Annotated in this window: 33 protein-coding genes (2 of these 33 running past the window's edge); 17 read left to right on the top strand and 16 right to left on the bottom strand. The window is 49.3% G+C overall.

The features are described from left to right. The 3 genes from putP to BZ167_RS07945 all read left to right on the top strand — a co-directional run. On the top strand, nucleotides 1-624 hold the 3' end of the coding sequence (gene putP / locus BZ167_RS07955) for a sodium/proline symporter PutP (protein ID WP_228903618.1). Its footprint begins 798 nt before the window's first position; 624 of the gene's 1,422 nt are visible here — the last part of the coding sequence; its start codon lies beyond the left edge, outside the window; its stop codon occupies nucleotides 622-624. 157 nt (nucleotides 625-781) lie between these two features. Further along, nucleotides 782-2,017, top strand: coding sequence for a proline utilization transcriptional regulator PutR (locus BZ167_RS07950; RefSeq protein WP_003156600.1), 1,236 nt, complete (start codon nucleotides 782-784; stop codon nucleotides 2,015-2,017). Between the two features lie 196 nt (nucleotides 2,018-2,213). Next, complete coding sequence (locus BZ167_RS07945) at nucleotides 2,214-3,224, top strand: NAD(P)/FAD-dependent oxidoreductase (RefSeq protein WP_015416773.1); 1,011 nt, start codon at nucleotides 2,214-2,216, stop codon at nucleotides 3,222-3,224. 55 nt (nucleotides 3,225-3,279) lie between these two features. Here the strand turns inward: BZ167_RS07945 and cobA are convergent, their stop codons facing one another. From cobA to nirB, 5 genes are all read right to left on the bottom strand, one after another. Then, complete coding sequence (cobA, locus tag BZ167_RS07940) at nucleotides 3,280-4,719, bottom strand: uroporphyrinogen-III C-methyltransferase (RefSeq protein ID WP_040238581.1); 1,440 nt, start codon at nucleotides 4,717-4,719, stop codon at nucleotides 3,280-3,282. Nucleotides 4,720-4,785: 66 nt separating this feature from the next. Next, nucleotides 4,786-5,106, bottom strand: a complete 321-nt coding sequence (nirD, locus tag BZ167_RS07935; protein WP_007409365.1) for a nitrite reductase small subunit NirD — start codon at nucleotides 5,104-5,106, stop codon at nucleotides 4,786-4,788. Nucleotides 5,107-5,126: 20 nt separating this feature from the next. Beyond that, nucleotides 5,127-7,544 (bottom strand): NADPH-nitrite reductase, encoded by a 2,418-nt coding sequence (gene nasD / locus BZ167_RS07930; protein ID WP_033575147.1) that lies wholly within the window; start codon nucleotides 7,542-7,544, stop codon nucleotides 5,127-5,129. A gap of 119 nt (nucleotides 7,545-7,663) precedes the next feature. After that, nucleotides 7,664-9,796, bottom strand: coding sequence for an assimilatory nitrate reductase catalytic subunit NasC (nasC, locus tag BZ167_RS07925; RefSeq protein ID WP_033575148.1), 2,133 nt, complete (start codon nucleotides 9,794-9,796; stop codon nucleotides 7,664-7,666). Beyond that, a complete protein-coding gene (nirB, locus tag BZ167_RS07920; protein ID WP_033575149.1) occupies nucleotides 9,789-12,116 on the bottom strand; it encodes a nitrite reductase large subunit NirB in 2,328 nt (775 codons plus the stop codon). The genes nasC and nirB overlap by 8 nt, the downstream gene beginning before the upstream one ends. A 180-nt stretch (nucleotides 12,117-12,296) precedes the next feature. Between nirB and BZ167_RS07915 the strand changes: the two genes are divergently transcribed. The 7 genes from BZ167_RS07915 (at nucleotide 12,297) to BZ167_RS07885 (ending at nucleotide 19,766) form a co-directional block, all read left to right on the top strand. Next, nucleotides 12,297-13,502, top strand: a complete 1,206-nt coding sequence (locus BZ167_RS07915) for an MFS transporter (protein ID WP_033575150.1) — start codon at nucleotides 12,297-12,299, stop codon at nucleotides 13,500-13,502. Between the two features lie 187 nt (nucleotides 13,503-13,689). Beyond that, complete coding sequence (locus BZ167_RS07910) at nucleotides 13,690-14,892, top strand: GTP-binding protein (RefSeq protein ID WP_015416778.1); 1,203 nt, start codon at nucleotides 13,690-13,692, stop codon at nucleotides 14,890-14,892. 64 nt (nucleotides 14,893-14,956) lie between these two features. Further along, nucleotides 14,957-16,093, top strand: a complete 1,137-nt coding sequence (locus BZ167_RS07905) for a zinc-dependent alcohol dehydrogenase (protein ID WP_015416779.1) — start codon at nucleotides 14,957-14,959, stop codon at nucleotides 16,091-16,093. A 14-nt stretch (nucleotides 16,094-16,107) separates the two neighbouring features. Next, nucleotides 16,108-16,542 carry an RDD family protein gene (locus tag BZ167_RS07900; RefSeq protein WP_033575151.1) on the top strand — a complete coding sequence of 145 codons (435 nt, stop codon included), beginning with the start codon at nucleotides 16,108-16,110 and terminating at the stop codon, nucleotides 16,540-16,542. Between the two features lie 186 nt (nucleotides 16,543-16,728). Beyond that, a protein-coding gene (locus BZ167_RS07895; RefSeq protein WP_095352997.1) for an IS3 family transposase occupies nucleotides 16,729-17,879 on the top strand; the annotation gives its coding sequence in 2 pieces (ribosomal slippage) (nucleotides 16,729-17,002 and nucleotides 17,002-17,879; 1,152 coding nt in all). A 68-nt stretch (nucleotides 17,880-17,947) separates the two neighbouring features. Next, nucleotides 17,948-18,226, top strand: coding sequence for a YckD family protein (locus BZ167_RS07890; RefSeq protein WP_077392023.1), 279 nt, complete (start codon nucleotides 17,948-17,950; stop codon nucleotides 18,224-18,226). Nucleotides 18,227-18,329: 103 nt separating this feature from the next. Further along, on the top strand, nucleotides 18,330-19,766 hold the full coding sequence (locus BZ167_RS07885; RefSeq protein WP_060675311.1) for a glycoside hydrolase family 1 protein: 1,437 nt from the start codon (nucleotides 18,330-18,332) through the stop codon (nucleotides 19,764-19,766). 40 nt (nucleotides 19,767-19,806) lie between these two features. On the opposite strand, the gene BZ167_RS07880 is transcribed toward BZ167_RS07885, so the two are convergent. From BZ167_RS07880 to hxlA, 4 genes are all read right to left on the bottom strand, one after another. After that, nucleotides 19,807-20,205, bottom strand: a complete 399-nt coding sequence (locus BZ167_RS07880) for a competence protein ComJ (RefSeq protein ID WP_020955304.1) — start codon at nucleotides 20,203-20,205, stop codon at nucleotides 19,807-19,809. 20 nt (nucleotides 20,206-20,225) lie between these two features. Then, nucleotides 20,226-20,663 (bottom strand): NucA/NucB deoxyribonuclease domain-containing protein, encoded by a 438-nt coding sequence (locus BZ167_RS07875; RefSeq protein WP_003156588.1) that lies wholly within the window; start codon nucleotides 20,661-20,663, stop codon nucleotides 20,226-20,228. A 357-nt stretch (nucleotides 20,664-21,020) separates the two neighbouring features. Next, nucleotides 21,021-21,578 carry a 6-phospho-3-hexuloisomerase gene (gene hxlB, locus BZ167_RS07870; RefSeq protein ID WP_039252823.1) on the bottom strand — a complete coding sequence of 186 codons (558 nt, stop codon included), beginning with the start codon at nucleotides 21,576-21,578 and terminating at the stop codon, nucleotides 21,021-21,023. After that, complete coding sequence (hxlA, locus tag BZ167_RS07865) at nucleotides 21,575-22,210, bottom strand: 3-hexulose-6-phosphate synthase (protein ID WP_031378686.1); 636 nt, start codon at nucleotides 22,208-22,210, stop codon at nucleotides 21,575-21,577. The genes hxlB and hxlA overlap by 4 nt, the downstream gene beginning before the upstream one ends. A 231-nt stretch (nucleotides 22,211-22,441) precedes the next feature. Between hxlA and BZ167_RS07860 the strand changes: the two genes are divergently transcribed. The 6 genes from BZ167_RS07860 to BZ167_RS07835 all read left to right on the top strand — a co-directional run bounded on the left by BZ167_RS07860 (nucleotide 22,442) and on the right by BZ167_RS07835 (nucleotide 50,983). Next, the gene (locus tag BZ167_RS07860) at nucleotides 22,442-22,804 is read left to right on the top strand and encodes a transcriptional activator HxlR (RefSeq protein ID WP_007409352.1); all 363 of its coding nucleotides are present in this window, start codon (nucleotides 22,442-22,444) and stop codon (nucleotides 22,802-22,804) included. A 588-nt stretch (nucleotides 22,805-23,392) separates the two neighbouring features. Beyond that, nucleotides 23,393-34,147, top strand: a complete 10,755-nt coding sequence (gene srfAA, locus BZ167_RS07855; protein WP_077392022.1) for a surfactin non-ribosomal peptide synthetase SrfAA — start codon at nucleotides 23,393-23,395, stop codon at nucleotides 34,145-34,147. Between the two features lie 21 nt (nucleotides 34,148-34,168). Further along, nucleotides 34,169-44,929 carry a surfactin non-ribosomal peptide synthetase SrfAB gene (srfAB, locus tag BZ167_RS20595; RefSeq protein WP_077392021.1) on the top strand — a complete coding sequence of 3,587 codons (10,761 nt, stop codon included), beginning with the start codon at nucleotides 34,169-34,171 and terminating at the stop codon, nucleotides 44,927-44,929. Between the two features lie 34 nt (nucleotides 44,930-44,963). Continuing rightward, complete coding sequence (gene srfAC / locus BZ167_RS07845; protein ID WP_015416788.1) at nucleotides 44,964-48,800, top strand: surfactin non-ribosomal peptide synthetase SrfAC; 3,837 nt, start codon at nucleotides 44,964-44,966, stop codon at nucleotides 48,798-48,800. Between the two features lie 19 nt (nucleotides 48,801-48,819). Further along, complete coding sequence (gene srfAD / locus BZ167_RS07840; RefSeq protein ID WP_007609310.1) at nucleotides 48,820-49,551, top strand: surfactin biosynthesis thioesterase SrfAD; 732 nt, start codon at nucleotides 48,820-48,822, stop codon at nucleotides 49,549-49,551. 121 nt (nucleotides 49,552-49,672) lie between these two features. Continuing rightward, nucleotides 49,673-50,983 (top strand): aminotransferase class I/II-fold pyridoxal phosphate-dependent enzyme, encoded by a 1,311-nt coding sequence (locus tag BZ167_RS07835; protein WP_007410240.1) that lies wholly within the window; start codon nucleotides 49,673-49,675, stop codon nucleotides 50,981-50,983. A gap of 34 nt (nucleotides 50,984-51,017) precedes the next feature. On the opposite strand, the gene BZ167_RS07830 is transcribed toward BZ167_RS07835, so the two are convergent. Both BZ167_RS07830 and BZ167_RS07825 read right to left on the bottom strand, forming a co-directional pair. Further along, nucleotides 51,018-51,557, bottom strand: coding sequence for a YcxB family protein (locus tag BZ167_RS07830; protein WP_061861144.1), 540 nt, complete (start codon nucleotides 51,555-51,557; stop codon nucleotides 51,018-51,020). Next, nucleotides 51,554-52,516, bottom strand: a complete 963-nt coding sequence (locus BZ167_RS07825; protein WP_077392020.1) for a DMT family transporter — start codon at nucleotides 52,514-52,516, stop codon at nucleotides 51,554-51,556. The genes BZ167_RS07830 and BZ167_RS07825 overlap by 4 nt, the downstream gene beginning before the upstream one ends. A gap of 118 nt (nucleotides 52,517-52,634) precedes the next feature. Here BZ167_RS07825 and BZ167_RS07820 point away from each other — a divergent pair, with 118 nt between their 5' ends. Then, nucleotides 52,635-53,945, top strand: a complete 1,311-nt coding sequence (locus tag BZ167_RS07820; protein ID WP_077392019.1) for an aminotransferase-like domain-containing protein — start codon at nucleotides 52,635-52,637, stop codon at nucleotides 53,943-53,945. Here the strand turns inward: BZ167_RS07820 and BZ167_RS07815 are convergent. From BZ167_RS07815 to tcyA, 5 genes are all read right to left on the bottom strand, one after another. Beyond that, complete coding sequence (locus BZ167_RS07815; protein WP_033575091.1) at nucleotides 53,940-54,614, bottom strand: 4'-phosphopantetheinyl transferase family protein; 675 nt, start codon at nucleotides 54,612-54,614, stop codon at nucleotides 53,940-53,942. The two genes, BZ167_RS07820 and BZ167_RS07815, sit on opposite strands and share 6 nt — an antisense overlap. Before the next feature lie 97 nt (nucleotides 54,615-54,711). Continuing rightward, complete coding sequence (locus BZ167_RS07810) at nucleotides 54,712-55,359, bottom strand: YczE/YyaS/YitT family protein (RefSeq protein ID WP_077392018.1); 648 nt, start codon at nucleotides 55,357-55,359, stop codon at nucleotides 54,712-54,714. An 81-nt stretch (nucleotides 55,360-55,440) separates the two neighbouring features. Beyond that, entirely contained in the window at nucleotides 55,441-56,184 is a 744-nt protein-coding gene (gene tcyC, locus BZ167_RS07805) for a cystine ABC transporter ATP-binding protein TcyC (RefSeq protein ID WP_020955310.1), read from the bottom strand. A gap of 12 nt (nucleotides 56,185-56,196) precedes the next feature. Continuing rightward, nucleotides 56,197-56,901: an amino acid ABC transporter permease gene (locus tag BZ167_RS07800; RefSeq protein WP_003156375.1), complete on the bottom strand. Its 705-nt coding sequence runs from the start codon at nucleotides 56,899-56,901 to the stop codon at nucleotides 56,197-56,199. After that, nucleotides 56,888-57,671, bottom strand: the 3' portion of a protein-coding gene (gene tcyA / locus BZ167_RS07795) for a cystine ABC transporter substrate-binding lipoprotein TcyA (protein ID WP_015416795.1). It continues 14 nt past the right edge of the window; only the last 784 of its 798 coding nucleotides appear in the window; its start codon lies beyond the right edge, outside the window; it ends in the stop codon at nucleotides 56,888-56,890. Before tcyA ends, BZ167_RS07800 begins: the two co-directional genes overlap by 14 nt.

Below are 57,671 nucleotides of genomic sequence, written 5' to 3'. Positions count from 1 at the left end.
GGCGCGCTGTTTACGGGTCTTGCGGGAATCGCGTATTACCACCAGAACGGACTGAAGCTGGCTGATCCGGAAACCATTTTTATTCAGCTCGGCAACATTCTGTTCCACCCGATTATTACGGGATTTCTCATTTCTGCGATTTTAGCGGCCATTATGAGTACGATTTCGTCTCAGCTGCTCGTCACGTCCAGTTCTTTAGTAGAGGATTTGTATAAGTCCATGTTCAGGCGTTCGGCTTCTGATAAGGAACTCGTATTTCTGGGGAGAATGGCAGTGCTTGCGGTGTCAATCATCGCTTTGGTGCTCGCCTGGGAGAAAAATAACACGATACTTGGTCTTGTCAGCTATGCATGGGCGGGATTCGGCGCTTCATTCGGGCCGGTCGTACTGCTCAGTTTATTTTGGAAACGGATGACGAAATGGGGGGCACTCGCCGGCATGATTGCGGGAGCGATTACCGTAATCATTTGGGCGAATGCCGGTCTTTCAGACTTTTTGTACGAAATCATTCCGGGCTTTGCTGTAAGCCTTGCCGCTGTATTTGTCGTCAGCTTATTGACACAGGCTCCGTCAAAAGATGTCACAGATCAGTTTCATGAGTACCGTGATACACTTTCTCAATAAAAGCAAGGAACGAGAGGAAGAAGGGACCGCCCTTTTTCCTCTTTTCACGATACAGGCTTTCGGATCATGCCGTTTTGGGAATATGTGAATTTTTTTCTATACAAAAAGTCACCCCGCAGAGTATGATAAAGATAAAAAGAGCATAGGAGAAATAGGTATGGAAGAGCTTTTAGAGAGAGTTTTTTCATTTACGGACATTGATAAATTAATTGATTTCATCAGTTATGAATTGCAGAAGCCCGTTATTCTGGAAAGCGCGGATTTCTTTTTGCTTGCCTATAATTCTTATTACATTAATCACTTCGACTCCGCCAACCAGCAGACGATATTTTCAAAAAAATGCCCCGTGCAGATTTTTGAAAGGTTTCTGAAGGACGGGGTGATCGAAAAGCTGAAAACCGTTCCTGAACCGTTCCGTGTCGAAAAAATAGACAGTATCGGACTGAATCAGAGAGTGGTTGTAAGCGCAAAACATAAAGGCGAAGTGATGGGCTACATCTGGATTCAGGAGCTCGACCGAAACTTGACGGACGAGGAGCTCGATTTTTTATATGAAACTTCATTCCATGTCGGAAAAATCATCTATAAAACGAACCGGCTGAAACAGGAAAAAGAAGAGAGAGCGGAAGACCTGGTGAAACGGGCGATCTTTCAGCAATTCTCCTCTGAAAAGGAGTTCAGGCGGGAAGCGGAAAAGATGAACGCCGTGCTGCCGTCGGTTTTTTCGGTAGTCGTCCTGCACGCCGCAAATGGGGATGGGGAGGCAGTCGAAGATGTGAAGGAAAACATCAAATCGTACTTGAATTTGCGGGATAAAGTCAGTCACGTCTTAACCATTGATTCCAATATTGTCATCGTCGTCGCAAGCTTCTCGCAAAAAAGCTCCGGCACTTCGGCAGCATCTGAATTCATCCACAAACTGCTGACTCATTTTCACTTTCAGAAGATCCCCACTCCCATCTATATCGGAATCGGCAATGAATACAGCAGCATCCTGAAGCTCGGCAAAAGTTATATAGAGGCCCTTGAAGTCATAAAGGCCGCCGAAATTACCGGAAACCAGGAAAATATCCCGTACGAATACAGTAAGCTCGGGATTTACCGCTATCTTGAAAGCATCGAAGAAAAAAACGCCTCACTGGAATATGTAAACGATGATTTAGCATTATTAAAAGCCAAAGACAGAGAAAGCAGTACCGAACTGCTGAAAACGTTAGAAATCTATCTCCTCAATAACTGCAAAACAAAACCAGCCGCAGAACAGCTTTTTATTCATCAAAACACATTGAACTACCGTATCAAACAGATTCTTGACATGACATCAATTAATTTAAACGACTTCAGGACAAGGTGCCAGCTGTACCTCGATATCATGCTGATGAAAAAGAGATAAAAAAGAAACCAGTCGCCGTACTGGTTTCAGTTTTAATACCTTCCCGCTTATCAATCTCAGAACCTCACTTCTGAATCACTCCTTTCCCGCAAGAGAGAAATGAATAAACACTGCTCCTCAATATGTGTTATACTTTCATTGATATTGATTCTCAATTAAAAATGTTGAAGTATAGATATAAACGGGAGGCAGAACGATGGCGGAAAATCATGAGGTGTATGACGTCACGATTATAGGCGGAGGCCCGATCGGCCTGTTTGCGGCTTTTTATTGCGGGATGCGCGAGCTGAAAACGAAAGTGATCGAGTTTTTGCCGCGGCTCGGAGGGAAAGTGTCTATGTTTTTCCCTGAAAAAATCATCCGTGATATCGGCGGAATACCCGGGATTGCCGGAGAACAGCTGATTACGCAGCTGAAGGAACAGGCGGCGACATTTGAGCCGGATATCGTGTTGAATCAGCGGGTGACCGGATTTGAACGGCTGGAAGACGGAACCATTGTGCTTGAAAGTTCCGAAGGGGAAAAGCACTATACGCGCACGGTGATTTTGGCCGTCGGCATGGGAACGCTTGAGGTCAATGAACTTGACAGCGCGGATGCGAGCCGTTATTCAGGAAAGAACCTTCATTATAAGGTGGAGAAGCTTGATGCGTTTCGAGATAAGCATGTCGTGATTTCAGGAGGGGGAGATACCGCGGTTGACTGGGCGAATGAGCTGGAACCGATTGCGGCGTCTGTTACCGTCTTGCACCGCAGGGAGGAGTTCGGCGGTTTGGAAAGCAGCGTGGCGAAAATGAAGCGGTCTTCCGTGCGGGTGCTTGCGCCATATCGTCTGAAGCATCTCAACGGCACCGGAGAACGGATCGAGAGCGTCACCGTTTGCCAAACTGAGTCGGGACTTTCTGAAGTCATCAAGCTTGATGAGCTCATTATCAACCACGGGTTTAAAATTGATCTCGGTCCGATGAAGGACTGGGGGCTTGAGATAGAAGAAGGCAGGATTAAAGCTGACAGACATATGCGGACGAATCTTTCGGGCGTGTTTGTCGCCGGTGACGCCGCCCATTATGAAAGCAAGCTCAGATTGATTGCAGGCGGTTTCACGGAGGGGCCGACCGCCGTGAACAGCGCCAAAGCCTATTTGGACCCGCAGGCGGATCAGATGGCGATGTATTCGACTCACCATAAAAAATTGGTGACACAATAAAAAAGGGCTGACCCCCGATGTTGAGTCTGGGGGGTCAGAAAAGCATTCCGGCGTATCAGCTGTGAACGAGCATGTCTTTCATTTCATCTCGTATAAACGCAAATAACTGTTCCTGATTTTTCACGGCGGTAAACCCGCAGCCGGCGGGGACGTCTTCGCCCATGCAGATGACGGGAGGGCGGTTTGCTGACGGATCCGGTGATATGCCGATTTGTTTTCCGGCGCTGATCAAATGCTGAGCGGATTCTTTGCCCGTACAGATAATCATTTGCAGAGGAGACTCGCTGATCGTGCGTTCGATCATGGAAGTGAACCGCTCATCTGCGATATGTTCATGGGTGATATAAAACGGGCATGATTTTGAGTCTGACAAGTTTTCTGCTGCTTGACGGCTTCCTACAATGAGTGAATGCGGAGAATCAATTTGCCATTCGGATAGGAGAAAGCCCCGTTTTGTCAGTTCCGTCTTTGCGGCCTCAGTCGCTGCATTCAGGCTTGCGGTCACCCGGCGGATGTCGATCTGCTTGAAAGCCAGTGTGTCAAAGAATTCGCATACCGCAAGGCGTGATGTGAAAAATAGTTGTTCAAAGGTGCTGATCTGTTTCAGGATATTTTCGTTTGCGGGCATTTTTTTAACGATCCGCTTCGGCCACTCAATAACATCGGCGCCATACTCGCGCAGCTTGTCTGTCAATGTATGTTCTTCATCGCCATGAGTGACAACCATGATATGCCGCCCGATGAACGGTTTGCTTTCAAACCAGCTGTGTGTTTGAAAATTGACAATATCACCGATGACGATAATGGCAGGGTTGGTGATGTTTTGGCTTTGAACTTTTTCATGGATATCCTGAAGCGTTCCTTTAACGCTCCGCTGCCGCCCCCACGTCCCCCATTGAATGACGAGTACGGGAACGGAAGGGGATTTACCGTACTCCGTAAGCTTACGGCATATAAATGACAGGTTTTTAACGCCCATATAAAACACAAGCGTTTGAACGCTTCGGGCAAGCCCTTCCCAGTCGAGATTCGGCCTGCCGTGCAATGATGTATCATGAGCGGTGATCATCGCGAAGGACGAAGCGAAATCACGATGGGTGACGGGGACTCCCGCATACAGCGGCGCTGCGATTCCCGAGGTGATGCCGGGCACCATTTCGTAGCGGATGCCGTGCTGATGAAGCGCCTCTGCTTCTTCGCCGACTCTGCCGAACACACTTGGGTCTCCGCCTTTCAAGCGGACTACGGTGCAGCCTTCCGCCGCTTTTTCAATCAGCAGGGCATTTATCTCAGACTGTTTCATAAAATGGCGGTCGGGCAGCTTTCCGCAATAAATGAAGCGGCAGTCGGGTGAGGCATATTCAAGAAACTTTGGGTTTGCGAGCCGGTCATACAAAATAATATCCGCTTTCTCCAGAGCCTGTTTTCCTTTTACGGTGATCAGCCCCGGGTCTCCTGGTCCGGCACCGACAAAATATACGATTCCGTTTTTCATGATGGCGTCATCCCTTCAGCAGTTTAAAAAATGAAGGACCACTTGAAAAAGTGATCCGGTCTTTGCTCAATACAGGAGGTATACATTCTCTCCTTCAATCAGTGTTTCGTATGTTTTGACACAGCCATGATCCGGCTCTTGGACTTTTCCGTCTTCTAAGGAGATTTTCCAGTCATGCATCGGGCAGAAGACGTATTCTCCGCTGACGATGCCTTCAGCCAAGACGCCCCCTTTATGGGGACAGCGGTTTTCGACGGCGCGGACGCTCCCGTCAGAAAGCTTAAATACGGCAAGCTCTTTATCTTCTATATATACGGTTTTTCCTAACTCCTCGGGTAATTCGTTTACTTTGCCTATGCAAACCTTTGTCATATCTTTATTCACCATGTCCGTTCCCCCTTACTGTTTTATGAAGTCGTGACGACATTTTCGAATAGATCTTTAGATGCTTTTTTATCTTTAAGGAAGTATTGCCACGGATCTTTGTGGACAGAGAGTGTCTCATTCATTCTGTCGTTGAGCTCCTGCCGTTTTTCCGGATCGTTTAATACGGATTGGACATGAGATAAACCGACGCGCTCAAGCCATGCGGATGTCCGCTCCAGATAGTTTGCCGTTTCCCTGTAGTACTGAAGGTAAGCACCCGCATATTCTAAGACTTCTTCATTCGTTTTTACTTTCATCAGCAAATCACCGGCGCGCAAATGGGTTCCGCCGTTTCCGCCGACATAAAGCTCCCAGCCTCCGTCGATGCCGACAACGCCAAGGTCCTTAATGCCTGATTCCGCACAGTTCCGCGGGCAGGCGGACACGGCCATTTTGACCTTATGAGGCGTATTGAGCCCTTCGAATTTTTTCTCAAGCGCAATGCCCAGTGCCATGGAGTCTTGCGTGCCGAAGCGGCAGAATTGTTCGCCTACGCACGTTTTTACCGTGCGGAGTGTTTTTCCGTACGCGTAGCCTGAAGGCATATCAAGCTCGGCCCATACTTTCGGCAGGTCTTCTTTTTTGACGCCGATGAGATCAATTCGCTGGCCGCCTGTCATTTTAACGAGCGGGATCTCATATTTGTCGACGACATCGGCGATCTTGCGGAGATCCTGAGAGTTGGTCACGCCGCCGTACATCCGGGGAACGACTGAGTATGTTCCGTCTTTTTGAATATTGGCGTGCATCCGTTCGTTCACAAAACGGGATGTCCTGTCATCCTCGTATGTAGCCGGATTAATCATGCCTAAGTAGTAGTTGAGGGCAGGACGGCATTTGGAGCAGCCCTCCGGCGTTTTCCAGCCGAGCACGTTCATGATTTCTCTTGTATGGGACAGACCTTTGGCTTTGATTTCTTCTACGACTTCATCTCTCGACAGTGATGTGCAGCCGCAAATCGCTTCTTTTTGCGCGGACGCGTCAAATTCTGAGCCCAGTGTATATTGAAGAATGTCTTCCACGAGCGGTTTACAGCCTCCGCAGGAACGGGATGCCCCGGTGCATGCTTTGATTTCGTCCGTAGATGTGCAGCCTTTTTCCTGAATGGCTTGAATAATCGCGCCTTTTGATACGCCGTTGCATCCGCAGATGATTTCATCGTCGCTCATCGCCGCGGTCATGCTTGCGCCTGCTTCCTGATCAAGAGGCTGTAAGATTGATATTTTGGAGGTTTCAGAGATATCGGCTTGTTTTTGAATCATTGAAAACAGGCGGCTGCCCTCGCTGCTGTCTCCGAACAAAACAGCGCCGACAATTTGATTGCCCCTCAGGACGATTTTTTTATAAATGCCGTCCTGCTCATCGAACACTTTAATCGCTTTTTTGTCCTCTGATTCGTTAAAGTCACCGGCAGAGAAGACTTCGACGCCTGATACCTTTAATTGAGTGGAGAGAACGGAGCCTTCATACGGTTTTGTTTCAATGCCGCAAATATGTTTGGCCAGCACTTTTGCCTGTTCATAGAGCGGCGCCACAAGACCGTATGCGATTCCGCGGTGCTCGGCACATTCACCGACCGCGTAAATGTGCGGAATGTCAGTCTGCATATAATCGTTGACAATGATTCCGCGGTTTACCGGAATGCCGCTTTCTGTGCCAAGCTGTGTATTCGGGCGGATGCCGACCGCCATGACGACCAGGTCAGCTTCGATGCTTGTGCCGTCTTTGAAGCGTACCCCTTCGACACGGTCAGTACCGAGAATTTCTTCGGTTTGCTTTTCAAGGAAAAAGGTCATGCCTTGTTTTTCTAATTCGTTTTGCAGCAGGCGTCCCGCCGCTGCGTCAAGCTGGCGCTCCATCAGGAATGGGGCGAGGTGGATGACAGACACGTCCATTCCGAGATTCAGCAGTCCGCGTGCGGCTTCCAAACCAAGCAGTCCTCCGCCGATGACGGCTGCTTTTTTATATTGTTTTGACGCGGCGAGCATCGTGTCGGTATCTTTTATATCCCGGAAAGCCGTGACGCCTTGTTTGTCTGCGCCCGGAATCGGAAGGATAAAAGGGACAGAGCCTGTCGCCAGGATGAGTTCATCGTAAGGCTGGATTCTGTCTGCATCGGTGATGACGGTTTTGTTTTCCGTGTCGACTTTGATGACTGTTTCACCGGTATACAGCTGAATGTTGTTTTCTTTGTACCAGTTCCAATCGTTTAACGTAATGTCTTGAATGTCGGTATCGCCTTGCAGCACTTTTGACAGAAGGATTCGGTTATAGTTGGGATGAGGTTCGGCCCCGAATATTGTAATCTCGAATTCGTCTTTTGAAACACGCAGTATTTCTTCAATCGCTCTTACCCCGGCCATTCCATTTCCAACAAGGACTAGCTGTTTTTTTCCCATCAGATGATCCGCTCCTTATCTTTGTTTTTTTTAGCGTAGCACAGCAAAAACAAATATTTAAGATGCATGTTATGAAATGTAACAAAAAATACTAAAAAATCTAAAAATTTTATGAAAAATTATATAGGGCTGATTCGTACCGCACACATCTTAAAACCGGGCATTTTACAGTCCGGATCCAAGGCTTCACCAATTAAGTCGTTGACGTTTTGCGTGTCAGACCAATGGATGGGAACAAACAACGTGTCTTTTCGTACGTTCTCCGACCATCTGCTCCGGACCGTGATGCTGCCCCGGGGGGATTCTATTTTCACGAGAACACGGTCTTCGATATGGTAGTCGGCCGCCGTTTTTGGGTGGATTTCCACAAAGGATTCGAAATGTCTTGCAGCCAGGGCGGAGCTTTTTCTCGTTTGGACACCCGTTAAGTAATGAGACATCACCCTGCCCGTGGTTAAATAAAGCGGATAGCCGGCGCTCGGTTTCTCTTTCGGGACGGCCGGTTCATTTGGAATCACGCTTAATTCAGCTCTGTGATCGGGATGGGCAAATGAGTGCTCAAACAATCGCCCGGTTCCGGGATGATCCGCTTCAGGACATGGCCACTGAATGCCGCCTTCCCGCCTGAGCCTGTCATAGGTGATGCCAGAGTAATCAGCAATTCCGCCGCGGCTCGCTTCTCTCAGTTCGTTAAAGATTTCCTCCGCCGACGTATAGGGAAAATAATGCCCTTTACCAAGAGCGGAGGCAATGTCACAGATGATCTGCCAATCATGTTTCGCTTCTCCGGGGCAGGTGCGGCTCGCTTCTCTTAATGTCACGCGGCCTTCTACATTTGTCATCGTGCCTTCGTCTTCCAAATAAGAGGAGGCGGGTAAAATCACATCCGCGAATGCCGCGGTCTCAGAAATAAATAAGTCAACTGCGACAAAGAATCTCAGTTTCTTGATTGCCTGCTTGACGAAATTCGCATTTGGGCCGGAAACAGCCGGATTGGAACACATGATAAACAGTCCTTTGATGTCGCCGCTATCTATTTTTTCTATCATTTCATAGGCTGAGACGCCTTTTTGCGGCAGCTCATCCTGATGAATCCTCCACACCTTCGCAATATGCGCCCGGTGTTCTTCAATTTCGATAGAACGGTAGCCCGGAAGCTGATCCGCTTTTTGGCCGTGTTCTCTCGCGCCTTGTCCGTTGCCCTGACCGGTAATCGCCCCGTAACCTGAGAAGGGCTTGCCGATTTTTCCCGTGATCAGCACCATATTTAAGAAAGCTTTCACTGCCGCGGTACCGTCAGTCTGCTGTTCGATCCCCCGCGCTGTAAACAGCATGCCGGATGTTTCCTTGGCAAACTTCACGGCGGCCTTTCGCATATGCTCCAAAGGAACACTTGTCTGCTCGGAGATCTCTTTCAGATCCAAAGCGTCGGTATGCCGTTTGAGCTTATCGAATCCGTTTGTGCGGGTGCGGATAAAGTCTTTGTCTGTAAGCTGTTCGTCAATGCAGATTTTGACGAGTCCGTTTGCCAGGGCTGCGTCTGTGCCGGGCTTGATTTTCAGGTGAAGATCGGCTATTTTGGTCGTCGCCGTTTCCCGGGGATCAATGGCGATAATGTAAGCTCCGTTTTCTTTCGCTTTATCAAAATACGGCATGATCGTCGGCTGGCATTCGGCGATATTGGTGCCTGCCAGGATGATGACACGTGTATGCGGGATGTCCGATAATGGATTCGTCAGGCCCCTGTCCGCGCCGAATGTCTGGCCGGCCGCCGTTGCTGCGGCAGACATACAGAGCCGCCCGTTGTAATCGATGTATTTCGTCTGTAAGCCGACCCGTGCGAACTTTCCAAGCAGATAGGCTTCTTCATTTGTAATTGAGGCGCTCCCGTAGACGGCCATCGCATCATTGCCGTGTTCGGTTTGGATCAGATTGATTTGTTCCTTAATGCGATTCAGTGCTTCAGCCCAAGAGACAGGCACAAATTCACCGTTTTTTTTAAGCAGGGGGCGTGTAATGCGGGAAGAGTGCACGGCATGCTGATGGGCATTCATGCCTTTTGTACATAAACGGCCATGTGTCGTCGGATTATCAATGCCGATTGCAGTGTATTTCTTCCGTGCCGCGAAGGTTTGTTCCGTAAGCTGCATTTTGCATTGCATGCTGCAGAACGGGCATTGCGTCTCATATGTTTTTTCCGATTGGACATCTTGCAGTTTGTCACGGAAATAACGGAGCATCGGTTCAGTCAAAAAGCTTCATCCTTTCGTATGGCGTTTTCCCGGCAGACAGGTTTTGCAGCAGGGATATGTCTGAACGGAGATTTTTCAGAAGCTGTGTCCGCATATCTTCTTCAAACAGCATTTCTCTGATATGGACGAGGCCGAGTCTGTCAACCCATTGATAAATCGCTTCGTTGTAGTGAGCTGTTTCGCGATAATATTGAATAAGGCCTTTCATCATAGCGGCGGTACTGTCTTCGTTATCCGTCACACAAAAAAGGCTGCCGGCGCGGGCTTGTTTTCCGCGGACGCCCCCGATATAAATCTCCCAGCAAGTTTGTGTCTGAAGCGCGCCGATATCCTGAATGTAAGCATCGGTGCAATTGTTTTCACATGACAAGCTGACGGATACATAAGCGGGGACGGCAAGTGTATCGGTATCTCGTTCAATCCTGCTTGCCAGCTCTTGAAAGGAGCGATGCTGTCCGCACGTACATGCTTTGATTTGAATCGTCCTGCGGTGCCGGGGGGAGAAAGCCGGCATGTTCAGTGCTTTTCTGATGCTTGCAAGGTCATTTGGCCTGATTCCGGAAAGCCTCAGCCGGTGACTGTCAGTCATCGAAACCTCGGGGATGCCGTATGTTTCAATGACGTCTGCGATGTTTTTGAGCTCTGCCGCACTTGTCAGTCCGCCGTACATTTGCGGAATCAGGGTGCATGTCTCTTCCGCCGATATTTCATTGAACTGCATAAAATCAGGCCGCATCCTTTCCAGGTAGTAGTGAAGCGCCGGAATACAAATGCGGCAGCCGTTTTCTGTTTTCCAGCCGATCACTTCCATCACCTCGGCGGCATCAGTGAACGGACGGCGCCGAAGTTCGGCGATGACTTCTTCTTCCGTCAAATCGGTGCAGCCGCAAAACGAAGGCTGGCGGGAGGGTTTTGTGTAATCATCGCTCGCCATATACTTCAGCAAGTCTTCAACGAGCGGCCTGCATCCTCCGCAAGACCCGGATGCTTTTGTCATGTACTTCACTTCCTCCGCGGTTTTTAAGCCATATTTGTTCACCGCTTCTTCAATGGAGCCCTTGGTCACTGAGCTGCATTGGCAAATGGTTTCATGGGGAGGCATGGATTCAAAGGATATACCGCCCTGATCCGGTTCCATGAGCTGTTTTTTCACGATGGAAATATCTCTTTGCTTCACAAGGCTGTCGAGAAGCCGCTGTTTACCGCGCGTGTCCCCGAATAAAATAAAGCCGGCCGGTTTATCGTCCTCAAAGAGCGCTTTTTTGTAGATGCCTGCATGCTCATCATGGAACAATATGCCGGCTGTGTGCTCATCCTCGTGCACCTTTCCTGCCGACCATACATCAATACCGGCTATTTTTAAGGCCGCAGATTGTGCAAAGCCTTGAAACCCTTCGCACGGGACGCCGCATAGATGCTGCGCGAGCACTTTTCCCTGTTCATAAAGCGGCGCCGCCAATCCGTATACAATCCCGTCATGCTCCGCGCATTCACCGACGGCATACACATTCGGTTTGTTCGTCTGCATGAATTGATTGACGATGATTCCTCGGTTCACTGAAAGTCCGGCAGATGCAGCCAAACGGATATTGGGCCTCACACCGGCGGCCATGACAATCAGGTCTGCTTCTATGGAAGAACCGTCTTTGAAACGGATGCCTTCCGCCCGTGAGTTTCCTGTAATGGATGCCGTGTCTTTCTCTAAAAGAAAGACTAAGCCTTTTCGTTCCAGCTCTTTCTGCAGCAGGCGGGATGCCGTTTGATCAAGCTGTTTTTGCATAATGGCGGAAGAGTGGTGAATGACGCTGACGTCCATGCCGAGCTGCCGTAAGCCGACGGCCGCTTCAAGACCTAATAAACCGGCGCCGATGACCGCCGCCTTTTGATACCGGCCGGCCGCATTGATAAGGGATTGGCAGTCCTCTATTGTCCGAAAGCCGTACACACCTTCTTTATCTGCTCCGGGTATGGGGAGAATATAAGGAGAGGAGCCCGTTGCAAGGATGATTTGATCGTAAGTCATGCTGCGCTTCCGATCCGTTGTGACAACCTGCCGTTCTGTATCAATGTGTACAACCGTTTCTTCCGTGTAAAGCGTAATTCCGTTTTTTTCGTACCATTCGCGGCTATTCAGCGTAATGTCATCAAGCGAAACCTCACCTTGTAAAACGGAGGATAAGAGAATGCGATTGTAATTGGGATGAGGTTCGCTTCCGAAAATGACAATCTCAAACATGTCACGGTTCATCTTTAAAATGTGTTCAATACAGCGGATTCCGGCCATTCCGTTCCCTGCTGCAATTAATCGTTGTTTCTTCATTCGCCAAACCTCCTTTGCAGCTGCCTGTAAGATTGCTTCTCTATGAGAAATTATGGCACATTGCCTGATTAACGCATTAAATGTGTCGCATTATCTTACACATGTCTTTTCCGGTGAATGCCGGTCATATATTCTTGATTCAGCAATTTGAAATGATAGAAGACCGGAAAGGAGAATGTTATGAAGCTGTCGGAATTAAAAACAAGCGGTCATCCGCTCACTCTGCTCTGTTCCTTCTTATATTTTGATGTGAGTTTTATGATTTGGGTAATGCTGGGAGCGCTCGGCGTTTATATTTCTCAGGATTTCGGGTTATCTTCTTTTGAAAAAGGGTTTGTCGTGGCTCTGCCGATCTTATCAGGATCTGTGTTTCGGATCATTTTAGGCGTGTTAACGGACAGGATCGGGCCGAAGAAAACAGCCGTGATCGGGATGCTGATCACGATGATCCCGCTGCTTTGGGGGGCATTCGGCGGCCGTTCTTTGACTGAGCTGTATGCGATCGGCATTCTGCTGGGCGTGGCCGGCGCAAGTTTTGCTGTTGCGCTTCCGATGGCGAGCCGATGGTATCCGCCTCACTTGCAGGGGCTTGCGATGGGGATAGCAGGTGCCGGCAACAGCGGCACTTTGTTTGCGACATTGTTCGGTCCCCGCCTTGCGGAACAGTTTGGGTGGCACAGTGTAATGGGAATTGCGCTTCTTCCGTTGATGATCGTTTTTATACTGTTTATCGTCATGGCGAAGGACTCTCCTGCACAGCCCGCACCGCAGCCGCTTATAAACTACCTTCACGTGTTCAGGCAGAAGGAAACATGGTGTTTCTGTCTTTTGTACGGCGTCACTTTCGGAGGTTTTGTGGGATTATCAAGTTTTTTGGCGATTTTTTTCGTTGATCAATATCAATTGTCAAAAATCCATGCCGGTGATTTCGTCACAATATGTGTCGCAGCGGGCAGTTTTTTTCGCCCTGCAGGAGGCTGGATTTCAGACCGTGCGGGAGGTGCGAAAGTTCTGGCTGTACTGTTTGTCATCGCGGCTCTGTGTATGGCGGGAGTCAGCAGCCTGCCTCCGCTTTCAATGGTGATCGTTCTGCTGTTTATCGGAATGATGGCGCTCGGTATGGGCAACGGAGCGGTATTTCAGCTTGTCCCTCAGCACTTTGCAAAAGAAATCGGAATGGTGACGGGAATCGTCGGAGCAGCCGGCGGCATAGGGGGTTTTTTCCTTCCGAATATTTTAGGATCATTGAAGCAGATGACGGGAACGTATGCGATCGGTTTTATCTCTTTCTCATGTATCGCATTGCTCGCATTTGTGCTTGTTCTGGCCGCAGGCTATTTTTGGAGAAAAAGCTATGGCACTGAAAACAGTCCTGCGGATGTTTAAGTTTGGGCGGAAGACACGTATGACAGCGTGTCTTTTTTATGATTGATTATTTTTCACTTGATTTTAAACGGAGAATATATCAGAATAAATAGTAACCATTACGATTTATAATAATGTACATCATGATGAAAAAGGGCAGGTGTGGGGTATAAATCGTAATCATTCTATTTTGTCAGGAGGCTATTTTATGAAAAAAATTCCGGTTACAGTATTGAGCGGCTATCTTGGTGCCGGAAAGACGACCGTTCTGAATCATATTTTACAAAACCGCAGCGGTTTAAAAATTGCCGTCATCGTCAATGACATGAGCGAAGTAAATATAGACGCGGGCTTGGTGAAGCAGGGAGGCGGCTTGTCAAGGACGGATGAGAAACTCGTAGAATTATCCAACGGCTGTATCTGCTGCACGCTGCGTGAAGATTTATTAGTCGAAGTTGAGAAACTCGCGAAAGACGGCAGATTTGATTATATTGTGATTGAATCAACAGGGATCAGCGAACCGATTCCCGTTGCCCAGACATTTTCTTATATAGATGAAGAAATGGGCATTGTTCTGACAACATTCTGCAGGCTGGACACAATGGTGACCGTGGTGGATGCAAACCGCTTCTGGCATGATTTCCAGTCCGGTGACAGCCTTCTTGACCGGAAGGAAGCGGCGGGTGAAGAGGATGAACGGGTGATTGCCGATTTATTAATTGACCAAATCGAGTTTTGTGATGTGCTCATTTTAAATAAATGCGACATGGTGGGCGAAAAAGAGCTTGAACAGCTGGAAACGGTCCTTCGCGCATTACAGCCCCGTGCCAGACTGATCCGGTCCGTCCGCGGAGAAGTGCCCGCCGAATCCATATTGAATACCGGTTTATTTGAGTTTGAGGAAGCGAGTTCATCAGCAGGATGGATAAAGGAACTGACGGCAGGTCATGAAGCGCACACTCCCGAAACGGAAGAGTACGGCATCACTTCGTTTGTGTACTCGCGGCGTCTGCCGTTTCATACCGCTCGTTTTGACAGCTGGCTGCATCAATCAATGCCTGACAGCATTGTGCGCGCAAAAGGAATTGCTTGGTGTGCAACCCGCAACAGTCTTGCGCTGCTGATGTCTCAGGCGGGTCCGGCGGTTTCGATTGAGCCTGTTTCTTATTGGGTGGCGGCAATGCCGAAACTTGAGCAGGAGCAGAACAAACAGCAGGAACCGGAGATTCTGGAAGATTGGGACGACCAATTCGGAGACCGTCATACGAACCTGGTGTTTATCGGAACAGATTTAGATGAAGCAGCCATTACAAAGGAATTGGATCAGTGCCTGCTCACGCCGTCTGAGTTTGATTCCGATTGGTCGCAGCTTGAAGATCCTTTTCAATGGGATATTCAGCGGGCCGAATAACATACCGGCCAAGTTTAGAAGCAGGTGAAAAGGGAAGGAGTGATGAAAAAGGAGCTGACCAAGTGTGAAAGCACTGACATACCAAGGAAAAGAACATATGGAAGTGAAAGAAGTCCCGGCACCCGCCATTCAAGATGAGAGAGATGCCATCGTTCGAATCACCGCAACCGGGATATGCGGTTCAGACCTTCATTTATATAAAAACGGAATACCCGCCGATCCGGGTTATATCGTCGGGCATGAGCCGATGGGAATCGTTGAAGAAACGGGCAGTCAAGTCAAAAAGCTGAAAAAAGGCGACCGAGTCGTGATTCCTTTTAACATCGGCTGCGGAGAATGTCATTATTGCAAGCACCAGATGGAAAGCCAGTGTGATGAATCTAATCCAAATCCTCATACAGATGCCGGCGGCTTATTCGGTTTTTCGGAGTTTAACGGTAATTATCCCGGCGGGCAGGCTGAATATTTACGTGTTCCTTATGCTGATTTCTCTTCTTTTCTGGTTCCGGCAGACAGTGAGCTTGAAGATGAGCAGGTGCTGCTTCTGTCAGATGTCATGCCGACCGCCTTTTGGAGCGTCCAGCACAGCGGAGTGAAAAAAGGAGATACAGTCGTGATTCTGGGATCAGGTCCGATCGGCTTAATGGCGCAAAAATTCGCGTGGAAAAAAGGAGCTAACCGGGTTATCGCAGTTGATCAAGTCCCGCACCGCCTTGAACATGCGAGACGCATAAACGGAGCAGAGACCTTCAATTTTTCAGAACATGATGAGATCGGGAAACTGTTGCATGAACAAACGTCAGGGGGCGCGGATGTAGTGATTGATTGTGTCGGAATGGACGGCACGCCGCTTTCAAAAGAAAAAACAGAGCAAAAACCGAATCAGTTCGGAACGATCAGTCCGATTCTTACAGCATCAGAAGCCGTTAAGAAGTTCGGAACCGTGCAGCTCACGGGCGCATACATTTCTGAAGCGGACGGCTTTCCGCTCGGTGATTTTTTCACACGCAACGTTTCTTTAAAAATGGGCCAAGCACCCGTTATTCATCTGATGCCGATGCTGTATCAAATGATCGAACAAAATGAAATTGATCCGACGGATATCATTACACACAAAATGAGTCTTGCGGAAGCTCCTGCTGCATATGATATATTTGACAAAAAAGAAGATGGCAACATTAAAGTGATTTTAAAGCCATAGCGAGGAGAAACATGATGAATATTTACAGACCGGCGGGATTTTGGATCAGATTGGGAGCCGTGGTACTCGACTATTTAATTACTTCAGTGCCTTTGGTGATTATTTTTATGCTGGCAACAGGAAAAGATCCGAATGAGAGCACAATGATCAGCATCATTTTGACTCTTTATGCTATTTTGCTCCCTGTATACTGGAACGGTTATGTTATCGGCAAAAAGATCTGCGGTATCCGCATCGTCAAAAAAGACGGCACTCAGGTAGGCTTCCTCACTATGATTTTGAGAGTGCTTGTGGGCGGCCTGATATATGGCGTGACGTTTGGAATTGGTGTGATCGTGAGCGCATTCATGGTCGGAATGAGAGAAGACAGACGGTCAATCCACGATTTTGTAGCGGGAACGTATGTCACATACGCGCTGTCGGACGAATCGATTGAAAAGAGCGAATAATTTCGCTCTTTTTTTGCATAAAAAATGGATGAGGGAGCAACATATAACAAACGTTAAAGGAGGAAAGAGTCATGAAAAAAGCTGCATTGTCTGGGACTGACCCCATAATATGAGACAAACAAAAAACACCTTCAAGTTTGAAAACGGATCGTTGTTATCCGAAATTAGACTTGGAGGTGTTTTTCTATGAGGGCAAGAGTGAGTTATCCGGTTGAAGTCAAACAGAAGGCTGTAGAAATGAGATTGGCGGGCGTGCCTGTGAAGGAGATCATGCAGGAATTGAATATAAAGAATAAGACGCAGGTGCAGACATGGGTCAGGTGGTATAAAGCTGGGGACACACATCGATTCGAACAACCTGTCGGAAAGCAATATTCTTATGGAAAAGGTCCAGAGTATTCTTCCGAATTAGAGAAACTGCAGGCAGAAAATCGTTATCTGAGACAACAGAATGAAGTGTTAAAAAAGTACAACGAATTGGAAAGGAAGCTGATAGCGAAACGCCAGTCGAGCTTGTAGAAGCATTGCGCGGCACAATGACCATACAGGATATCTGTATTCATTTAGGTATCTCACGAGCATCTTATTATCGTTGGAAGAAGAATCTGATGAAAGATAACCCTAAATACCATTTAGAAAAACAAATCGGCACGTTGTGCCGAGAACATAAGTATCGATATGGCTATCGGAAAATCACAGCCATATTAAAAAAGGGAATGCGTATTAATCATAAAACGGTTCAGCGCATTATGCAGAAAAACCAGTGGCAATGCCGGGTTAAGGTGAAAAAGCGCAAGAAGAATGGGCAGCCATATGCCGTGGCCGAGAATATATTAGATCGGAACTTTCAGTCTGATCGCCCTCTGGAAAAGCTAGTAACGGATATCACATATTTGCCTTATGGGCAGAAACAATTGTATCTTTCCAGTATATTGGATTTATACAATGGAGAAGTGATTGCTTTTACGATTGGCGATAGACAGGACACAGATTTTGTCTTACACACACTTGATCAGCTGCCCGTACTCCCAGAGAACTGCGTGTTACATAGTGACCAAGGTTCTGTTTATACATCTTATGAGTATCAGAAAGCTGTTAAAACAAAAGGCATTACCATGAGCATGTCCCGTAAAGGGACACCCGCTGATAATGCCTCCATCGAATCGTTTCATTCCTCACTAAAGTCTGAAACGTTCTACCTCGACAGGTTGGAAAGCACTACGACGACCATCGTAGAGCAAACTGTCGAAACCTATATATACTATTATAACAACATTCGTATTCAAACGAAACTAAACAACCAGCCGCCGGTCACATACCGACAGCTGGCTGCTTAAAGGTGTTTTGATCCCTGTCTCAAAAACGGGGGTCAGTCCCGTCTTTAGCTGCGTTTTTCATTACAGCAATGGTTTTCACAATGCCGGCACACGCCGCCGGAACAAAAATGCCTTCAACCATGTCACTCACGGAACAGCAGAAAAAAGAAATTGAATCACTTGAAAAAGAAGTGCTCGAAAAACGAAAACATGTCATATCCAAATATGTTGAGTACGGAGTCCTGCCGAAAGAAAAAGCAGAACATATTAAACAGCATATGGACAGGCGCTTTAACATGATGAAACGAAATGGGTTTGTCCCGAAGCCTCCGCCTCATAAATTGGAAAAGCGGCATCATCATTCTTAAGCATCCGGCAAGCCGGATGCTTTTTTGTTTTTATCGGGATTGCTCTGAAACGCGTTTCATAACGTATGATATCAATATCATACGCATCAGGAGGATGAAACACATGATACATAAAAAACAGGGCCTGTTCCCTGATACATTTCTATGGGGGTCAGCCTCGGCTGCCTATCAGGTTGAAGGAGCCTGGAATAAAGACGGTAAAGGACCTTCAGTATGGGACTTATTCACGAAAATACCGGGTAAAACGTTTAAAGGCTCAAATGGCGATACAGCAGTCGGCCATTATGAGCGTTATAAAGAAGATATCGCATTGATGGCAGAAATGGGTTTGAAAGCTTACCGCTTTTCTGTCAGCTGGCCGAGAATTTTTCCGAATGGCAGAGGGGAAATCAACGAATCAGGGATCGCATTTTACGAAGACCTGATCGATGAATTGATTTCTAACGATATTGAGCCGGTGCTGACTCTTTATCACTGGGACTTGCCTCAGGCGCTGATGGATGAATACGGCGGCTTTGAATCAAGAAAAATGATTGATGATTTTAATAATTACTGTATTACGTTATACAAAAGATTCGCCGGCAAGGTGAAATACTGGGTCACGTTAAATGAGCAGAATTATAATTTTCATAACGGGTTTATTACAGCTGCACATCCGCCCGGCGTAAAGGACAGAAAACGATTTTATGAAGCCAATCATATCGCATTTTTAGCTAATGCCAAAGCGATTGAATCCTTCAGACAATATGTTCCTGGCGGCATGATCGGCCCGAGCTTCGCTTATTCACCGGCTTATCCGCTTACAAGTCATCCTGAAGACATAACTGCATTTGAAAACGCAGAGGAATTTATGAACCATTGGTGGCTTGATATGTATTGCCGGGGGACTTATCCGCAAATTCCTTTCAATTATTTAAAGGAAAAGGGCTGGGCGCCCGCCATTGAAGCCGGGGATATGGAATTGCTTGCAAAAGGCAAGCCGGATTTTATCGGTGTTAATTATTATCAGACGATTACGTACGAAAGAAATCCTCTTGACGGTGTATCGGATGGGAAAATGAACACGACTGGTCAGAAAGGGACAAACCAGGATACCGGTATGCCGGGGCTGTTTAAAACGAAAAAGAATCCGAACCTCGTGACGAGTAATTGGGATTGGACGATTGACCCGATAGGTCTGCGCATCGGCCTCCGGCGTATAACGAGCCGCTATGAGCTGCCGGTTTTTATAACAGAAAACGGGCTGGGGGAATTCGATAAAATAGAAGAAGACGGCTCAATTCAGGATGACTACAGAATTGACTATTTAAGCTCCCATCTTGAACAGTGCAGAGAGGCCATTAGTGACGGAGTTCATCTCATCGGCTACTGCAGCTGGTCATTCACGGATCTGTTAAGCTGGCTGAACGGCTATCAAAAACGCTACGGTTTTGTCTATATCAATCGAGATGAAGAAGATGAAAAGGATTTGAAACGGATCAGGAAAAAAAGTTTTTATTGGTACCAGAATGTAATTGAAACAAACGGTAAAAGTTTATAAAAGTTCCCTGAGAGAAATATGATTCTCTCAGGGATTTCTTTTACATTGCGGCTGCATCAATAATATACGTATCCGCATGAAGATCGGATATTTCGGCAGGCACTGAATAACAGGTAAGGCTGTATCGGCCTTTCGGAATATGAAAGAAAAGCCGCTTTGACATCACGCTTTCAATCTCAATTCCATCTTTTACAGCCTCAAAGGGAACAGTCGCTTTTTTCTCATAGGATGGTACCGGTTCACTTGTGTTAAGCCTGAGGACGATAAATGCCCTCGTATTTCTCCTTGCCTCAAATGAAACAGCTCCGTCAGCTTCCGCATATCCTTTTTCAATGGCTTCATCGGTCCAATCGATAACAGGCGGTTCTGAATCTTTTTGGAAGATTGTAAATTGATGATAAGAAATGGCCAGTTCTTGCGGTTTCCATGATTTATTCAATGCGCTGTTCCTCCTGTTTTTTACTTGATTTTAAATAATACTCTCGTTCCGTCGGGATCATTGGTAAGCTGGTGTCCGACCCAAGAGCCGGCTCCGCGGTTGTCTGCCGGAGAAATATATTCTACGGAGGCGTTGTTTCCGCCCTGTTTACAAACCGCCATCGGCCATTCATCTCTATCGTATCCCGTTTTGACAGGCACATGTTTAAGGGATTGCTCACGCCGCTTATGTACTCCGTCTCTGTCAATGGTGCATATGCTGGAATGTCCTTCTTTTATCGCGTCCTTAATATGCTTTGCTGTTTCCGGATATCGATCGGACGGAAATAAGATTACTTTGTCGTAATCACTCTTCTGAACGGTCTGCTCGTTATCTGAGAAAAGATCACCCTTGATCAGGGCCGCGACTGCTCCGGCAATGATGATAAGAACAAGCAGCAGTGCTTTTAATGTTTTCAAGAGTATCAATCACCTCCAGTTTTAATTGCTGTAAAGCTGGTCCAAGAATAAAGCAGAATCGGCCGGCTGTAAAGCTGTTAAAATATATTTCTCAGCCGCAATTCAGCTGAATATCTGTAAAACCATCCGCACAAATCAACTTTATTCATTAAAAATTCAATCAGAAAGTGTTTTTTGCCGTTTCCCTATTCAGAAATGAACGGTTGCGGGTGTATCGTCAATTGACTTATTATAGCGATAAGCTCACCGGCAGGATATCTTCGTCTGCGAGTGTCCGACCCGAAAACCTTGGTCTGCATGACCGTGCGCAACAAGACGATAAAAAGACGGCCATCTGATAAGAAGGCCGTCAGCAAATCATTCCAGATTCGCATGCTTTGTAAACATGTCTGCTGAATTCAATTCTTTTTTCTCCATGATTTTTAGAATAACCGCATCGTAAAACAGCAGAAGAGTTTGTTCGAATAAAGAACCCATCGGCTGAATCGTCTTTCTGTCTCCGCCGGTCTCTTCCTTAGGAGAGCCGGGAATCGTTATTGTAAGATCCGCAAGTTTGCCGAGACTTGAGTCGGGGTTAATCGTTAATGCAGTGATGATGCCGTTAAGGCTTTTGGCTTTTTCAGCCGTATGAAGCAGACTTTTTGTTTCGCCTGAGCCTGAGCCGATGATGACGAGACCGCCTTCTTGGAGGGGAGGGGTAAGCGTCTCACCGACGATGTAAGCGTTCAGGCCGATGTGCATCATCCTCATGGCGAACGCTTTAGCCATAAAGCCGGAACGTCCCGCTCCGGACGTGAAGATTTGATCTGCCGATAAAATCTGATTCGCAAGCTTGTCAGCTTCACTGTCGGATATTAATGCTGCGGTGCGGGTTATTTCATTTAGTATTTCATGTAAGTATTCAGTCGTTTTCATGATCCTTGTGTGATCAGCTGTTTCATTTTAGCAGCAGCATCCGCTTTATTGTCAGCTCCCGTAATGCCTCCGCCGACAATGATTAAATCTGGGTTTTGTTTGATGGCTTCAGGAAGCGTATCAAGTTTAATGCCTCCGGCAATTGCGGTTTTAGCGCTCTTGACCGCTTTTTTAATCGCTGTCAGTTCCTCGAATGAATTTTTTCCTTCTGCTTGAAGATCATAACCTGTGTGAACACAAATATAATCAACACCGAGTTGGTCAATTTCTTTTGCCCTTGTTTCAAGGTTTTTTACGTTAATCATGTCGACGAGAATTTTTTTCTGCTGTTTTTTTGCTTCGGCAACCGCCCCTTTGATCGTTGAGTCGTCTGTCGCTCCTAAAACGGTGATGATGTCAGCTCCCGCTTCTGCCGCTTTCATAATCTCGTAACCGCCTGCATCCATGATTTTAAGATCGGCAAGCACTTTCAAGTGAGGAAAGGCTGATTTCATTTCCTGCACGGCTTTCAGTCCTTCATTAATGACAACGGGAGTGCCGATTTCTACAACATCTATATATGGTTCGACCTCTTTCACAAGTTCAATTGCTTCCGGGATATTTACTAAGTCTAATGCCAGCTGTAATTCCACTTTATATCCACTCCTCTTTTTCATGTATTTCCATTCTATAAAGTGCCCCGCATGTTGAGAAGTACGCACTTTGAAGTCTAATAGTTACTTTGAGGATACTGTCCCCGCAGGCAATGCGCTTTGTTTCAGCAAAACTGCGTGGTAGTATAAACTGATGAAAGTTGTGTAAAAAAGTAAGCGTGTATGAATAGATGATGACCGTACAAAAAGTAAGAGGAAGGAGAATTGTCCGTGAGCCGAATGGATGAGAAAACGTTTAATTGCGAAAAGGAATTGACGCTTGCCGTGATAGGCGGGAAGTGGAAAATGCTGATTATGTGGCACTTGGGAAAAGAAGGGACAAAGCGGTTTAATGAGCTGAAAGCTTTAATTCCGGATATTACGCACAAAATTCTTGTGAATCAGCTCAGAGAGCTGGAGCAGGATCTGATCGTTCACAGGGAAGTTTACCCTGTCGTCCCTCCGAAAGTGGAGTATTCTTTAACGGCGCAAGGAGAAAGCCTTATGCCGATTCTGGACGCCATGTATAAGTGGGGAAAAGATTATATGGAATTAATCAACATTGATAAAACTGCAATAAAGGAATCTTTTTGAAGTGCTCTATGTAAAATAGAGTGCTTTTTTTGCGGTTTAATGAAATCATATTGCGAACGATTAAATCTCCTGTTTCGGTTCTTGCGCTGTTTTTTCCGGGTCAGCTTACGTACGTAAATTTTTTTCATTCTGCCATAACTGGATATTCGACAGATTTTCATTATAGTTTAAAGATTTTTAATTTTACATAAATAATATTTTTAAAAATAAATTGCGGGATGCCGCAAAATACCCTCTGGAATTGTCGGAATTTTTTTCGGTGTGCCGAATGAAACTTTTCACCCATTTTTCGGTGATAAAAACAATAATTTCATATAAAGTGAACGTAAGTAGATATATAGTAATTCATGAAGAAATAGGTAAACCCTGTTGCTTACAAACATTGGATTCTTGTCTTGATTTCTCATAAATTTGAGCCGCATTTCGGACTTTGCGGGTGAACGGATGACGGATTTCGGCGGTGATTGAATCGGGATTGTTTTGGAGGTAAGTGGTTCTTTTGGCTTGATAATGAGTTAGGGACATTGAGGGAGGCTGTTTCTAAGGGAGAATTGACAATTTTATCTTAAAAAGGGGAGGCGCATACATATGGAAATAACTTTTTATCCTTTAACAAATGCTCAAAAACGTATCTGGTATACAGAAAAATTCTATCCGAACACAAGTATTTCAAATCTTGCCGGGTTCGGGAAACTCATTTCTGATGACGGCGTACAGGCTCATTACGTTGAGAAAGCGATACAGGAATTCGTCCGGCGGTATGAGTCGATGAGAATCCGTCTGCGGCTTGATGATGAGGGGGAGCCCGTTCAATATGTGAGCGAATACCGTCCGCTGACTATCGAACATACAGACATCAGGCGAGCCGGCTGCTCTGCGGACGAGCTGTCCAAATGGGGGCGTGAAGAAGCTGGCAAACCTCTGGCGTTATATGATCAGGATTTATTCCGTTTTTCCGTGTATACCATCAGCGAAAATGAGGTCTGGTTCTACGTTAATGTGCATCACATTATTTCAGACGGGATTTCCATGACGATTCTGGGCAATGCGATTACCGATATTTATTTGGAGCTCTCAGGCGGAGCAAGTGAGGAACAGACGGAGATTCCTTCTTTTATCGAGCACGTGCTGACAGAGCAGGAATATGTGCAGTCGAAGCGGTTTAAAAAGGATCGGGATTTTTGGAACGGGCAGTTTGAGACCGTGCCGGAGCTTGTGTCCCTGAAACGGAGCCAGGCAGATGCGGGTCTTGATGCGAAACGGTTTTCTCAAGAAATTCCTCACGACTTATATGGCCGCATTCATTCATTCTGCGAGGAGCATAAAGTCAGCGTACTATCTCTGTTCCAGTCAGCTCTGATCACTTATCTCTACAAAGTGACCGGCCGGGATGACGTTGTCACAGGTACGTTTATGGGAAACCGGACGAATGCGAAAGAAAAGCAGATGCTCGGGATGTTCGTATCTACAGTTCCTGTGCGGACAAGTGTTGACGGAGGACAGTCGTTCTTGGAATTCGTTAAAGGCCGGATGAAGGATCTGATGAAAATTCTCCGTCACCAAAAGTATCCGTATAACCTGCTTGTCAATGATTTGCGCGCTTCGAAAAGTTCGCTGAGCAGATTGTTTACGGTGGCTCTGGAGTACCAGGTGATGCAGTGGCAGAAAAAAGAGAATCTGTCCTTCCTGACAGACCCTATTTTCAGCGGAAGCGGTACAAATGATATTTCAATTCATGTGAAGGAACGATGGGACACCGGGAAATTGACAATTGATTTTGACTATCGCAGCGACATTTTCAAGGGGGAAGAGATTGAATCTGTTTCTGAACGTTTGATCACGCTGATTGAAGATGCGATTTCATCTCCTGATCGCATAATTGATGAACTTACTCTTCTTTCTGAATCCGAGAAAGAGCGGCTGCTGAAACGGGCCTCCGGCAATCCGGTGAATTACCGCGGGGAGATGACGATACCGGGGCTGTTTGAAGAGAAAGTGAAGTCACTGTCTGACAAACCCGCGGTTGTGTATGAAGGCCGAACATTGTCCTATCGCACATTGCATGAACAGTCAGGCCGTATTGCCGGACGCCTTCTTAAAGCCGGGATATCAGCCGATACTCCTGTCGCGGTGCTGCTTGGCCGTTCTGAGCGTGTCATTGCGGCAATATTGGGAATTTTGAAAGCAGGCGGCGCCTATGTGCCGATAGATCCTGATTTTCCGGCGGATCGGATTCAGTACATTTTGGAGGACAGCGGAGCGAAGGCTGTTCTGACGGAGGCCGGGATACAGGCGCCTGCAGCGGATGCCGAACGGATTGATTTTGACGAGGCTGTTCAGTATGAGACGGCTGCGGACGGTGTCAGCACACAATCAGACCGGCTGGCTTACATCATCTACACGTCAGGTACAACGGGGCGGCCGAAAGGCGTGATGATTGAGCACCGGCAAGTTCATCATCTGGTGCAATCACTGCAGCAGGAGATTTATCAATGCGGTGAGCAGACATTAAGAATGGCGCTTTTGGCTCCGTTTCATTTTGATGCGTCCGTCAAACAGATTTTTGCCTCGCTTCTTTTGGGACAGACGCTTTATATCGTGCCGAAAACGACTGTAACGAATGGCTCGGCACTGCTGGACTATTATCGTCAAAACCGGATTGAAGCCACTGACGGAACGCCTGCGCATCTGCAGATGATGGTTGCGGCGGGAGATGTCAGCGGAATTGAATTGCGCCACATGCTCATTGGGGGAGAGGGTCTGTCCGCGGCTGTTGCTGAACAGCTGATGACGCTCTTTCATCAATCGGGCAGGACGCCGCGTCTGACGAATGTCTACGGGCCGACAGAAACGTGCGTAGATGCGTCCGTGCATCAGGTGTCAGCGGATAACGGAATGAATCAACAGGCGGCGTACGTTCCGATCGGAAAACCGCTCGGCAACGCCCGTCTGTATATATTGGATAAGCACCAGCGGCTTCAGCCCGACGGCACGGCCGGTGAGCTGTATATCGCGGGTGACGGTGTAGGCCGCGGCTATTTAAATCTTCCGGATTTGACCGCAGAGAAGTTTTTGCAGGACCCGTTTAACGGAAGCGGCCGCATGTACCGCACGGGTGATATGGCGCGCTGGCTGCCGGACGGGACGATCGAATATATCGGCCGTGAAGATGATCAGGTGAAAGTCCGCGGCTACCGCATTGAGCTGGGAGAAATTGAAACGGTGCTCAGAAAAGCCCCGGGCGCGGCGCAGGCCGTCGTGCTGGCACGGCCGGATCAGCAGGGCAGCTTAGATGTCTGCGCATATATCGTTCAGGAAAAAGGAACCGAGTTTCACCCTGCCGAGTACAGGGAGTATGTGTCCAAGCACCTTCCTGATTACATGGTGCCCGCTTACTTTACAAAAACGGACGAAATTCCGCTCACGCCAAGCGGGAAGGCGGACCGCAAAAAGCTGTTTGCGCTTGATGTGCAGGCTGTCAGCTCATCTGAATATGCCGCGCCGAGAAATGAAACGGAGGAAACACTTGCCGTCATCTGGCAGGAAGTTCTCGGAATGGACAAGGCGGGCATTTATGATCATTTCTTCGAGTCAGGCGGTCATTCATTAAAGGCAATGACGCTTCTGACGAAAATTCATAAGCAAATGGGCGTTGAAATTCCGCTGCAATACTTGTTTGAGCATCCGACGATTGCGGCGCTTGCCGATTATGCGGAAAACCGAAACGAAGGACCGGCATTCAGTGCAATTGAGCCGGCTGAGAAGCAGGCGAGCTATCCGCTTTCGCTCGCTCAGCAGCGGACTTATATCGCAAGCCAATTTGAAGACGCGGGAGTCGGATATAACATGCCGGCTGCGGCCATGATTGAGGGCGCTTTAGACCGTGAAAAGCTTGAGCGTGCATTTTCTGCCTTAATCAGCAGGCATGAAGCGCTCAGAACATCGTTTCAATCAGAGGACGGCACGCCGAGACAAGTGATTGGCGAGCATGTTCCGTTTCATATTGAAATGATCGAAGCGCGCGGAAGAACGAATGAACAGGTCATGAAGGACTTTGTGCGCCGTTTTGATTTATCTGAGGCGCCGCTGTTCAGAATCGGCCTGCAAACGCTCGGTCACAATCGCCATATGCTGCTGTTTGATATGCATCACCTGATTTCTGACGGGGTGTCTATTTCCATCATGCTGAAGGAACTGGCTGACATCTACGGCGGAAATCAGCTGCCTGAATTGCGCATTCAATATAAAGATTATGCCGTATGGCAGGCGGAACGGGCGAAAGAAGGCTACAAGAAGGAGCGGGCGTACTGGAAAGAAGTCTTCAGCGGCGAACTGCCGGTGCTTCAGCTGCTCCCTGATTATCCGCGGCCGCAGGTGCAAAGCTTTGAAGGTGACCGCGTGTCCGCCAAGCTGCCGAAAATGCTGCGGGAACGGCTGCAGAAGCTTGCCGAGAAAAACGGAGCCACCCTTTACATGGTGCTGTTATCAGCATACTATACGCTGCTTTCTAAGTATTCGGGACAGGAAGACATCATCGTGGGAACACCGTCAGCGGGAAGAAATCACTCCGATACCGAGGGGCTCATCGGGATGTTTGTCAACACGCTTGCGCTGCGAAGCTCCGTGAAGCAGGATCAGACATTTGCCGGCTTGTTAGGTCATGTGCGCAAGCAGGTGCTGGATGCGTTTTCTCATCAGGATTATCCGTTTGAGTGGCTGACCGAGGAGCTGAACGTGCCCCGGGACATGAGCAGGCATCCGATATTTGACACGATGTTCAGTCTGCAAAACGCCTCGGACGGAATTCCGGAGATCGGTAATCTGACGCTGTCTCTTCATGAAACAAACTTCAATATCGCCAAATTCGACCTGACCATGCAGGCCCGGGAAACAGCGGAAGGCATTGCGCTTGATTTGGATTATTGCACGAAGCTGTTTAAGCGCTCAACTGCGGATCGCATGCTTGCGCACTATGTCCGTCTGCTGGAGAGCGCGGCAGCTCAGCCGGATGCGAAAATCAGCGAATATGATCTGCTTTCTGAACGGGAGGCTTTGAACCAATTACAGCGGTTCAACCCGGAACGCACGGCGTACCCGAAAGAGCAAACGATCGTGCAGATCTTTGAAGAACAGGCCCGAAAGAACCCTGACCGGACGGCTCTACAGTTCGAAGGGGAAACCCTGTCGTATCAGCAGCTGAATGAACGCGCCAACAGGCTTGCGCGGCATATTCTTTCGGTCGGAGGCGGCGGAAAAACCGCGGCTGTTCTGTGTGAACGGTCAATGGATATGATTGTTTCCATTATGGCTGTGTTAAAAGCGGGGTCCGCCTATGTGCCGATTGATCCTGAGCATCCGGTTCAGCGGATTCAGCATTTCTTCCGCGACAGCGGGGCGAATGTGCTCCTGACTCAGCAAAGCCTCAAGCCGCTTGCGGAAAAGGCCGGTTTTCAAGGCGTCATTGTGCTTGCTGATGATGAGGCGAGCTATGAAAAGGACTCTCACAATCCAGCATTGCCGTTAGATTCCAAAACGATTGCCAATCTCACTTATACATCAGGCACGACGGGAACGCCGAAAGGAAACATCGTCACACATGCCAACATTTTGCGGACGGTAAAAAACACGAACTATTTGACTGTTTCTGAAGAGGACACAGTGCTCGGTCTGTCAAACTACGTTTTTGACGCTTTTATGTTTGATATGTTCGGTTCGCTGTTAAACGGTGCAAAGCTTGTGATCGTCCCGAAAGATACGGTGCTGGATATGTCACGCCTGTCCCGTGTGATCAAACGGGAGAACGTCAGTATTCTGATGATTACGACGGCCCTGTTCCACCTGCTTGTTGATATGGAGCCGTCCTGTCTGACGACGCTTCGGAAAATCATGTTCGGGGGCGAAAGAGCGTCTGTAGAACATGTCAAAAAGGCGCTTGCGGCAGTCGGAAAAGGAAGACTGCTTCATATGTACGGCCCGTCGGAAAGCACGGTGTTTGCGACATACCATCCGGTGGATGTCATTGAAGAGGATACGCTCTCCGTTCCGATCGGGAAACCGGTCAGCAATACGGAAGTCTTCATCATGAACTCAGCCGGACGCATTCAGCCGGCGGGTATCGCGGGAGAGCTGTGCGTCAGCGGTGAAGGTCTCGTAGAAGGCTACTACAACCGTCCTGAACTGACGGAAGAAAAATTTGTAAAGCATCCGTTTAAGGAAGGTGAACGGATGTATAAAACGGGCGACTTGGCCAGATGGCTTCCGAATGGCGATATCGAGTTTATCGGACGTATCGACCATCAGGTGAAAATCCGCGGTCAGCGGATTGAGCTTGGCGAAATTGAGCATCAGCTCCAAAGCCATGACCAGATTCAGGAATGCATTGTGCTCGCTGTGGATCAGGGCGCGGGTGACAAACTTCTTTGCGCGTATGTTGTCGGCCTCAGGGAAATCTCTTCCCGGGAGCTGAGGGAGCATACGGCGAAGGATCTTCCGGCTTATATGATTCCGTCCGTCTTTATTCAATTGGATGAACTGCCTCTTACAGGGAACGGAAAAATCGACAGGCGGGCGCTGCCGATGCCGGATGTGACCGCAGCGAATGCCGTGTCATATACGGCGCCGCGCAATGAAACAGAACAAAAACTGGCGGATATTTGGGCTGAGGTGCTGCAAATGGAGCGGGTCGGCGTCCATGACCAGTTCTTTGAGATCGGGGGCCACTCGTTAGCGGGGATGAAACTGCTGGCCCTTATCCAGAAGACATTCGGCGTGCAGCTTACCTTAAAGGATCTGTTCACTTCTCCGACCGCTGCGGGGCTGGCGCAGCTGATTGAAGGGGCTGAGCGGAAGGCGGCAGAGAGCATCGCACCGGCGGCCGAGCGGGAAACGTATCCGGTTTCTTCACCGCAGAAGCGGATGTTCGTGCTTCAGCAGCTGGAAGGCGCTGAAACAAGCTATAACATGCCGTCTGTGCTCCGCTTAAAAGGAAAGCTTGATACAGAAAAGCTGAAATCCGTCATGAAACAGCTGACAGAACGCCATGAAGCCTTCAGAACGACATTTGACATAAAGGATGGAGAAACGGTTCAGCGCATATGGGCGGAAGCTGATATCGACATGGAATATTATGAAGCCTCTGAAGAAGATGCTGAACGGATTATTCAGAGCTTTATCCGGCCGTTCCGCCTGGATCAGCTTCCTCTCGTCAGAACGGGACTGGTCAAGCTGGCTGAACATGACCACCTGCTGCTGTTTGACATGCACCATATCATTTCGGACGGCGCTTCAGTCGGCGTGCTGATAGATGAACTGTCCCGTTTGTATGGCGGCGAAACGCTTGAGCCGCTGCGGATTCATTATAAAGACTATGCGGTATGGCAGCAGAAATTTATTCAATCAGAGCAGTACCGCAAGCAGGAGGAGCATTGGCTTCGGGAGCTTGACGGCGAGCTTCCGGTATTGACGCTGCCGGCTGATTACAGCCGTCCGGCCGTGCAAACCTTTGAAGGAGACAAGCTGGTCTTTTCTCTGACTGAGGAACAGACGTCGGCTCTTCGCAGTCTTGCGAAACAAACGGATTCTACCATGTACATGGTGCTGCTGGCGACATACAGCGCCTTTCTCTCAAAACTGAGCGGACAGCATGACATCATTGTCGGCTCGCCGGTTGCGGGACGGTCACATGCGGATCTCGCAAACGTCATTGGTGTTTTTGTGAATACACTCGCGCTTCGTACGTATCCGGAAGCGGACAAAACGTTCACGGACTATCTTAAAGAAGTGAAACAAACCGCTTTACATGCATTTGACGCGCAGGATTATCCGCTTGAAGACCTTCTGCAAAAGGTTGAGGTGCAGCGTGATACGAGCAGAAATCCGCTGTTTGATGCGGTATTCTCAATGCAAAATGCAAATGCGGAAGATCTGGTCATGGAAGGAATTGAGCTGAAGCACCATCCGTTTGACAGAAAAACAGCCAAGTTTGACCTGACAATGACGGTTGAGGACACAGACGAAGGCTTAACGTTTGTGCTTGAATATAACACCGCGCTGTTTAAACCGGAAACGGCAGAGACATGGAAGCATTACTGGCTTCAACTGTTAGAAGCCGCAGCGGAAAATCCGGCTGCAAAGCTTTCTGAGCTTTCATTGGTGAATAAAACAGAAAAACAAGCCCTCCTTGACGCATGGAAAGGAAAAACAATTTCTGTGCCGCGGGACAAAACGGTTCACCGTCTCTTTGAAGAAACGGCCGCCCGCTACGCGAACCGGCCGGCCGCGGCATACAACGGCGCGAAATGGACGTACGGCGAGCTGAACGCAAGGGCGAATCGCATCGCGCGCATTCTCATGGACTGCGGCGTCACGGCTGACGAACGTGTCGGCATTTTGACGAAACCGTCCTTGGAAATGGCCGCGGGCGTACTCGGCGTCCTGAAAGCGGGCGCGGCATTTGTGCCGATTGACCCCGACTACCCGGAAGAGCGTATCAGCTACATTCTGCAGGACAGCGGGGCCAAGCTTCTTCTCACCCAGGAAGCGCTGGGCGTGCCGGAAAGCTACAACGGAGAAACGATCCTGCTTGACGGCAGCCGCTCCATTCTGAGCCTGCCGCTTGATGAAAACGATGAAGCGAACCCGCAGACGGAAACAACGGCGGATCATCTCGCTTATATGATTTACACATCAGGAACGACCGGACAGCCGAAGGGTGTCATGGTCGAACACCATGCGCTGGTGAACCTGTGCTTCTGGCATCACGACGCATTCGCCATGACGGCGGATGATAAAAGCGCCAAATACGCGGGCTTCGGTTTTGACGCCTCCATCTGGGAGATGTTCCCGACATGGACCATCGGCGCGGAGCTTCACGTCATTGACGAAGCGATCCGGCTGGATATCACCCGCTTAAATCACTATTTCGAGGAGAACGGCGTGACCATCACCTTCCTGCCGACGCAGCTTGCCGAACAATTTATGGAGCTGGAAAATACCTCCCTCCGCATGCTTCTCGTCGGCGGCGACAAGCTGAAGCGGGCGGTGAAACAGCCGTACACGATCATCAACAACTACGGCCCGACGGAAAACACCGTCGTCGCGACAAGCGGCGTCATCAATCCGGAGGAAGGATCGCTTTCGATCGGACGGGCGATTGCCAATACGAGAGTTTATATTCTCGGCGACGGCGATCAGGTGCAGCCGGAAGGCATTGCCGGTGAATTGTGCGTGGCCGGCCGCGGTCTGGCGCGCGGATACCTGAACCGTGAAGAAGAAACGGCGAAGCGGTTTACCGCCGATCCGTTCGTGCCTGGCGAGCGCATGTACCGGACCGGCGACCTCGTCAAATGGAACGCGCAGTGCGGCATCGAATACATCGGCCGTATCGACCAGCAGGTCAAAGTGCGGGGCTACCGGATCGAGCTTTCAGAAATCGAAGTCCGCCTCGCCCAGCTTGCGGACGTTCATGACGCAGCGGTGACGGCCGTGGAAGACAAAGCGGGCAATACCGCGCTTTGCGCCTATGTCGCGCCCCAGCAGGACGATATTGAAGCGCTCAAATCCGCGCTGAAAGACACGCTGCCTGACTACATGGTGCCGGCGTTCTGGGTGGAGATGGACGAGCTTCCGGTCACAGCAAACGGAAAGATTGACAAAAAAGCCCTGCCGGAACCGGACATTGAAGCGGGAAGCGCCGCTTACAAAGCGCCGGAAACGGAGATGGAGACGCTGCTTTCCGACATTTGGCAGGAAGTACTCGGTCTTGACCAGATCGGCGTAAGCGATAATTTCTTTACGCTCGGCGGCGACTCGATCAAAGGCATCCAAATGGCGAGCCGCCTGAACCAGCACGGCTACAAGCTGGAGATGAAAGATCTCTTCCAGCATCCGACCATCGAAGAGCTCGTCTCCTATGTGGAGCGGACGGAAGGCAAGCAGGCCGACCAGGGCCCTGTCGAAGGCGAAGCGGCCTTAACGCCGATCCAGCGCTGGTTCTTTGAGAAAAACTTCACGGACAAACACCACTGGAACCAATCCGTCATGCTTCACGCGAAAGACGGATTTGATCCGGAGATAACAGAAAAAACATTACATGTCCTGACGGTGCACCATGATGCGCTGCGGATGATTTATCGTGAACAAAAACCGTATTACAGAGGGCTTGAGGATGCGTCTGTTGAACTGAACGTCTTTGAGCTGAACGGACCTGCTGAAGACCATGAGGACCGTATCGAACGGGAAGCAGACCGTCTTCAAAGCAGTATTTCACTGGAAACAGGACATCTCTTGAAAGCCGGGCTCTTCCGGGCTGAAGATGGAGACCACCTTCTTCTCGCAATCCATCACTTAGTCGTGGATGGTGTATCTTGGCGGATTTTACTGGAGGACTTCACGTCCGTTTATACGCAGCTGAAGCAAGGCAATGAACCTGCGCTGCCGCCGAAAACACATTCATTCGCCGAATTTGCCGAGAGAATCAAAGAATACGCAAATACGAAGGCGTTTCTGAAAGAAGCGGATTACTGGAGAGAGCTTGAGGAAAAAGAGGTATGCACTCAGCTTCCGAAAGACAGGCAGTCTGGTGATCAGCGCATGAGACATACGAGAACGGTCAGCTTCTCTCTGACGCCTGAACAAACTGAACAGCTGACGACAAACGTACATGAAGCCTATCACACCGAAATGAACGACATCCTGCTCACGGCGCTCGGACTGGCGCTGAAAGAGTGGACGGGTGAAGACACGATCGGCGTTCATTTGGAAGGCCACGGACGCGAAGACATTCTTGACGGCTTGAATATCACCCGGACGGTCGGATGGTTTACGAGCATGTATCCGATGATCCTTGAGATGAAGCACGCCGACGATCTTTCATATCAGCTGAAACAAATGAAAGAAGACATCAGACACATCCCGAACAAAGGAGTCGGCTACGGCATTCTGCGTTATGTAACGGCGCCTGAGCATAAAGAGAATCTTTCATTTGAGATTGATCCGGATATCAGCTTTAACTACTTAGGCCAGTTTAATGAGATGTCGGATTCCGGCTTATTTACAAGATCCGGGATGCCGTCAGGACAATCGCTGAGCCCTGACACAGAGAAGCCGAATGCGCTTGATATTGTCGGATTTATAGAAAATGGGCAGATGACGATGACGTTTGCCTATCATTCTCTCGAATTTCATGAAAAAACCATTCAATCGTTCAGTGACAGTTTTAAAGGGCACCTCTTGAAAATCATAGATCACTGCCTGGCCCAAGACGGACCTGAGCTTACGCCTAGCGATCTTGGCGATGATGATCTGACGCTTGATGAACTTGATAAATTAATGGAAATTCTCTAACAGAAAAGACAGAGGTGACATATGAGCAAAAAATCGATTCAAAAGGTGTATGCACTCACACCGATGCAGGAGGGAATGCTTTATCATGCGCTGCTTGATCCGCATTCTTCCTCCTACTTCACACAATTAGAGCTTAGGATTCACGGAAGTTTTCAGCTGGAGCTTTTTGAAAAAAGCGTCAATGAGCTGATCCGGACATATGACATCCTGCGTACGGTATTCGTGCACCAGCAGCTTCAAAAACCGCGCCAAGTCGTATTAGCCGAGCGGAAGACGAAGGTGCACTATGAAGATATCAGTCAATTAGATGAAGCGCGCCAAACCGAATATATTGAACGCTATAAACGCGGCGTGCAGCAGCAGGGCTTTCATCTGGCGAAGGATATTCTCTTTAAAGCGGCGGTGTTCAGACTCAGTGAGAAGGAGCTGTATCTCGTCTGGAGCAACCATCATATCGTCATGGACGGCTGGAGTATGGGCGTTTTGATGAAAAGCCTGTTCCAAAACTATGAAGCGCTTCGTGCCGGCCGGCCCGCCGGGGGAAGCCAGGGCAAACCTTACTCTGACTATATCAAATGGCTCGGAGGCCGGGATTATGAGGAGGCGGAACAATATTGGAGCAGCCGCCTGGCGGATTTCGAACAGCCGAGCCTGCTCCCGGGCCGTCTGGCAGCAGAAAAGAAAGACTACCAAAATGAAGAATATTCTTTTGTCTGGGATGAAGAGCTGGTCGCGCAGATTCAGCAGACCGCCAACCGGCATCAAGTCACGGGACCTAACCTGTTTCAGGCCGTTTGGGGTGCGGTGCTCAGCAAATACAACTATACAGACGATGTGGTGTTCGGCACCGTCGTATCAGGCCGTCCTTCAGAAATCAACGGCATAGAAACGATGGCGGGGCTGTTCATCAATACAATTCCCGTCAGAATCAAAATTGACAAAGATGCAGCCTTTTCGGACGTGATGGCGGCAGTTCAGAAAAACGCCGTGGAAGCCGAGCGCTATGATTATGTGCCGCTCTATGACATTCAAAAGCGCTCCGCCCTGGACGGCAGCCTCTTAAATCATTTGGTCGCGTTTGAAAACTATCCGCTGGACAAAGAGCTGGAAAACGGGGGCATGGAGGAAAGACTCGGCTTTTCCATTAAAGTTGAACATGCTTTTGAGCAGACGAGCTTTGATTTCAATCTCATCGTGTATCCGGGAAAAACGTGGACTGTCAAAATCAAATATAACGGAGCGGCTTTCGCTCATGATGCCATCGAACGAACGGCGCACCATCTGACCCGCATGATGAAAGCCGCGGTCGGAACGCCTGACGCGCCCGTACGGGAACTCGGCCTTGTTTCAGGCGAAGAAGAGCGGCAGATTGTTGAGGTATTCAATGATACGAAAACGGCGCTTCCGGAAGAGGAGGCCGTTCACCGTTTGTTTGAAGCACAGGCAAACCGGACGCCTGCAAGCATCGCGATAAAAGAAGCGGGACGCGAATGGACCTACCGTGAAGTGAACGAAGCGGCCAACCGCCTGGCGAGACACCTTGTGAAGAGCGGGCTGGAAAAAGGCCGGACCGCCGCTATTATGAACGACCGGTCTGCGGAAACCGTTGTCGGAATGCTTGCCGTCCTAAAAGCAGGCGGCGCATATGTGCCGATTGATCCGGCTTTTCCGGAGGACCGTCTCCGCTTTATGGCGGAAGACAGCTCGATTCGGCTCGTGCTGACAGTTCAGGACTATCAAGAACAAGCGGGCGCATTGCAAGTCCCGGTCGTCATGCTGGATGAAAGCGCGGATGAAACGGTAAGCGGAACAGACTTGAATCTTCCGGCCGGCGGCAACGACTTGGCGTATATCATGTATACATCCGGATCGACCGGCAAACCGAAAGGCGTCATGATTGAACACAGAAATATCATCAGGCTCGTCAAACATTCGAATTACGTGCCGGTTCATGAAGAAGACCGGATGGCGCAAACGGGAGCCGTCAGCTTCGATGCCGGAACCTTCGAAGTCTTCGGCGCATTGCTGAACGGAGCGTCATTGCACCCGGTGAAAAAAGAGACGCTGCTTGCCGCCGGACAATTTGCCCAATTTCTGAAAGAGCATCGGATCACGACCATGTGGCTGACGTCTCCGCTGTTTAATCAGCTTGCCCAAAAGGATGCCGGCATGTTTAACACGCTCCGGCACCTCATCATCGGCGGTGATGCGCTTGTGCCGCATATCGTCAGCAAAGTGAGAAAGGCATCACCGGAGCTGTCGCTTTGGAACGGATACGGGCCGACGGAGAATACGACGTTTTCGACGAGTTTTCTCATTGATCAGGATTATGACGGTTCGGTCCCGATCGGGAAGCCGATCGGAAATTCCACTGCGTACATTATGGATGAAAACCGCAACCTCCAGCCGATCGGCGCGCCCGGTGAGCTGTGCGTCGGCGGAAGCGGAGTGGCAAGAGGCTATGTGAACCTGCCTGAATTAACGGAGAAGCAGTTTGTCCGCGATCCGTTCAGACCGGATGAAATGATATACCGGACGGGGGACTTGGCGAAGTGGCTTCCGGACGGCACGATCGAGTTTCTCGGCAGAATTGACAACCAAGTAAAGGTCCGCGGTTTCAGAATCGAGCTCGGCGAAATCGAGGCGAAAATCAGCCAGGCGGAGAATGTGACGGAATCTGCGGCTGTGATCCGGAAAAATAAAGCGGATGAAAATGAAATCTGCGCTTACTTTACGGCAGACCAAGCCCTTTCGCCGGAAGACCTGCGCAAAACAATTTCGGAATCACTTCCGGAATATATGATTCCCGCGCACTTCATCCAGATGAATCAGTTTCCGCTGACGGCGAACGGAAAAATTGATAAAAAAGCGCTGCCTGAGCCTCAGGCTGAAGCCGTTCAAAAAGAATACGTAGCGCCGAAAACGGAAGCGGAGCAGAAACTCGCGGACATTTGGGAAGGCATTCTCGGTGTAAAAGCGGGTGTGACTGACAATTTCTTCACGATTGGCGGACATTCTTTAAAAGCCATGATGATGACCGCTAAAATCCAGGAGCACTTTCAAAAAGAAGTACCGATTAAAGTGTTATTTGAAAAGCCGACCATTCAGGAGCTTGCGCATTATTTGGAGCATGAGAGCGAGGAGGAACAGCAGTTTGAACCGATCCGACAAGCGCCTTATCAGAAGCATTATCCTGTTTCCTCAGCACAGCGCAGGATGTATATCCTTAATCAGCTCGGACAGGCCAGCACGAGCTACAACGTCCCTGCTGTACTTTTGCTGGAAGGGTCAGTAGACAAAAAGCGTCTTGAGGAGGCCATGCAGGCATTAATCAACCGTCATGAGACACTGCGTACGTCGTTTGACATGGCAGAGGGAGAAGTCGTGCAGACCATTCATAAATATGTGTCGTTTGAGCTTGAAACCGCCGAGGGCCGGGAAGAAGATGCAGAAGAGCTGACAAAAGCCTTTATCAGGCCGTTTGCGCTCAACCGCGCGCCGCTTGTCCGTTCGAAGCTGATCCGGCTTGAAGAAGACCGGCATCTTCTGCTGATTGACATGCACCACATTATTACGGACGGAAGCTCAATGGGCATTTTCATCGGTGATCTTGCGAAGCTTTATCAAGGCACGGAGCTTGCGCTGCCAAAGATTCATTATAAGGATTTTTCAGTCTGGCAGCGTGAAAAAGCAAATCTCGATCAGCACGAAGCCTACTGGCTTGATACGTTCAAAGGCGATCTGCCGGTGCTGGATCTGCCGCTTGATTTCCCGCGTCCTGCCGAGCGCAGTTTTGAAGGGGAACGCGTCATCTTCGGGCTTGATAAACAGGTGACGGCGCAGATTAAGAAGCTGCTGTCTGATACGGATACGACGATGTACATGTTCTTGTTAGCCGCTTTTCAAGTGCTGCTGTCCAAATATTCTGGGCAGGAAGACATCATAGTCGGGTCTCCGGCGGCCGGAAGACAGCATCCTGATCTCCAAGACGTGCCGGGCATGTTTGTCAACACAGTTGCGCTTCGGTCGCATCCTGCCGGCAAAAAAACGTTCAAACAATTTCTGGATGAAGTGAAAACGGCGAGCCTTCAAGCTTTTGAGCATCAAAGCTATCCGCTTGAAGAATTAATTGAAAAACTGCCGTTAACGAGGGACACAAGCCGGAGTCCGCTGTTCAGCGTGTTATTTAATATGCAGAACATGGAGATCCCGGCCCTGCGGCTCGGAGATTTGGAGATTTCTTCTTACTCCATGCATCATCATGTCGCTAAATTTGATCTTTCCTTAGAAGCGGCTGAGCGCGGAGAAGAGGTCGGATTGAGCTTTGATTACGCGAAAGCCTTATTTGCGGACGAAACCATCCGCCGCTGGAGCGCTCATTTTGTCAATCTGATTAAAGCCTGCGCCGAAAATCCGGATATTCAGCTGGCCGACGCAAGCCTGCTGTCAGCTCCTGAGCGGGAAGCGCTCCTTTCTGATGAAAAACGGACGGAGGCGGATCTGCCTGAGGGCACTTTTGTTTCGCTGTTTGAACGGCAAGCGCAAAAAACGCCTGATCTCACGGCGGTTGCGGGCGGAACTAGTCTGACATATCGTGAGCTTGATGAACGCTCGAACCGGTTTGCCCGACACCTTCAGGCTTGCGGAACGGGCAGTGAGGACATCGTAGCCATTATGATGGATCGTTCGGCCGACTTGATTACCGCGATTCTCGGCGTCATGAAAGCCGGAGCGGCATTTCTCCCGATTGATCCGGAGACTCCTGAAGAGAGAATCCGCTACTCTCTTGAAGACAGCGGAACGAAGCTTCTGGTCGTCAATGAGAGAAACATGACCGCGGCCGCCGTTTATAAAGGAAAAACGGTCGTAATGGAAGACGGAGAATGGCAGAACGAAAGCGCCGACCGGCTTGAAACGGAGCCCGGCGCCGACCAGCTTGCATATATCATTTATACTTCGGGAACAACGGGCAAACCGAAAGGCGTCCAGCTGGAGCACCGCAATCTAATCAATTATGTCACATGGTTCAGCCGTGAAGCCGGTTTGACCGAAGCTGACAAATCCGTGCTGCTGTCTTCTTACGCATTTGATCTCGGCTATACGGCTATATTCCCGATTCTTCAGGCGGGCGGCGAGCTGCACATTGTGCCGAAAGAGACGTACACCGCGCCTGATCAGCTTGGTGAGTATATACAGAAAAACGGCATTACGTATATGAAACTGACGCCGTCATTGTTCCATATGATCGTCAATACAGCCCGTTTTACGTCAGAACGCCGTTTCAGCCCGCTTCGTTTAGTGGTGCTCGGCGGAGAAAAGATCATCACCTCCGATGTCCGCAAGTTTCATGACGTATACGCCCATACCGACTTCATCAATCACTACGGGCCGACGGAAACGACGATCGGCGCCATTGCCGGACGGATCAATATGGAGCGCCTTGATCAATATGAGCAGCGACCCGTCATCGGCCGCCCGATCGCGAATACCGGCGCGCTTGTATTGGACGGAGCAATGCAGCTCGTTCCTCCGGGCGCAAGCGGCGAGCTTTATATTACCGGGAAGGGGCTTGCAAGAGGATATCTTCACCGTCCGCAGCTGACGGCGGAGAAATTTCTCTCAAATCCTTTTTCACCGGACAGCCTCATGTACAAAACGGGAGATGTCGTCCGCAGGCTTCCTGACGGGACGATTGAATTTATCGGCCGTGCGGATGATCAGGTGAAAATCCGGGGCTACCGCATTGAATTAAAAGAGGTTGAAACCGTGCTGTTAAGCGTAAACGGCATTCAGGAGGCGGTCGTTCTCGCAGTCAGCGAAGGCGGGCTGCCGGAACTGTGCGCGTACTATAAAGCCGACAGCGAGCTGAAAGGCTCTGAGCTTCGCAAACGGCTTTCCGAAACACTGCCGTCTCATATGCTTCCGGCCTATTTCATGCAAGTAGACCGCATTCCGCTCACAGCCAACGGAAAAACCGATAAAAACGCCCTTCCGAAACCGGGCGTCAGCCAAACGGCGCAAACAGCTTCAGCCTTGCCGGAAACGGAATTGGAGGAAAAGCTGTGCCGCATTTGGAAACAGACACTCGGTACAGATACGCTCGGCATCGACGATAATTTCTTCGATTACGGCGGGCACTCTTTAAAAGGCATGATGCTCCTCGCCAATATTCAGGCTGAACTGGACAAAACGGTTCCGTTAAAAGCGCTGTTCGAACAGCCGACGGTCCGCCTGCTTGCCGCATATATCGAAAAATCAGCGGTATCTGAGGGATATCGGATGATCTCACCTGCCGACAGTGCAGACGCGTACCCGTTATCATCCGCCCAAAAACGGATGTACGTCCTGAACCAGCTTGACCGGGAGACAATCAGTTATAATATGCCGTCCGTTCTTCTGATGGAAGGAGAAGTCAATATTTCAAGGCTTCAGGAAGCGCTCAATCAGATGATCAATCGCCACGAGTCTTTGCGGACGTCCTTTATCGATCAAAACGGCCGCCCGATGCAGCAGATCGCAGAACAGGCTGACATCGACCTGCACATCTTTGAAACAGCAGACGAGGAGAAAGCGGATCTTATCATTCAGGCATTCATTAAGCCGTTCGATCTGAGTGCGGCTCCGCTCATTCGGGCCGCTCTTGTCAGACTGAATGAAAAGAAACACCTGCTGCTGCTGGATATGCATCATATTATTGCCGACGGCGTGTCCAGAAGCATGCTGGTCAAAGAGCTCGCTCATCTTTACAAAGGCGGAAGCCTGCCGTCGCCGAACCTGCACTATAAAGACTTCGCCGTCTGGCAGAATGAACCCGAGCAGGCCGAACGGATGAAAGACCATGAGCGTTATTGGCTCTCCGCATTTTCCGACGAGCTTCCTGAATTGAATCTGCCGACCGATTTCCCCCGTCCGCCGGTTCAAAGTTTTAAAGGACAATCCGTCCGTTTCAGAGCGGGGCGTGAAACGGAAAAAGCGGTGCGTGAATTAATGGAATCATCGGGAGCGACTCTTCATATGGTGCTTCACGCCGCGTTCCATGTCTTTTTGAGCAAAATCACGGGGCAGCGCGATATCATTATCGGCTCGGTGACCGCCGGAAGAACGAGCGCCGAAGTTCAGGAAATGCCGGGGATGTTTGTCAATACGCTTGCGCTTCGCAATGAAACGCGAAAAGAGCAGACCTTTGCCGGGCTGCTCGAACGGGTGAAACAAACCAATCTCGACGCGCTGGCGCATCAGGATTATCCGTTTGAGGATCTGATCGGAAAGCTTGACCTGCCGAGAGATATGAGCCGCAACCCGTTGTTCCAGGTTATGGTGACGACAGAAGATCCGGATAAAGAAACACTGGAACTGGAGAACCTGCGCATCACTCCGTATGAGTCAAACCAAGGCACGGCGAAATTCGATCTGACACTCGGCGGCTTTACGGATCAAGAAGGTCTCGGCCTTCAGTTTGAATATGCGACTGATCTGTTTAAAAAAGAAACAATTGAAAAGTGGAGCGCCGGGTTCCTGCGGATTCTGAAGCAAGCGGCAGAAAGTCCGGACAGAAAGCTGCCTGAGATTTCACTGATCAGCGATGCTGAAAAACAAGCTCTCCTCAACGCATGGAAAGGAAAAACAATTTCTGTGCCGCGGGACAAAACGGTTCACCGTCTCTTTGAAGAAACGGCCGCCCGCTACGCGAACCGGCCGGCCGCGGCATACAACGGCGCGAAATGGACGTACGGCGAGCTGAACGCAAGGGCGAACCGGATCGCGCGCATTCTCATGGACTGCGGCGTCACGGCTGACGAACGTGTCGGCATTTTGACGAAACCGTCCTTGGAAATGGCCGCGGGCGTACTCGGCGTCCTGAAATCGGGCGCGGCATTTGTGCCGATTGATCCCGACTACCCGGAAGAGCGTATCAGCTACATTCTGCAGGACAGCGGGGCCAAGCTTCTTCTCACCCAGGAAGCGCTGGGCGTGCCGGAAAGCTACAACGGAGAAACGATCCTGCTTGACGGCAGTCGCTCCATTCTGAGCCTGCCGCTTGATGAAAACGATGAAGCGAACCCGCAGACGGAAACAACGGCGGATCATCTCGCTTATATGATTTACACATCAGGAACGACCGGACAGCCGAAGGGTGTCATGGTCGAACACCATGCGCTGGTGAACCTGTGCTTCTGGCATCACGACGCATTCGCCATGACGGCGGATGATAAAAGCGCCAAATACGCGGGCTTCGGTTTTGACGCCTCCATCTGGGAGATGTTCCCGACATGGACCATCGGCGCGGAGCTTCACGTCATTGACGAAGCGATCCGGCTGGATATCACCCGCTTAAATCACTATTTCGAGGAGAACGGCGTGACCATCACCTTCCTGCCGACGCAGCTGGCCGAACAATTTATGGAGCTGGAAAATACCTCTCTCCGCATGCTTCTCGTCGGCGGCGACAAGCTGAAGCGGGCGGTGAAACAGCCGTACACGATCGTCAACAACTACGGCCCGACGGAAAACACCGTCGTCGCGACAAGCGGCGTCATCAATCCAGAGGAAGGATCGCTTTCGATCGGACGGGCGATTGCCAATACGAGAGTTTATATTCTCGGCGACGGCGATCAGGTGCAGCCGGAAGGCGTTGCCGGTGAATTGTGCGTGGCCGGCCGCGGTCTGGCGCGCGGATACCTGAACCGTGAAGAAGAAACGGCGAAGCAGTTTACCGCAGATCCGTTCGTGTCCGGAGAGCGCATGTACCGGACCGGCGACCTCGTCAAATGGAACGCGAAGTGCGGCATCGAATACATCGGCCGTATCGACCAGCAGGTCAAAGTGCGGGGCTACCGGATCGAGCTTTCAGAAATCGAAGTCCGCCTCGCCCAGCTTGCGGACGTTCATGACGCAGCGGTGACGGCCGTGGAAGACAAAGCGGGCAATACCGCGCTTTGCGCCTATGTCGCGCCTCAGCAGGACGATATTGAAGCGCTCAAATCCGCGCTGAAAGACACGCTGCCTGACTACATGGTGCCGGCGTTCTGGGTGGAGATGGACGAGCTTCCGGTCACCGCAAACGGAAAGATTGACAAAAAAGCCCTGCCGGCGCCTGACATTGAAGCGGGAAGCGCGGCATACAAAGCGCCGGAAACGGAGATGGAGACGCTGCTTTCCGACATTTGGCAGGAAGTGCTCGGTCTTGACCAGATCGGCGTAAGCGATAATTTCTTCACGCTCGGCGGCGACTCGATCAAAGGCATCCAAATGGCGAGCCGTCTGAACCAGCACGGCTACAAGCTGGAAATGAAAGATCTCTTCCAGCACCCGACCATCGAAGAGCTCGTCTCCTACGTGGAGCGGACGGAAGGCAAGCAGGCCGACCAGGGACCTGTCGAAGGCGAAGCGGCCTTAACGCCGATCCAGCGCTGGTTCTTTGAACGAAACTTCACGGACAAACACCACTGGAACCAATCCGTCATGCTTCACGCGAAAGACGGCTTTGATCCGGACCTGGTGGAAAAAACCCTGCAAGCATTGATTGAACACCATGACGCGCTCCGCATGGTTTACCGTGAAGAAAGGGAAGGCATCATTCAGACATACCTCCCTGTCACAGAATGCAAGGCAAGCTTTGAAATCGTTGATCTGTACGGAACTGACGAGGATATGCTGAAAAGCCAGATTCAGCGGCTTGCCGATCATCTTCAGGGAAGTCTGGATCTGGAGAACGGCCCGCTGTTAAAAGCGGAGCAATACCGGACAGAACAAGGCGATCATCTGTTAATCGCGGTTCACCATCTCGTCGTGGACGGGGTTTCATGGAGAATTCTGCTTGAGGATTTCGCTTCAGGTTATAAACAGGCGCAGCAGCAAAACAGCATCGTCCTCCCGCAAAAAACCCACTCCTTTAAAGATTGGGCGGAGGCGCTGAACACGTTTGCACAATCAGAAGAGCTGAAAAAGCAGACGGATTATTGGGCGCAGGCAGATGCGGAAGAACTCCGGCCGCTGCCGAAAGACCATGATCCGAACAAGCGGCTCGTCAAACATACGGCGGCCGTGAAATGTGAATTGACTGAGGAAGAAACGGCACAGCTGCTCACAGATGTTCATCATCCGTACGGAACGGAAATCAACGACATTCTGCTCAGCGCGCTCGGCTTAACGATCGGTGAATGGACGGAAAACGGCAAAGTCGGCATCAACTTAGAAGGACACGGCCGGGAAGAAATCATACCGAATGTCAATATTTCACGGACGGTCGGTTGGTTTACGGCCCAATATCCGTTGATTCTGCAGATCAGCAAGGAAGACGGCGTCTCTTCCGTCATTAAAACGGTAAAAGAGACGGTGCGGCGCGTTCCTGATAAAGGCGTCGGTTACGGGATTCTCCGGTATCTGTCATCCGATGAAGCAGAAAAAGGCGTCACGCCTGAAATCAGTTTTAACTACTTGGGGCAGTTTGACAATGAAGTGAAAACGGAATGGTTTGAGCCGTCTCCATATGATATGGGACGTCAAGTCAGCGAAGAGTCAGAGGCGTTATACGCACTGAGCTTCAGCGGGATGGTTACAGGCGGCCGCTTCGTCATTTCCTGCTCATACAATCAGGAAGAATATGAAAGAAGCACCGTCGAAACACAGATGCAGCGGTTTAAAGACAATCTCTTAATGATCATCCGCCATTGCACGGCCAAAGAGGAGAAAGAATTTACGCCGAGCGATTTCAGCGCGCAGGATCTTGAGATGGATGAAATGGGAGACATCTTTGACATGCTTGAGGAGAATTTAACGTGACAAAAACAGATCACAGAAGGGGGGAGCGGAGCAGATGAGCCAGTTCAAAAAAGATCAAGTTCAGGACATGTATTATTTGTCGCCGATGCAGGAGGGAATGCTGTTTCATACTCTCCTGAATCCCGGCCAAAGTTTTTACATCGAACAAATGACAATGAAAGTAAAAGGCAGCTTGAATATCAAATGCCTTGAAGAAAGCATGAATGTGATCATGGACCGGTACGATGTATTTCGTACCGTGTTCATTCACGAAAAAGTAAAAAGGCCGGTCCAAGTCGTATTGAAAAAACGGCAGTTTCAGATAGAAGAAATCGATCTGACACATGTAACGGACAGCGAGCAAACAGCCAAAATCAATGAATACAAAGAACAGGATAAGATCAAGGGCTTTGATTTGACGCGGGATATTCCGATGCGGGCAGCCATTTTCAAAAAATCGGAAGAAAGCTTTGAATGGGTGTGGAGCTACCACCACATCATTTTGGACGGCTGGTGCTTCGGCATCGTCGTGCAGGATCTGTTTAAGGTATACAATGCCCTGCGCGAACAAAAGCCGTACAGCCTGCCGCCGGTCAAACCGTATAAAGACTATATCAAGTGGCTTGAAAAGCAGGATAAACAAGCATCACTGCATTACTGGCGCGGGTACTTAGAAGATTTTGAAGGACAAACGACATTTGCGGAGCAAAGAAAGAAACAAAAGGACGGCTATGAGCCGAAAGAGCTGCTCTTCTCACTGCCGGAGGCGGAAACAAAAGCATTTACCGAGCTTGCAAAATCGCAGCATACCACTTTGAGTACGGCGCTTCAGGCGGTTTGGAGTGTATTAATCAGCCGCTACCAGCAGTCCGGCGATTTGATCTTCGGCACAGTCGTTTCCGGACGTCCCGCAGAAATCAAAGGCGTTGAACATATGGTCGGGCTGTTTATCAATGCTGTCCCGAGGCGGGTGAAGCTGTCTGAGGATACCACATTTAACGGCTTGCTCAAGCAGCTGCAGGAGCAATCGCTGCAGTCTGAGCCGCATCAATATGTGCCGCTCTATGACATCCAAAGCCAGGCCGATCAGCCAAAGCTGATTGACCACATCATTGTGTTTGAAAATTATCCGCTTCAGGATGCAAAAAATGAAGAAAACAGTGAAAACGGCTTTGATATGGAGGACGTCCATGTTTTTGAGAAATCGAATTATGATCTCAACCTGATGGCTTCTCCAGGTGATGAGATGCTGATTAAGCTTGCCTATAACGGGAATGTGTTTGATGAGGCGTTTATCCTGCGCTTAAAATCTCAGCTTCTCACATCGATTCAGCAGCTCATCCAGAAGCCGGATCAGCCTGTCAATACGATCAGACTTGTTGATGAAAAGGAAAGAGAGCTTCTGCTTACCGGCTTAAACCCGCCGGCTCAGACTCATCAGGCGAAGCCTCTGACAGATTGGTTCAAGGAAGCGGTGAATGTAAATCCAGATGCACCGGCGCTTACGTATTCCGGCCAGACTCTTTCCTATCGTGAATTAGATGAGGAAGCGAACCGTCTTGCGCGCCGTTTGCAAAAGCAAGGCGCGGGTAAGGACACCGTTGTCGCGTTATACACGAAGCGCTCGCTTGAGCTGGTGATCGGCATTCTCGGCGTATTAAAAGCGGGAGCGGCTTATCTGCCGGTTGATCCGAAGCTGCCGGAGGACCGAATCTCGTACATGCTGGCTGACAGTGCGGCAGCCTGTCTGCTGACACATCAGGAGATGAAAGAAAAAGCGGCTCAGCTGCCGTATACAGGAACAACACTCATCATCGATGATCGGGCACGGTTTGAGGAACAGGCAAGCGATCCTGCAGCCGCAATTGATCCCGATGATCCGGCGTATATTATGTATACGTCCGGCACAACCGGAAAGCCAAAGGGCAATATCACCACTCATGCCAATATTCAAGGATTGGTCAAGCATGTAGACTACATGGCATTTTCTGAACAAGATACGTTCTTATCTGTTTCCAATTACGCCTTTGACGCATTTACCTTTGATTTCTACTCATCAATACTGAATGCGGCACGGCTCATTATCGCAGATGAACATACACTGCTTGATACAGAACGGCTCACTGATCTGATCCGGCAGGAGAATGTCAATGTCATGTTTGCGACAACCGCACTTTTTAATCTTCTCACCGATGCGGGAGAGGAGTGGCTGAAGGGGCTTCGCTGTGTGTTATTCGGGGGTGAGCGCGCGTCAGTGCCTCACGTCAGAAAGGCGCTTGAGATCATGGGGCCCGGCAAGCTGATTAATTGCTACGGGCCGACTGAGGGAACGGTGTTTGCGACAGCTCACGTCGTGCACGACATACCGGATTCCATTTCCTCATTGCCGATTGGAAAGCCGATCAGCAATGCCAGTGTTTATATTCTTAACGGGCAAAATCAGCTTCAGCCGTTCGGAGCTGTTGGTGAACTGTGCATCAGCGGAATGGGTGTATCAAAAGGATATCTGAACCGTCATGACCTGACGAAGCAAACGTTTATCCCAAATCCGTTCAAGCCGGGAGAAACGCTTTACCGCACAGGGGATTTAGCACGCTGGCTGCCGGATGGAACAATTGAATACGCCGGGCGTATTGACGACCAGGTCAAAATACGCGGACACCGGATTGAGCTTGAAGAAATCGAAAAGCAGCTGCAGGAATACCCGGGTGTGAAAGATGCGGTCGTTGTTGCGGACCGCCATGAGTCTGGAGATGCATCAATCAACGCCTACCTCGTGAACCGGACGCCGCTTTCAGCTGAAGACGTAAAGAGGCACCTGAAAAAACAGCTTCCTGCTTACATGGTGCCGCAAACCTTTACTTTCTTAGAGGAGCTTCCGTTAACGACAAACGGGAAGGTCAATAAACGGCAGCTGCCGAAACCGGATCAGGCTCAGGCAGCGAAAGAATGGATCGGGCCTCGAAACGCGACGGAAGAAACGATTGCACACATCTGGTCCGAGATTCTCGGCAGACAGCAGATCGGGATTCATGATGATTTCTTCGCGCTCGGAGGCCACTCCTTAAAAGCGATGACGGCAGCGTCGCGCATTAAAAAAGAGCTCGGTACGGACATTCCGGTGCAGCTGTTATTCGAAGCGACGACAATCGCAGACATTGCCGGTTATCTGCTTCACGGTGAAGAAAAAGGAATGAAAGATCTCACCATCATGAATAAAAATCAGTCTGACACACTGTTTGCGTTCCCGCCGGTTCTCGGTTACGGGCTGATGTACCAGCCGCTGGCAAAACAGCTGTCCGGCTATAGAATCTGTGCGTTTGATTTTATCGAGGAAGACAACCGCATCGAACGCTACACAGAGCTGATCAATCAGCTCCAGCCGGAAGGACCGGTCAAGCTGTTCGGATACTCGGCAGGCTGCACGCTCGCCTTTGAAACGGCCAAACGGCTTGAAGCCGAAGGCCGTAAAGTGGAGCGGCTGATCATGGTTGATTCCTATAAAAAACAAGGCGTCAGCGACTTGGAAGGCCGCACCGTAGAAAGTGATGTCCAGGCGCTGATGAAGGTAAACCGGGATAACGAAGCGCTGAATGACGAAGCCGTCAAAGAAGGTCTCGCCAAAAAAACAAACGCGTTTTATTCTTATTTCGTGCATACCGTCAGCACCGGCACGGTCAATGCGGATATAGATCTATTAACGTCAGAACCGGACTTTGCGATGCCGCCGTGGCTCGCTTCGTGGGAGGAAGCCACGACAGGTGAATACCGTGTGAAAAAAGGCTGCGGCAGTCACGCAGAAATGCTTCAGGGAGAATGTCTCGAAAGGAATGCGGCATATTTGCTCGAATTCCTAAGGAAGGAACATCCGAAGCTGACAGCTTCACGATAGAAAAGGAGGAAGCCCGCCAATGGTCCAGCTCTTTAAATCGTTCGATACCACGGAAAAAACGCAGCTTATCTGTTTTCCGTTCGCAGGAGGCTATTCCGCATCATTCCGCCCGCTCCACACCTATCTTCAAGGTGAGTGTGAGATGCTTGCCGCGGAACCGCCGGGACACGGAACAAATCAAATGTCCCCCGTTGAGGATTTTGAACAGCTTGTCAGTTTATACAAGCAGGAGTTGAATCTCCATCCTGACCGCCCGTTTGTGCTGTTCGGCCACAGTATGGGAGGCATGGTCGCTTTCAGGCTGGCGCAAAAGCTGGAGCGGGAGGGCATTTACCCGCAGGCCGTGATCATCTCAGCCATTCAGCCGCCGCATGTTGAAAGGAAAAAAGTGTCTCATCTTGATGATGAAAAATTTCTCGCCCATATTATCGAGCTTGGCGGAATGCCGCAGGAGTTAGTGGAGAATAAGGAGGTCATGTCATTTTTCCTGCCTTCTTTCAGATCCGACTACCGCGCGCTTGAAAGCTTCCGTCCGTCTGATTCTCACATGATTCAATCACCCGTCCATATTTTTAACGGGCGGAAAGATAAAAAATGTATCAAAGATGCGGACGGATGGAAAAAATGGGCCGACAATCCCGTATTTCATGAGTTTTCGGACGGCCACATGTTCATATTAAGTGAAACTGAAAAAGTGGCGGAACGAATCTATGAGATTATTAACAGGAGCACTGCAGGCCAATTGTTATAGGAGATGACAGACAGCATTCGCTGTCTGTTTTTTGTAACAAAATCTGCCCGTGAGTTTTCTCATTTATCAAAAATTTTATGTTATGATTTGATGGAATATAATTTTGAAGGGATTGTCGTACATGAATGATGCAGCAAAAGAGCTGAACAGAACATTATCTGAAGAAAACCCGCACGTGCTTCATATGCTTTCTGATTTGGGCAGAGAGTTGTTTTATCCGAAAGGGGTGCTGACACAATCGGCGGAAGCGAAAGCCAAGGCCGGAAAGTATAATGCCACGATCGGGATTGCCACCTCACAGGGCGAGTCCATGCACTTTTCCCATATTCAAGAGACACTGTCCGCCTATAACCCCGATGATATCTACGATTATGCTCCGCCGCAGGGAAAAGAGCCGCTCAGGCAGGAATGGCTGAAAAAAATGCGTCTCGAAAATCCTTCATTAGCCGGCAAAGACATCAGCACGCCGATCGTGACAAACGCTTTAACACACGGGCTGAGCATTGCCGCCGACTTGTTCGTCAATGAAGGGGATACGCTGCTTCTGCCTGATAAATATTGGGGAAATTACAATTTCATTTTCGGTGTCCGGCGCAAGGCATCCATTGAGACGTACCCGCTTTTTCAGCAGGATGGGCGTTTTAATGCGGCGGGGCTGTCCGAGCTGCTGAAAAAGCAGGAAGAAAAGGCGATTGTCGTGCTGAATTTCCCGAATAATCCGACAGGCTACACGCCGGGGGAAGAGGAAGCGGCAGAAATCGTCAGCGTGATTCTGGAGGCGGCAGAAGCCGGCAAAGAGATTGTCGTACTCGTAGACGATGCGTATTACAATCTGTTTTACGATGAAACGGCCATTCAGGAATCCATCTTCAGCAAACTCGCCCAAGTGCACGACCGGGTGCTTTGCGTGAAAATAGACGGCGCGACGAAGGAAAATTACGCGTGGGGCTTCCGCGTCGGTTTTATTACGTACAGCACAAAAAGCGAAAAAGCGCTGCGCGTGCTCGAGGAAAAAACAAAAGGGATTATCAGGGGAACGATTTCAAGCGCCCCGCACCCGTCCCAAACGTTTATGCTGCGGGCGATGCAGTCACCGGAATACGAGAAAGAAAAATCGCTGAAATATAACATCATGAAAAAACGGGCTGACAAAGTGAAAGCCGTTCTTGCAGAAAACAAGCACTATGATGACGTATGGACGCCTTACCCGTTTAACTCTGGTTATTTCATGTGTGTCCGGCTGAAAGACATAAACGCCGGCGAATTGAGAGTGTCGTTGCTTGAAAAGAGAGGAATCGGGACGATATCCATTAATGAAACCGATTTGCGAATCGCATTTTCATGTGTTGAAGAGGAACACATCGCGGATCTGTTCGAAGAAATTTATCAGGAAGCAAAGCAGCTGCAGAAACAGGCGGAAATATCAGGCTGACAAAAAAGGAGGGGGACACCCTCCTTTTTGTCTTTTATTCTGTTACATTTACTTTCCCATTCACATTTTCCCGGAGCATTTGCCTGAAAACGGCGATATCTTTTTGCGAATAGAAAAGTCGTTTCGGCAGCAGAAGTGTTCCGTAACCCGATGTTTGTAATCGAAACATATCTTTGTGCTCCCTAGCCGAGAGCAGTTCATCCCATTCAAAAAGAATGCTTGCGTTTTTTTGTTTTTGGCTGATTCCGAGCTGATGAATCGTAATACTTCTGGCAGATTTCAGCCGCGGATTCGTTTTGTATGTTCTGTAAAGACGGAAGAATGAGATTGCCGTTGCGATCACCGTGACTGCCAAAGAGAGAATCACAGCTGCAAGGAAATTCAGGAGAGCTCTGACGCCCCATGTGCCGCCTGTAACCGGGCCGTTCATTTCAAAACAGATGGCAGAAGCCAGCAGCATAATCAAAAAACAGACAGCCGCGGATTTTCCTTGATGATAAGCAAAGTGTTTTCTTACATCGGCAAATGTTAAGCAGCCCGCGAGATAGATATTTTCATTTCGTGTGTTGATCATATTCCTTCTTCGTTTCCTTTCATTTTTTCCCTATGTCGTAATATGCTTTTTTTCCGCCGTCCTGAAGCATTGCTTCCCAAGACTCCGATGACGATACAGACGGCGCCGGCGATATGATACCAGCGGAGTGACTCATGGAGAACGAGGACACCCGCAAGCATCGTCACGATGACGGACAAATTGTTAAAGGCGCTCATCTTAAACGCTTCAATCTTGGACAGCGCGTAGTTTGACATCAATGATGTAATGAGAGAAGACAAAATGCCTAAATACAGAATCGCTGCGATAAAACCGGGATCGCGGAAGGGCAGAAAATACTGCCCGATCGTTCCTTCCGCTCCGTGCCGGAAGAGAGCGATGCAGTTGAAGGAAGCAAAGCCGATCGCAGACATGCACCAGGTCAGCTCACCCAATGAAAAACGCTGGGTCATGCGTCTCGCTGCCGTATTGTAAAGGGCGGAGGACAGCGCGGACAACAGGATCAGGAAAGCACCTTTAAAACTCGCCGATTCCGCGGACACCCCTTTCATTGTGAAAATAAATACCACCCCGGCCACTGACAGGCATGTGAATCCCTTTTGCGCCCATGTCGGACGTTCCTTTAAAAAGTAAGACGAAAACAGCATCGTAAAAATCGGGATGGCGGCTTGAATGATACCGGCTTCCGATGATGAAGAATACAAAAGGCCGAACGCCTGAAAACTGAAAAACAAAGCCGGATATAAAAGGGCCAAAGGCAAGATCGCCAGCACATTCTTCCAGCTGACGGACAGTTTGATCCAGCCGAATAAAACAGGAAGCATTGCACAGATGAAGGCCGCTGTGAACCGATGAGCCAATATATCAAACGGATTGGCGGATTGAAGCGCAATCTTGACAAATATAAAGGAAAAACCGATAATCAGCGCATTTAAAATGGCCGCGAGGTAAGCAGCAGCCAAACGGTTTTGATTAATCATCTTTCCGAACTCCTTTAATGAGATCGAGCGCCGGCCGCTCCCTTTTATTGTATGGGAAGGGAAGAAGCAGTACAATGAGAATAATGATAAACTGTACCGGTACAGATGGAGGTTCAGCATGGAAAAGTATATGAACGTGATGATAGAAGTGGAGAGTCTCATTGAAGGCGGCACTTTTCAGGAAGGGGCGCGGCTGCCTTCTATCAGGCAGCTGGCCGAGCGTTTTCACGTCAGTAAAAGCACCGTCATCCGTGCGCTTCAGGAGCTTGAAAAACGGCACATTATTTATGCCGTGCCGAAAAGCGGCTACTATCTTATTAAAAATGAAAAAAAGCAGGAGCGAGAACAAACAGGTATCATTGATTTTGCGGCCTCGGCGCCGGACCCTGATATTTTTCCGTACCGCGACTTTCAGCATTGCATCAACAAAGCCATTGATATGTATAAAAATGATTTGTTCATTTACGGCACGCCGCAGGGGCTTCCGTCTTTAATCCGGGTGCTTCAGAGGCTGTTATCCGATTATCAGGTATTTGCAAAAGAGCGGAACATTTTTATCACCTCGGGTGTGCAGCAGGCGTTATCCCTGCTGTCTCTGATGCCGTTTCCGAACGGAAAAAAGAAGATTTTAATCGAACAGCCGGGCTATCATCTGATGGTGGAGCAGCTTGAAGCGCTGCGCCTTCCCGCCTGCGGCATTAAACGGACGGCTGAGGGGCTTGATATGGCGGAAGTCGAGCGGCTGTTTCAAACGGAGGAAATTAAGTTTTTTTACACGATGCCCCGATTTCATAATCCGCTCGGCAGCTCTCTGACAGAATGGCAAAAACGAGAGCTTGTCCGATTAGCGGAGGCGTATGACGTTTATTTGGTTGAGGATGATTTCCTAGGAGATTTAGAGGACAATCAGAAGGCAGACCCGCTGTACGCCTACGATCTGTCTTCCCGCGTGATTTATTTGAAAAGCTTTTCGAAAATGATTTTTCCGGGGCTGCGTGTTGGAGCGGCTGTGCTCCCGGATTCGCTGGCCCCGGTTTTCCATACGTATAAAAAGCTGAGCGATATCGACTGTTCGATGATATCCCAAGCGGCCCTTGAAGTGTATATCAAAAGCGGCATGTTCAAAAGGCATAAAGAAAAAATCCGGGCCTCTTACAGAACACGTTCCGAGCTGCTCCAAAACGCGCTGCAGGAGTACGGCGGTTTTTCTGTAAAGCAAACGTCGATCCATACCCATCTCGTGCTGGAGAAAAGCCTTTCCGCTTCAAGAGTTGTGCAGCGTCTGAAAGCGCAAGGCGTGCTGTTGGAGCCGATTGAGAGCCATTACCTATCGGATTTTCCGAAAGAAAATATCATCAAACTCAACGTGTCCAACGTCAAGACAGGGGATATCACGCGAGGCATCAAAATGCTGACGGATTGCTTATAACAGCTCTTCATACGTTTTCATCTCAATCCCGTCACAAAAATCGGGATGCGCCGCACAAACGGCCAGCTTATACTCCTCGTCCGCATCATATGTGCGGATGAAACAAGGTTCATGTCCGTCCGGGAGCTCAATGGACACATGGCCGTCGTCTTTAAGGCGGACGCTGAATGAATCAAGCGGCAGGGAAAGCCCTTTTCCGGCCTGTTTGATAAAGCTCTCTTTCATCGACCACAGATGGTAAAAATAATCGGTCTGCTGATCGGGGTGTTTCGCTTGCAGATCACTGTATTCCGTCGGCGAAAAAAACCGTTTGGCGATATCAATCGTGCCGGTCTTCATTTTTTCAATATCAATGCCGATCGGTTTTGAATCAACAGCGCACACGATCCAGCGACCGGAGTGGGAAATATTAAAGTGCATGTCCGGAAGCGCGGGGATGTACGGCTTTCCGTATTCCTGGACGCCGAATGAAATCCCGGCCGGATCAAGTCCGTAAGCCTTCGCCGCAGCGGTGCGAATCAGCATGTCGCCGATCAAGGTGCGGTGAGCATCCTCCTTATGGTAAAAGCGCCGGCATTTTTCCCGCTTTTCGGCGGACACGGCCGCCATCATCCGATCCTCTTCCCCTGCAGAAAGCGGGCGGTCCATATATACTCCGTAAATCTTCATGTCCGATCCTCCGTCTGAAAATATTGTCAAAACCATCCTATCATATCAGACGAAAGCTGTCCGAAAATAAAAAAACAAAACCGTTTCGGCTTTGTTTTTAATGAACGGACGTTGCCCGCCCGGAGATCGCGTATGTTAACAGTTTAGAGGACTGCGGCAAAGAAAAACGCAGAATCAGCCCCGTCAAAACAGCCGTAATAATGGTTCCGGCACCGATAGGTCCGCCCATCATCCAGGCTGCGGCAAGAATCGTCAGCTCAATGCCGTTCCGCACCCATTGCACGTTCCAGCCCGTTTTTTCAGATATCAGCATCATCAGAGAGTCCCGGGGGCCCGCGCCGAGCCCTGCTGATACGTAAATACCGACGCCGCAGCCGATCAGCAGCAATCCGATAGAAAAAAACACGGCCGCTAAGGAAAAAGCGTGCGTCTCAGGAAGCAGAAACGAAAAGAAATCAATAAACATTCCCATCAGCACCATGTTTAAGATAGCGCCGATTTTCGGGAGTGTCCTCGTGAACAGGCAGGTTAAAGCCACGATGACCGCGCCGACCACGATGGACCATTGGCCGACAGAAAGTCCGAAATGCTGAAAAAGCCCATAATGAAAGGCATCCCAAGGGCTGATGCCGAGAGCTTTTCCTTTAATGGTTAACGATACCCCGAAAGACAAAATCAACAGACCGGCAAAATAAAACGTCCAGCGCATCAAGAATTCCCGCTTCAAAGAGGTCCCTTCTTTCATAAAATTTCATTAATTGTCATTGTAGCATAACCGCCAAAAAAAAGAAGAAGCGAAATCAGTGTTTCGCTTCTTCTCCCGTTCCTACAAAGGATTCAGTATACGATTTAAAAACCGCTGCGTGCGTTCTTCTTTCGGCGCGGAAAAAATGTGGGCCGGCGGTCCTTGTTCCACAATGACGCCGCCGTCAATGAAGATGACTTCATCGGCCACTTCCTGCGCGAATTTGATTTCATGGGTGACGACGACCATCGTCCAGCCCTCGTTCGCCAAATCCTTAATCACTTTGAGCACCTCGCCGACCAGCTCCGGATCAAGCGCTGACGTCGGTTCGTCAAACAGCATCAGCTCGGGCTGAATCGCAAGCGCGCGGGCGATGCCGACCCGCTGCTGCTGACCGCCGGAAAGCTGGAACGGATATAAATCCATTTTGTCTTTGAGTCCGACTTTTTCCAGAAGTTCCATCGCTTCTTTTCTGACTTGCTCCTTGTCGCGCTTTTGCACTTGAACGGGTCCTTCCATGACGTTTTCAAGCGCCGTGCGGTGAGGAAACAGATGATACGCCTGAAAGACCATGCCTGATTTGCGGCGGAGGCGAAGAATATCAGCCTGCTTCACTTTTTTGGAGAAATCTATTGAAAAATCGGAGAATGCCAGCTCGCCGCGATTGGGGATCTCAAGCGCGTTCAGACAGCGCAGAAGCGTCGTTTTTCCTGAACCGGACGGTCCCAGAATGGCGATGACTTTCCCTTTTTCTATCTCCATATCTATCTTTTTTAAAATTTCATTCTGTCCGAATGATTTATTTAATCCTTTGACGGAAAGCATATCGAAACCTCCTTATTTGGCCACATAACGGTCGAGACGCCGTTCGATCACGTGCTGTACGATTGACAGCAAGAAGCAGATGATCCAATAAATAAAGGCGGCTTCAATATAGATGACCAAGATTTGATCAAGGTTTTGCGCGCCGATTTCCTGCGCTTTTCTGAACAGCTCCGCGACGAGAATCTGTGACGCGAGAGATGTATCCTTGATCAGGCTGATAAATGTATTTGATAATGGCGGAATGGACACGCGAAACGCCTGCGGCAGGATCACGCGGAACAATGTCTTGCGATAGGTCATGCCGATCGTATAACCGGCTTCCCATTGCCCTTTCGGCACGGATGAAATAGATGCCCGGATGATTTCAGAAGCGTAGGCGCCCACGTTTAATGAAAACGCGATGACTGCGCTTGGGAAAGGGTCCAGCGTAATATTAAATGTCGGGAACAGATAAAAAATGATGAACAATTGAACGAGAAGAGGAGTGCCGCGCACCGCTGATACGTATACGCTGAACACCCATCTCAATGGTTTCATATTTGACATTCTGGCGAGCGCCGTAATCAGCGCGATGATCATTCCAAAAATAAAGGAAAGAATGGTAAGGGGAATCGAGTAATAGATTCCCCCGGAAAGAATCGGCCAGAATGACTGCTGCACCAGATCCCAAGGAATGGCTGTTGCAATCACGGGTTCCGGCATGTTACTTAGAAACATCTTCGCCGAACCATTTTTTCGCTATTTTAGAAAGAGTCCCGTCCTCTTTCATTTCTTTTAACGCCTTGTTGACGTGAGTCACAAGTTCGCCGCTTCCTTTTCGGAATGCGAAATACGTCTGCTGCGGCTGGCCTGCTTCAAACGCGATTTTAACGTTTTTATTGCCGGACGTTTTTAAGTAGTTCAGTACGGCAAGCTTATCGTTGTAAGTCAGATCAGCGCGGCCCTGCTGAATGAGCTGAAGGGATTGCGCCATGCCTTCAACGCCTTCAATTTTCGCGCCGGCTTCTTTCGCTAATTTATTGTAATTGCTTGTTAATGACTGAGCCGCTGTTTTTCCTTTGACATCAGCCTCTTTCGCAATCGTGCTGTCTTTTTTCGTCACGACGACTGCATTTGACGTTGTGTATTTATCCGAAAAATCATATTGGTTCTCACGGCCCGTTTTGCCGACTTGGTTGGCGACGACGTCAAACCGTTTCGCGTTTAATCCGGCAAACATGCTGTCCCATTGCGTTTCTTTGAAGTCAGCTTTCAGATCGAGGCGTTTCGCGACTTCTTGAATCACTTCAACATCATATCCGGTCAGTTTGTCACTCTTTTTATCATGGAAGGTAAACGGTTCGTACGTTCCTTCTGTGCCGACGGTCAGTACGCCTTTTTTCTTGACAGAAGCCCAAAGATCGCCGTCTTTTGACTTAGATCCGCTGTCCTGTGAGTTTCCGCAGGCTGCAAGCATTGCGATGCTGACCATCATGAACAAAGCGAAT

Source organism: Bacillus sp. 275 (genome assembly GCF_001999205.1).
GTDB classification, from domain to species: domain Bacteria; phylum Bacillota; class Bacilli; order Bacillales; family Bacillaceae; genus Bacillus; species Bacillus velezensis.
Note: the sequence above shows the minus strand (reverse complement) of the source record. Positions and strands in the feature narration are given on the sequence as shown.

Excerpts from the sequence above, each read along its gene's own strand:
- srfAD (WP_007609310.1), top strand. The coding sequence starts at position 48,820 with ATGGTCCAGCTCTTTAAATCGTTCGATACCACGGAAAAAACGCAGCTT.
- BZ167_RS07810 (WP_077392018.1), bottom strand. The coding sequence starts at position 55,359 with ATGAAAGAAGGGACCTCTTTGAAGCGGGAATTCTTGATGCGCTGGACG.
- BZ167_RS07890 (WP_077392023.1), top strand. The coding sequence starts at position 17,948 with ATGGTTTTCACAATGCCGGCACACGCCGCCGGAACAAAAATGCCTTCA.
- BZ167_RS07835 (WP_007410240.1), top strand. The coding sequence starts at position 49,673 with ATGAATGATGCAGCAAAAGAGCTGAACAGAACATTATCTGAAGAAAAC.
- BZ167_RS07800 (WP_003156375.1), bottom strand. The coding sequence starts at position 56,901 with ATGTTTCTAAGTAACATGCCGGAACCCGTGATTGCAACAGCCATTCCT.
- BZ167_RS07900 (WP_033575151.1), top strand. The coding sequence starts at position 16,108 with ATGAATATTTACAGACCGGCGGGATTTTGGATCAGATTGGGAGCCGTG.
- nasD (WP_033575147.1), bottom strand. The coding sequence starts at position 7,544 with ATGGGAAAAAAACAGCTAGTCCTTGTTGGAAATGGAATGGCCGGGGTA.
- BZ167_RS07825 (WP_077392020.1), bottom strand. The coding sequence starts at position 52,516 with ATGATTAATCAAAACCGTTTGGCTGCTGCTTACCTCGCGGCCATTTTA.
- nirB (WP_033575149.1), bottom strand. The coding sequence starts at position 12,116 with ATGAAGAAACAACGATTAATTGCAGCAGGGAACGGAATGGCCGGAATC.
- srfAC (WP_015416788.1), top strand. The coding sequence starts at position 44,964 with ATGAGCCAGTTCAAAAAAGATCAAGTTCAGGACATGTATTATTTGTCG.
- cobA (WP_040238581.1), bottom strand. The coding sequence starts at position 4,719 with ATGAAAAACGGAATCGTATATTTTGTCGGTGCCGGACCAGGAGACCCG.
- BZ167_RS07830 (WP_061861144.1), bottom strand. The coding sequence starts at position 51,557 with ATGATCAACACACGAAATGAAAATATCTATCTCGCGGGCTGCTTAACA.
- BZ167_RS07945 (WP_015416773.1), top strand. The coding sequence starts at position 2,214 with ATGGCGGAAAATCATGAGGTGTATGACGTCACGATTATAGGCGGAGGC.
- BZ167_RS07950 (WP_003156600.1), top strand. The coding sequence starts at position 782 with ATGGAAGAGCTTTTAGAGAGAGTTTTTTCATTTACGGACATTGATAAA.
- BZ167_RS07915 (WP_033575150.1), top strand. The coding sequence starts at position 12,297 with ATGAAGCTGTCGGAATTAAAAACAAGCGGTCATCCGCTCACTCTGCTC.
- BZ167_RS07820 (WP_077392019.1), top strand. The coding sequence starts at position 52,635 with ATGGAAAAGTATATGAACGTGATGATAGAAGTGGAGAGTCTCATTGAA.
- srfAB (WP_077392021.1), top strand. The coding sequence starts at position 34,169 with ATGAGCAAAAAATCGATTCAAAAGGTGTATGCACTCACACCGATGCAG.
- hxlB (WP_039252823.1), bottom strand. The coding sequence starts at position 21,578 with ATGAAAACGACTGAATACTTACATGAAATACTAAATGAAATAACCCGC.
- BZ167_RS07885 (WP_060675311.1), top strand. The coding sequence starts at position 18,330 with ATGATACATAAAAAACAGGGCCTGTTCCCTGATACATTTCTATGGGGG.
- BZ167_RS07910 (WP_015416778.1), top strand. The coding sequence starts at position 13,690 with ATGAAAAAAATTCCGGTTACAGTATTGAGCGGCTATCTTGGTGCCGGA.
- nirD (WP_007409365.1), bottom strand. The coding sequence starts at position 5,106 with ATGGTGAATAAAGATATGACAAAGGTTTGCATAGGCAAAGTAAACGAA.
- BZ167_RS07815 (WP_033575091.1), bottom strand. The coding sequence starts at position 54,614 with ATGAAGATTTACGGAGTATATATGGACCGCCCGCTTTCTGCAGGGGAA.
- tcyC (WP_020955310.1), bottom strand. The coding sequence starts at position 56,184 with ATGCTTTCCGTCAAAGGATTAAATAAATCATTCGGACAGAATGAAATT.
- srfAA (WP_077392022.1), top strand. The coding sequence starts at position 23,393 with ATGGAAATAACTTTTTATCCTTTAACAAATGCTCAAAAACGTATCTGG.